The following is a 57,671-nucleotide window of genomic DNA, read 5'->3' as shown; positions in this document are numbered from 1 at the left end:
GAATTTCCTTCAATATTTAGATATCCATAGCCGCGATCTTCATATTCTGCGGCCTGCAGGCCACCGCGCGGCGTCATATGCCGTATGGTGTGGGGGTTCAGATGGGGCCTCATGGCTAGCCAATTCCTCCCTTGTGCTCAATGTCCATCTGCTCCTCGCGTTTGCGGATAAGGTGATCTATCAGCAATATAATTTGTTAAACGCTTCTAATGCGGTTAGTCTGAATTACGTCAAATTATGTGGGCCACAATTGGTCTCGATTTCAACATAGCGAGTTTGCCGCGGAAGCTGAGATGCCTTCCCGGCGCGTCCGCTCCCGAGTTTTCAAGTCCTCAAACGCTGCGGGTGGTCGCATTCCTGGGCCGCAAAACGCGTCCCATGCTGGGCCTTATGCGAACGCCCCCCCGCGCGTGCGAGGGGCCGCACAGTCGGTCCAGCACCGGAGAAGCCAACGCCCTGGCGAGGATCATCGAACCGGCCGAGTATGGCCTCTTGGTTGCCACGGTTTCGGGCTTATAAGGGCCATCCCGTCGACCGAGTTGCCGTATGATTGCACGCGCTCTATTCGCTCTCCTTCTGCTTTCGACTGCCGCCACGGCCCAGGATTACAATCGCCAGGATCTGGTCCGGGGATTGTGTCAGCCGGACGGGTGCGATGAATTCCAGGTGCTGACGGTCGAGCCGATGCTCACCGGCACCACCGGCGCCCTCAAGCGCACGCAGGTGAAGACGTTTCACGCGAGCTACAGCGGGCGCATGGAGCGCGAGCCGGAGAATGGCTTCGTCTACTGTTCCCTGACGAAGCCCGCGATCATGGCGCAGGGCAAGGGCCGCACAGTGGCGTTCATGCTGGCCCCGTTCGCCACCGAGGACAACCGTGAGACGATCCGGAAGAACGCGAATTTCGTGGCCATGTACTTCGCGATCTGCCATGGTCCGGACATCGCCCGCCGGGCCGTCCAGGACCTGCGCAGTACAGCATCCTCGCTCGGCTATCGAGTAACGGCGACCGCCTCGCGCATGGTCAACCTCAAGTCGCCGGACGAGATTGTCGACCGGCAGATCGCTGCCCCGGTTGCTGCAACGCCCGCCCCTGCTGCTCCTCCGCGCCGCCGGGAAGCCTCTCCGGGGCTCGACCTGCTCCCGCCCGCGGAGATCCCGGAGGACTAGAGCCGTGCCCGTTTCGGTTGAGACGGCCACGGCTCCCAAGTCTTGCTGTGACGCGCTCCCTTGCGCCGAACCGGCATCCCCTTCGGCGGGGAGCGATCGAGGGTCTGTCGTCGAGCTGCGCCGTAGTGGGGTGGCTCTGATGCCGGCCGCGCAGGCTGGGACGACGGCAGTAATGGGCGGCTGCCAGGCCGTCTGCAGCCTCACAACCGACGAAACGAGGGCGGCTCGAAGCCATCAGCTACTGGACTGCCAAGGCGGGCGCCACCTGTGACGGCTCACGCCGGCCTAGCCAGCAGGATCGCGGTCGGTGGGGCGTTGAGCCTGGGCGAGTCGGGCATGGTGAGCTGACCTTGGCCGAGCCTGCGCGCGAGAGCCGCCAAGCCTGACCACCTCCAATCCTCACGGCCCGGCTTGGTCAACCGGTTGAGGCCCGGTCACAGTCCAAGCCTCTGCCGCCGCCAGCAAGGATCGCAGTCGTTAATTGGGCGATGGCTGGTCCATGGGTCTGCAACGACAGCTGCGGCGGCGTCGAGGCTGATCCGGTCCATGATCTCAGGCAGGCAGAGCAGAGCGCTCTCGAGATCGCTGCTGGAATTACCTCAGTGACTGCCGAGATTCATGGCGTCAATCATGTTGCGCGCGACATCCGCAGCGTCAGGAAGGTATCTCGCTGTCAGGAAGCCATCTTGATTTTCCCTAATCTCAAGTGTCGGAGGGTAGAAATATGCAGCAGAGTTACACGCTAGAGAGTCAATTATTGTAAAGTTTGAATTGATTTCCCTGGTTACGTTCAAACATGTAACACGCCGGTGTGGAGCAAATATGCTCGTGTGCAGAAACGACCCCGCCGTTCCCATGATATTTTTTCGGCATGCCATCAAACCAACTTGCTCCACAAAACTTAGAGCTTCAGGATAGACGATGTCTATACCGTTCTTCTTCATTTCGTTCTCAATTTCATCCTCGTTTATTATAACACCGACAGCCGAGGTGAGTTTTGATTTTGAAAAATATACCGGCTTTTCGCTTGGTTCAGAATGACAGGAGGAGATTGCCTTTTCTCCCATGATCCTGCACATCCTTGAGTAAGCTCGATAGCCAGCATGTTGCTCTTCGATGCTGGGGGACGGAACAATAATTTCAGAAATACCTGTTGGACGATCTGATAAAACAAAATCGCTCGGACTCAGATTTAGCAAAGAGAACGCACTTCTCAAGAATGGAACCGAGAAAAGACCGTCCACTGGGATTGCTGAATGGCACAAGATCGGCATCCCAGGGCGGCGGAACTGCTCGAGAGCCCAGAAGCGCGGCAATGTATTAATTAAAAAGTGGCCATAATGCAGATTAATTCTTCCAACATAGATACAGGGAGCAGTGATGGCATGACCGAGGTTGATATGCAACGGGCCATCGGGCAGCTTTTGATCCGGAGGAAGGTGGACACCTTCTCGGAAATCGATCGCCTCTTTTACTGGAGCGCCCGCCTCATCGTAAAGTCCCCAAATTTGCCCATCCGAATACGGCAGATAAAGGACATCTCGTAGCGAACGAACTGCCGGGTCTGACTGATGGATAGTCGCTTCGCCCCAAATGGTACTGCATCTCTCAAATACTCCCGGAACCTCAAATGATGGAACAGAGCGATCTGCACTGCCGTGAGCTGAACCCTCTGCTCTAGGCGACTGCAAAAGGCTCCTCAATATCGCGCGCCTGTATCTTTTCAGGATGGAAAATCTACTCACTTTGCTTCCCAAGCTGGCAAGAGGTGCCATAGTATGCGTGACTGATAGATGCGAGTCACGCGTCCGGCAGGCAATGGGCCACGGAGCATGGCTTCCAAATCGATCGGCATAGCCGCGAGGCGTCGCCCACGAACGAGCGCGCGTTGGCGAGCGTTCTGACCCGATCCTCAAAGCGGAGACCAGAACAGGGCGGCTGGCCCGGCGACAGGCTGGCGAGCCTGCGGCTCCATTCAAAGACAGCGGGAGACTGCGAATCAGTGGCGCTCATGGAACGGCGTCGCCAGCGTGCGCTGCACGGGCAACGCCCCCTCCCCTTCCTCCAGCCCCCCAGAAACCGACGGACCAACGAGAACGGAACGCGCCCGTCGCGCCGAAGCCACAGAGGATCGTCTCAGGCCCTTATGTCGCACCTCTCGTTTACACCGAGAGGGCCGGCGGTTCGAGCCGTCACCGCCCACCACGGCCCGAGATCCGCACCCGGCGATCCCCGACCGGGTGTCGTGGCAATCCATGGAGCGGGTGGGTTTCGTGCCCGCCGGCCGACAGCGTGGGATCGGGGATCGATTCGCAATTCGGCAGGCCAGATCCGCTCGCACCGAAAGGCCGTTCAGCGGCTCTCCATCGTCTGTTGCCGGGCCGGCGAAGATCGCAGCACCTGGGCGCCTCTTGCCTGCTTCCCCTGGTGCTCCGCGCAACAGACCGAATTCTCTGGAGCAGAATCCGTTCACGGTGGACCGGCTTCTGCTCCAGGCCTTTGCCGCATCGTCTGCGACGAACCGGCATCCACTTCGTCGGACAAGGCTCCAAGCAGGGACCATCGGTGGTGGAAAGGCCGGGAATAAACCTACGCCATAATCGAGGCCGCACCCGGCGTCGCCGGGCAGGCGATGCTTGCATTCCTGCCCCTCTCGGTCCCATCACGACGGGCTCCGATGTCCGATGCTCTCCTCTCTTCTGCCTCGTCCGCTGGGACGCTGCTCCACAACCCCGACTTCCGCCGCTTCGGCCTCGCCCGGTTCCTGACCGGAATCGCCTACCAGATGCAGGCGGTGGCCGTCGGCTGGTTCGTCTATGACCTCACCCGCAGCGCGCTGGCGCTCGGTCTGATCGGCCTTGCCAGCTTCGCGCCCGCGATCCTGGGCGCCCTCGTGACCGGGCACGTGGCCGACACCTATGACCGCCGCCGCATCGCCGCGGTCGCCTACGCGCTGCTCACCCTGTCCTCCCTCGCGCTCACGGCCCTGGCGCTCGCGGCCCATGCGCCGGTCTGGCCGGTCTATGCGCTCATGATCCTCACCGGCACGGCCCGCGCCTTCGCGAATCCGGCGACCCAGGCGCTGATGCCGACCCTGATGCCGCGCGAGCAATTCGGCACCGCCATCGCGTGGAATTCCTCGATCTGGCAAAGCGCCGCCGTCTCGGGGCCGGCCCTCGGAGGCCTGCTCTACGCGCTCGGCCCCGCCGTGGTGTTCGGGATCGCCGCCGCCTGTTTCGGCCTTGCGGCGGTCGCGATCGGCCGGATCCGGCCGCGGCTCGCCGCAGCGCCGGGGCGCGGCCCAGTATCGTGGGCGACGCTGCTCGCCGGGCTCACCTACATCCGCTCGCAGCCCGTGGTGCTCGGGGCCATCACCCTCGACCTCGTCGCCGTGCTTCTCGGCGGCGCCACCGCGCTCCTGCCGATCTTCGCCCAGGAGGTGCTCCAGGTCGGGCCCCTCGGGCTCGGGCTCCTGCGCAGCATGCCGGCAGCGGGCGGCGTCGCCATGGCGGTGGTCCTCGCCTACCGGCCGCTGGTGCAGCAGGCGGGGCCGCGCCTCCTCATCGCCGTCGCGGTGTTCGGGCTCGCGACCATCGGCTTCGGTCTGTCCACCTCGCTGCCTCTTTCCATAGCCTGCCTGTTCGTCACCGGGGCGGCCGACATGGTGAGCGTCTATGTCCGCCAAAGCCTCGTGCAGGGCGAGACGCCCGACGCGATGCGGGGCCGCGTCGCGGCGGTGAACACGGTCTTCATCGGCGCTTCGAACGAATTGGGCGAGTTCGAATCCGGCACGCTCGCCGCGCTGATCGGCGCCGCTCCCGCCGTGGTGGTGGGCGGGGCCGCGACCATGCTGGTCGCCGCCCTGTGGAGCCGCCTCTTCCCCGCCCTGCGCCGGCGCGACCGGCTCATCGCCTGACCGGGAACGGCCCCTCCGCCACGGGCCGGACCGCGCCCTCAGGCGCTTCGCCCGGAGACACCCGCCTGCGCGAAGGTCGCCATGTCCCGGTGGCAGGCGAGCGCCGCCTTGAGGAGGCCGAGCGTCAGCGCGGCGCCCGACCCCTCGCCGAGATGCAGGCCCAGGGAGAGGACCGGATCGAGGCCGAGCCGCTCCAGCACGGCCCCGTGGGCCCCTTCCGCCGACAGATGGCCCGCGATGCAGTGATCGAGCGCCGTGGGATCGAGCGCATGCAGCACCGCCGCGGCCGCGCAGGCCACGTAGCCGTCCAGCACCACCGGCACCCGCTGGAGGCGTGCGGCCAGAATGGCCCCGGCGATCGCCGCGACCTCGCGCCCGCCGAGGCGCGCCAGCACCGCGAGCGGATCGTCGAGATGGCCGGCATGGCGGGCGAGCGCCGCCTCCACGGCGGCCACCTTGCGGGCGAGGCCCGCCGCGTCCACGCCCGTGCCGCGCCCGACCCAGGAGGCCGGCTCGCCGCCATAGAGGGCGGCGTAGATGGCCGCCGCCACGGTCGTGTTGCCGATGCCCATCTCGCCGAGAGCGAGCCCGTCCGTGCCGGCCGCCACCGCCTCCATGCCGAACGCCATCGTGGCGACGCAGGCCTTCTCGGTCATCGCCTCGCCCTCCGTGATGTCCCCGGTGGGCAGGTCGAGAGCGAGGTCGAACACCTTGAAGCCGAGGCCGTAGGCGGCGCAGATCTGGTTGATCGCCGCGCCGCCGGCCGCGAAGTTGTCGAGCATCTGGCGGTTGACCGCGGCCGGATAGGCGGAGACGCCCTTGGCGGCGACGCCGTGGCTGCCCGCGAAGACGCAGACGAGCGGCCGGTCGAGGCTCGGCATCGGCTTGCCCTGCCACGCGGCGAGCCATGCGACGAGCGCCTCGAGCCGCCCCAGGCTGCCGGCGGGCTTGGTCAGCGTCGCCTGCCGCTCCGCCACCGCCTGCGCGGCGGTCGGATCCGGACCCGGCATGCCGGCGACGAGCTGGCGGATGTCCGCGAAGGGGCTGGCATCCGGGGGCGGGGCGGTCATGAGGGACTCCGGAGGTCGAGGATCGCGCCTCATACCACCGGCGGCCCGGAAGGCGAGCGGACGCGGCAGCGCACCGCGCCCCCACCTTCGTTAGCGACGATGGCAGGCCGTTTCGGATATGATCCGGAGGGACATGCGGGAAGGCGGACGGCGATGGCCGAGAGTGCGGGCTTGGAGTCGAGGCAGGCCGCGATCGAGGCCGACGACGAGTTCGAGCCGCCGCCGCCGGATCCGGGGCTCTGGCCGCCGCTCCTCGATCTCGCCGCCTGCCTGCGCTTCTACAGCCGGCTGCCCGTGCCCGCGCTTCCCGGCGAAGCGGGCGACCCTGCGCCGCCCGACTTCCGCACCGTGCCGCGGATGCTCCCCGTCGCCGGGCTGGTGATCGCGCTGCCCGGAGTCGTCGCGCTCCTCGGCGGGCTCGGCCTCGGGCTCGGGCCGTATCTCGCCGCGACCCTCGCGGCGCTCACCGCGACGCTCGTCACCGGCGCCCTGCACGAGGACGGGCTTGCCGACGTGGCCGATGGTTTCGGCGGCGGCGCCGACGCGGCGCGCCGCCTCGCCATCATGCGTGACAGCCGCATCGGGGCCTATGGCGCCTCGGCGCTGATCCTCGCCTACGCGCTGCGCATCGGCGCCGTCGCCACCCTGGCCGACCGGATCGGCTGGCGCGCGGCCCTCGTCCTGCCGCTGGCCGCGGCCCTGTCGCGCACGGCGGCGCTCTGGCCGATGCTCGCCCTCGCCCCGGCGCGGCCGGACGGCGCCGCACGGGCGGTCGGCTGCCCGACACCCCGCACGCATGCGATCGCCTGGTCGCTCTGCCTCGCCGTCGCGCTCGTCGCGTGGCTCCTCGGCCTGCCCTGGATCGGTGTCGTCCTCGCGGGCCTTCTGGCGGTCCTGTCGGCCTGGACGATGAGCCGCATGGCCGAGCGGATGATCGGCGGCCAGACCGGGGATGTGATCGGTGCCTGCCAGCAGATCGCGGAGATCGCGGTGCTGCTGGCGATGCTGATCGCCATCCCCCGCTAGAGTCTGGCGCTTCTCGAAGCGCCGGACGGATTCTCAGCCCTTGATTCGTCGTATGTCCGGACCGAGAAAAGCTGCCCACTTCTCCTGGACATCCTCTCGCCGACGCCCCGCATGAGCCGCCCGTCCACGCCCTGCACCCGCATCTGCGTTCTCGATCCGGCGACCGGCCTGTGCGAGGGCTGCGGGCGCAGCCGCGACGAGATCGCCGCCTGGGGCGGGCTCTCGGAGCCTGAGCGCCAGCGCATCATGGCGCTGCTGCCCGCCCGGCGCGCCGCCGCCTTTCCGGAATCCGGGCCGGTGCGGCGCCGAGCCGCCTCCACGACCTGAGATGCCCGGCGCCCTCGGCCTCGCCCTGCTCCTCGCCGCCGCCGGCTTGGCGGCCGGGATGCTGGCGGAGGGCGATATCGCCGGCTGGGCACCGCAGGAGGCGGCCGCGGCGGCCGGGGCAGCCGCAGCGGCCCTCGTCGTCCTGAACGCGATCGTCCGCCAGTTCCGGATCGGGCTCGGCCAGGGCATGGGCGCGCTCGCTCTCTGGCTCGCGCTCGGTCTCGGCGGGAGCGTCCTTTACGCGTGGCGCGATCAGGCGCGCGAAGCCGCCTTCCGGGTCTTTGGGGAACTGGCGGCCGGCGAGCCGGTCGTCACGCCAAGCGGCGAGGTCGTCATCGCGCGCCGCGCCGATGGCGGCTTCTCCGTCAAGGCCCGGATCAACGGCCGCGAGCAGGTCTTCGCCTTCGACACCGGCGCCAGCGCCGTGGTGCTGACCGCCGAGAGCGCCGCGGCCCTCGGCCTTCACCCACGCGCCGGGGCCTTCGCCGTCACGGTCCAGACCGCCAATGGACCGGCCATGGCCGCGCCCGTGATCCTCGACACCGTCGCGGTCGGGCCGATCCGCGAGCAGCGCGTGCCGGCCCTCGTCACCAGGCCGGGCGGCCTGAGCGTGAACCTTCTCGGCATGACCTTCCTTGAACGCCTCGCCTCCTACGAGGTGCGCGGCAGCCGGCTGATCCTGCGGGCCGCCGCTGCTCCAAAGACTTAGACGATCTTCGGGAAGCGGCGAACCGCCCGCCTCCCCGAAACCCCGGATTGCCGCGCCGCAAGACGGCCACGCTTGGGTTGCGGCCGGCGGCGCTCGGAGACGGCCTCGACGATCGCCTTGGACTTGCGCCGGACAAGCGGAGAGCTCTTCCCATGAGGGACGAGGTCTCCAATGCCAGAACCCAAGAAGCGTTTCACTCCGGAGGTCCGGGACGAGGCCGTGCGGCTTGCCCAGGCCAGCGGGCGCTCGCGGCGCGAGAGAGCGGCCGATCTCGCTGGCAGGTGATCATCAGCGTAGTTGGCGATCCCAGCCGTGGGTCACGGATTGCGGATCCGGCAGCGGTCGGAGTAGCGTTATAGCCGCTTGTGCATAGCGCTCCGACCAACGGGAGGCCCTTATGCCTGGTCGTTCGTCCGCCAAGGTGTCGACCCCTGTGCCCTTAGACCCGCCACCGCCGCGGCTCGCGATCGAGCATGTCCAGGATGTTCGGCTGAAGGACGAGGGGGTGTTGGACCTGCTGGTGCAGGATGTCGAAGGGACAGCTCATGAAGTGACTCTCCCCTTCGCAGTGCTCGCACAGGTCTTTGATCGCATAGCAGCCCGCAGTGAACTGGCGCTCAGTGTGACCACCGATGCGGGAGGTCGGCAGTTGGTACTGCCGGTTGCTGCCTGGCGGCTGGTCCCTACGGTCCGCGATGGACAGGCTCAACTCACCTGCCGGGTGCCGGACGGCTCAGGCGTCGATCTCGCCTTCACCTGGAACCCAGTCACTGGCGTTCGTCGGCTCGGCCTGTCGGTGGATGTCTAATCAGAGACCGGAATGCGCTCCCCCATGCAGAAACTCGTTCCCGCCCTCTGCACCATCGGCCTGCTCCTGGGCCTTCAGCAGGCGCGAGCCGCCGAGACCACAACGGTGTTCGCGGCAGCGAGCCTGAAGAACGCCCTCGACGATGCCGGCAAGGCGTTCACGGCAAAGACCGGCATCACGGTGCGGGCCAGCTACGCCGCGTCCTCCGTGCTCGCCCGTCAGATCGAGCAGGGTGCACCGGCCGATCTGTTCGGCTCGGCTGACTTGGAGTGGATGGATTACCTCGCCGCGCGCAGACTGATCCGTTCCGAGAGCCGCGTGAACCTGCTCGGCAACCGGCTCGTGGTGATTGCACCGAAGGACGCTGCGACGCGAGAGATCGCGTTCACGGCAGATGGCTTCGCCAAGGTGCTCGGTCCGGACGGTCGTCTGGCCACAGGCGAGGTGAGCTCCGTCCCGATCGGCAAGTATGCCAAGGCCGCTTTCGAGAAGCTCGGGCTCTGGTCAGCGCTCGGGCCGCGACTGGCCCAGGCCGACAATGTACGCGCGGCTCTGGCGCTGGTCTCCCGGGGTGAGGCGCCGCTCGGTGTGGTCTACGAAAGTGACGCGAAATCCGATCCCGCTGTGAAGGTGATCGGCGTCTTTCCGGCGGACAGCCACCCGCCGGTCGTGTACCCGTTTGCCGTCACGATGGATGCCAAGGGCCAGGGGGCAGCGCGCTTTCTGGAGTTCCTCAGGAGTGCGGAGGGTAAGCCGTTCTTTGAAGCCCAAGGGTTCAGCGTGATCGAGGCCGGCAAGCCCGGTGTAACACAGTAATGAGGCGGCAATGAAGATCAGTGCGCGCAACGTCCTCAAGGGCAAGGTGGTGTCGGTTGAGAAGGGTGCAACGACCGCGCACGTGAAGATCGAGATTGGACCGGGTCAGGTGGTGACCTCATCCATCACCAACGAGGCGGTAGACTCGTTGAAGCTAACGGTCGGTGGCAACGCCTACGCCGTGGTGAAGGCATCGGACGTGCTCGTCGCTGTCGATTGATCCTGACGACTCTGCCCCGGCGGACGCCCCTGGACGAGCGACCGCCGGAGGGGCACACAATCGTGTGGTGCGTTCACCTGCCATGGCGTCGCTCAGCATCCGCCTTGATCTTGATCCCGCCGTGCGGGTCGGTCCCGGCAAGGTCCGCCTGCTGGAGCTTATTGCCGAGCACGGTTCGATTTCAGCGGCAGGGCGGGCGCTTGGCATGTCGTATCGGCGGGCTTGGATGCTGGTGGATGAACTCAACCGATCCTTTGCCCAGCCGGTGGTTGAAGGTCAGATCGGCGGGCGCCATGGCGGCGGTGCGACGGTCACGCCATTCGGGAAGCGCCTCATTTCCTGCTACCGCGCGATTGAGCGCGAGGCCGCCAAAGCTGCTGAGGAGCACCTTTCCGAGCTGCAGAGCAGCACGGCAGGATGATGAAGGGACTCGCCGGCAATGGAGGGCCCGCCTGTGCCTGGAGATGGCAGCGGGTCGGGTACCCGTGTCCTGCGCCTGGTCCGCCGGTGACGGTGCAGAGGCTCCCGGATCGGGAAGCAGCGCCACGCTCTCCCTGTCGCGCAGACCATGCCGACCGTCCCTCACTCAGATTGAGCGTTGCGAAAACGGCGCACTCGAGCGCGCCGGCGACGGGATCAGCCGTTCTCGTCGTAGGCGCAGCGAGGGTTGCGGCGGAGAATCAGCCTTCTTGAGACCATTTGCGCGAAGCTGGGCGATGAGACGCAGGGGCGTTGCCGACGAGGGAACAGTGTACGACCGTGGACAGTTTACTGGGTGGTCGCGTCTGATGGGCCACTCCTTACCCAATTCGGTGCGATCGGCGGTCGGGTCATAGGAGTGGATGGCCCGGCTGCTGATTTTACGATGGCCTCGCCAGCAGGATGGCCGTCCTGACCGCAGCGCGGCGTCGCTCACGCCCTCATCCACGATGCGAGTAGTCCACTCACGCACCGCCACTGCGGCTCCGATGTCGAGGGTGACGCCTTTCGCAATCAGACGCGGACCGGGCTTCGGGGCCGTGAGGTAGGCCAAGACGGAAAGTTCACGTCGTCGTCGGTGAGACGACCGGCGCGGAAGAGTTCCCCGGCGGTCGGCTGGTTGGCCATCGTGGCAATGTAGCGTCGGGCGCTGAGGATTTGCAGGGGCAGCCGACACCGAGACCATCGACCTCAGCGCCGATTTCAATGACTTCCTCTTCAAGGCCGGCTGCATCGCCGGAAGCCAGGGCAGCGCTGCTGGCCCGGCGACAGGCTGGCGAGCCCGCGGCTCCATGCGAGGACGGCTGGAGAGGGACTCAAGGGCGAATCAGCGATGCTCATGGAACGGCGCAGCAGTGTAGCGCAGCAGGGGGCACCCCTCCCCGCTTCCTCCCTGAAATCTCCCTGAAACCCCGGAGCCAAACGCGAACGGACGGTCTCAGTGGCTCTTGAAACAGAGAGAGTTGAAGAGAGGAAACGGGCCGGACCTCCCGCCTCCTGCGAGGTGCGCGGCAGCCGGCTGATCCTGCGGGCCGCCGCAGCGCAGCCGTAGGCTCCGTCCGCGAGAGGCGATGCCACATCGCGCCGGGCCGCCCTATCGGACGTTCTGCCGGACGCGACCGCGGAAGCTCGCATTGCCGTCCTCGTCGACGCTGAAGACCGGCACGCCCTGCCCATTCATGTAGATGAGCCGGCCGTCCTTCCAGGTGATGCACCGGTTGCGGCCGTCGAAACACGCGGTCTGACCCGGTCGCAGGGCCACGGCCGTCATGTCCGCATTCGCCATCGTGGTATTCAAGCCGACATCATGATGGCCGGCCACGGTCAAGGAATGACGCGACCGGGTCGCGTCCATGAAGGTGTTCATCTCGACGACCGCGTCGCCGTTGAAGAAGATGCCGTTGTGCCAGGCGGGCACGTTCTGAGCCATGTGCGCGTCGAAATAGATCGCGCTGAGCGACGTGAACGACCCCTGCGCATGCACGTATTGCCCGACCGTGAAGGGACCCTTTCCGGGTGAGCTATGGGCATCCCAGTTGGTGAAATCGAGCTCGTAGCCGATCGTGCCGTTCTTCTCGCCGATCGTGCCGGGGGCACCCGGCTTGCCGCTGCCGACGAAGCCGCCGAAGCTGTTCTCGCCTCCCATCAGGCCATTGCGGACCGTGTCGGTGTTGAGGGACCACACCGTGCCCGCGCCGGGCGCCTGCACGGCGCCGAGATACTGCGTGACCTTCTGGCCGTCGGGCGAGCCGGTCTTGACGAAGAGGCCGAGGCTGGAGAGCCATTCGGCCTGCTCGGGCCCCTTGGTGGTCGTGCCGTAGACCACCTGGGTCGACAGGACGGGCGGATGGGGCGGCGCCGGGCAATTCGCGGCAGGGCAGGTGACGACCGAAGGATCGCCGATGATCACCTGCCTGGCGGCGTCCCGCTCGACCGAGATCTGTGCCGAAGAGGGTCCGATCACGGGCCCGAGTGCCGCGAGGACGATGGCGAGACGATGCCGCATGCCGGAACTCCGGATTGGAAATCACCCGCCTCGACCGGAGCCGCATGAACGGGGTCTCCCGGGCGCCGATCGCCGGGAATCGCTCTCGCCGCAGCGGATCGGCAAGGCGGCCGGCGCTCCGTCAGGCCGCATCCGCCATCTCGCGCGAGACGAAGGAGACGGCCTCCCGCAGCACGCCGAGACCGGCATTCGCCCGCAGGCCCTCGGTCGAGAGATGGCGCCGGAAGGCGCGCGCGCCCGGGCGGCCGTTGAACAGCCCCAGCATGTGGCGGGTCATGGCGTGCAGCCGGATGCCCTCGCCGAGCCGGGCGGCGATGTAGGGCAGATAGGCCTCGACCGCCGCGAAGGGACCGGCGACCGGCGCCGGCGTCCCGAAGAACTCCGGATCGACGCCGAGGAGCAGCGCCGGCTCCGCATAGGCGGCCCGTCCGAGCATGACGCCGTCGACATGGGCGAGCTGCGCCTGCGCCTGGGCGAGGCTGTTCAGCCCGCCGTTGATCGCGATCGGCAGGTCCGGATGCGCCGCCTTCAGCCGATGGACGCGGGGATAGTCGAGGGGCGGAATGTCCCGGTTCTCCTTGGGCGACAGGCCCTGGAGCCACGCCTTGCGGGCATGCACGACGAGCCCATCCACCCCCGCCGCCCGCACGGAAGCGGTGAGCGCGTCGAGCGCCGCTTCCGGATCCTGGTCGTCGACGCCGATGCGGCACTTCACCGTCACGGGGATCGCCACCGCGGCCTTCATGGCGGCGACGCACTCGCCCACCAGCGCCGGCTCGCGCATCAGGCAGGCGCCGAAGCGCCCGTCCTGCACCCGGTCCGAGGGGCAGCCGACATTGAGGTTCACCTCCGCGTAGCCGTAACCCTCGGCGATCCGCGCGGAGGCTGCGAGCTCGCCCGGGTCCGATCCGCCGAGCTGGATCGCGACCGGATGCTCGGCCGGATCGAATCCGATCAGGCGCTCTCGGGGCCCGTGCAGCACGGCGCCGGTCGTGACCATCTCGGTGTAGAGGCGGGCCCTGGCCGACAGCACGCGATGGAAGGCCCGGCAGTGCCGGTCCGTCCAATCCATCATGGGTGCCACGGAAAACCGCCACCCGCTGAGATTGTTGAATTTTTCAGCCTGTGCAGTCACTTGGCTCGCATTCCGTGCTGTACGATTTGATGCTGCAGGCGCCCATTCCGTCTCATTCGTTGCCGCCAGTACAGCAATGCTGCAGTCCGTACCCCCCCATGCTGTACCGCACGCGGGGGCAACGTGGGGCCATCGTCGAGCGTCCGCGGAGAGATGGGAGCACCGGATACCACGCGCAAATCGTCGCCAAAAGGCACGGCCGCGTGCACCGGGAAACGAAGACCTTCGACCGGCGCCCGGCCGCGGCGGCCTGGATCGCTACCGCATATCGGCCTCACGCGTGAGAGTTGCATTGTCCGCCTGGTAGTATCCAACCGCCTTGCCCGGCAACTTCACAAAATCAACAAAGATCTGGCGCGTCTAAAGCTCTTTCAAGCAACCACGCCATAGAGGCTGAGCCATGCGCGCCCTTACTCCGCTCGTTGCGTTGGCCGGATTAGTCGGATCGGCAACGAGCGCGCCTGCAAAAGAGTGGCGTTATTGTTATGGCCTGGTTGGTACGAGCCATAAGTTCTACACCTCACATCCATTTCCCGCCGCGCAATCGGCGCAAACAATCGAGGCTGATTTTCAACGCTATCTCGTACAAAGTGGCATTTCCGGTGCGCATACGGGCTGCCCTCTTGGACCCGATCGCCATGCCCTGGAAGGGCGGATAGCTTACGCAGACAAGTACCAGCGCGACGACGGCAATACGCCTGTCCACCTCGACTGGCCGGCAGATGAACCTGTTGCGGCTTACTAAGCTATCTAAGCTATGCCTCGGCCGCTTGCCTGGAGCAGAAGCCGGTCCACCGTTGGGATCACATGGTCGCCGGCTTCAGCATGCGGCTTGGGCTTCGGCAGCTCCTCTTCCGCTCCCTTGGGGATCGCCACTCGGTCCGACTACGCGCTGCCGAAATGGGCGATGTCATGCGGGCCAACAAGCGTCTGCGGCACCCCCGACATGAGCGTCCCGTTCAGGGTGGCGCTCTGAACATACAGATTGCGGTCCGTGTTGGCCGTCCCGCCCCAGGCATCGTTGAGAAAATCGACCGCGACGCTGTGAGGGCCCGCGCCGAAGCTGCCCCCGAGCGTGACCGTATCCCACTGCCCGCTCGCATGCGAGGCGTGAGCCGTCTGAGTGCCGCCGACCTGATGCCCATCGACGGACACGATGAACTGAGCATCGCCCAGCCATGCATCCTCCGACACGCGCAACGACAGGATATCGGGCGAGCCGAACAGCGCCATGTTGTGAGTGCCGAGCAGTGTCTGAGCGGATCCCGGGAGATCGACCCCGTTCAGACTGGCGCTCTCGACGTAGAGGTTCCGGTCCGTGCTCGCGCTGCCGCCCCAGGCATCGTTCAGGAAGTCCACGGCGACGCTGTGCGGCCCCGGGCCGAAGCTCCCCGGAAGGGTCACGGTGTCCCACTGCCCGCTGGCGTGGGAAGCGTGCGCCGTCTGCACATCACCGACCTGATGCCCGTCGACGAGCACGACGAATTGCGCATCGCCCTGCCAAGCATCCTCCGACACGCGCAACGTCAGACCATCGGCGGGACCGTACAGCGCCGTCGCCCCGTCGATGTCCGATTGGGTGAGATCGCGCAAGTTGGGCGTAACGTAGGAATTCATCACCGCGGTGCTGGCATTGTAGTGATCGAGACCGATCGCATGACCGATCTCGTGCATCGCGACCACCCGGAAATAGTCGTTGCCGGAATCGACCAGTCCGTTCGCGCTCGACGTCCAGGTTTCCGTGCTGTCGAGGGTGATGTCGGCGTGCTGCAAGAGGCCGCCGCCATAACGGTACGTTGACTGCCCAAGGACCTTGCCCGGCCCGTCGATCGCCGACCAGCTCAGCGTGATGTCGGCTGGGCCGTTATCCTGGACGTGCACGAAGGAGATGTTGGCGACCTGCGACCAGCGGGTGAAGGCGGCTGCGATCTCGGCCTTGTAGGCTGGCGCGAACGAGCCGGACAGGTTCCAGGTAACCTGCCCTCCTGCTGTACCGAGAGAGGGATTGCTACCCCATTTGGCGGGTTCGAGGGCGTAATCGATGCTCATCGACAATCCAGCCTTGCAGAACCGCCGCATACAGCGGCGCGGTTCTCAAGTTTCTCCTCGTGGCATGTGTCAAAATTGGGGAGGCCGGTACACCAGGATTGCTTTGATCCCATTTTTCACAAGCGCTGGACGACCAGGATGAATGCGGCGGCGCCGATGCAAAGCTGATCGTGTCCCTCGAATGACCCGACCGTCTCCGAATGAGAGTGACGGCCCAGGCTGCTGACGTAAGCCAAGTGCTGCCGCGCATGCTCACGCATCGGGCCGTCGACCTGTCTCGCATTGTCGATGCCAAGCCGGAGGCTTTGTGAAGGGGCTTGGCGAGCATGCGAGAGCCGCACCAACGGGCATGATCGATGCCCGTTGATGCGAGGGCCCCGCCTCGGCCGCTGCCGCGCGGGTGCGCGGGGCCTCGTTCGCCGGGACTGTGAGCGTGGTCTTTCGCGCTCCCGCAACACCGGCCGGGAGAACCAGCGGCAGGAAGGCTCTACTTGTCCTTGCCGCCGCCGCGCTCGCGGTCAAGCTCTCGCATGCGCCGCTCGACGAAATCGCGAGGGGAGGAAGGATGGACGCGCGGTGCATCGCGCCGCCCGCCCGCATCCTGGCCGGCATCCGCAGGCACGCCAGGCTTGGCCTTCCCGGTTAATTCCGCGATCTGATTGCGGAGTGCCCGCGCCCGCTCGCGCTGGGCTTCGGCATCGTTGTCGCTCATGCGGCTCTCCCGGGGACCCGTTCGGCGGTCGTCAATGACCTGCTCCCGACCAGCCCGTCCACACGGACGGCGCCATCCGCAATCCGCCTGCTTCCGGGCCTTTTCGTTTCTGCTTCCGGAGCGGCCCCTGGATCCTGCACGCCTACGAGGTGAGGCGACGGGCGCGCAGCCGTCCTTCAGGCGCGAAACCCCGCTGGAGCGCTCCCCGCCGAAGTGGACGCCGGTTCGGCGATAAGAATGATGCTCGGGTGGGGGCCGGCGCGGCGCGGACCGCGATCCTGCGGGCGACGGCAGAGAGATGCCTCGCCGCGGGACTGAATAGAAACTGAGGAGCGGGGCGGCTTCCACGCACCTCGGTTTCTATTCAGGTCTCGGACAGAACGGGATCCCCTGCGCGGACCCGTCCGCCATGCCGCCACTGGCTGCGACCAAGACCCAGACGCTCCCAGAGCGCGAGCGCCGCCCAGAACAGGGCGATCTTGCGGCGCTTGAGCAGCGGAGCCGACCACAGGTCCAGGCCGACGAAGGGCAGGAACGGATTGCGACGGTTGGCGGCGTAGATCTCGATGCGAATGCCGGGCCGCGCCGTCGCCCCGCGCGCATGGAAGCCACAGGTGTCGCCGACCACCAGGGTGTTGCCGGGGACGGCGAACCTGACCGGCTCGGACAGGCCCAGACGCGCCAGCTCGTCGGGCCGGATCCGGAAGGCGCCCCCGCTCGCCTTGCTCGGATCACAGGCTTCCACGCTCTTGCGCCGTTCCCAGGCCAGCCGCCGCTTGGTCCGGTTCGCCGAGCCGCGCACGTAGGTGAACGGCCCCTCGTCGGCCGGCACGTCGTGCAGGAAGAGCCACGCCTTCATGGTGGGATGGAAGGTGTCCATGTGCAGGTCGAGCTGCGGATCGGCCGCGGGGCCGTCGAGCTGGGAGAAGATGGTCTGGATGTAGACCTCCGGCTCCACGTCGAAGCTCGCCACGTAGCGCAGCCGGCCCTGAAACTCCGGCAGGGCGAGAAGGCGGCGGCAGGCCGGCAGGTGGCGCAGATTGGCCGGCGTCAGGGGCACGCGCCGGGTGATCGCGTTGCCCTCCCGGAACTGCTTGGCAGGCAGCGCGACCGAGGTGACCTCGCGCACCAACTCCGCGAAGTGCTCGGGCGAGAGGAAGTCCCGCGTCTCGATGTAGCCCTGCTCGTCGAGCTGGCGGCGGTCTTCGGCGCTCACCAGATGAGCAAGCCGCCGCCGCCGGCGCTCCGTCATCGCGGCCGCCTTGCGCACCCGCCAGACGTGCAGCCCGCCCCTGTTCAGGCGAGCGCTGCCGATGATGGGATTGTCCCTGAACGACTTGGCACCCGTCAGGATCTGCGCGGCATGGATGGGCGCTAGAACAGCACGAACGAGAGCGTTTGACATATCAAGCTTCCAGTCAAGCTTCCAGGCGCGGTTGTCTCGTCCGACAGACGCCGGCGAGCAAGAGGCGCAAATAACATATGCATAAACCAGAGATTGCGCCGCCTGACTGTTGCAAATCGGCGACGCCCTCGCCCGAGGGAACCAGGCCGACAGAGTGAACGACCCGCCCCTGCCGAACTCTCGGCGCTTGGCAAGCTCGACCGATCGCTTCGGGTGAATGCGGCCCGCTTCGCCTGAGCGGTCTGCAGAGTCCTTGCCTGCCTGCGCCGATACGGGCCCGCTCCCGCTCACGCCGTCCCGGATCGCATCAGCCCCGAGAGCGCTCTGGCGAGATGGTTCGGATTGAACGGCTTCTCCCAGCGCGGCACGTCCTGATAGGCGGGCGGCACCGAATTCCGATCGTAGCCCGTGGCAAAGACGAAGGGGACGCCCTTCGCCGCCAGCGCCTCGGCGACCGGGAGGGCGGATTGGCCCTGCAGGTTGATGTCGAGGATCGCCGCGTCGATCCGCTCGCCCGAGGCGATCAGCGCGAGCGCATGCTCCCGGCTCGGCGCCGGGCCGACCACCTCGGCCCCGAGCTGTTCGAGCGCCCGCGCCATGTCGTCGGCGATGAAGTACTCGTCCTCCACCACCAGCACCCGGCATCGCGCAAGCACCGTAGAGCCTGACATGGTCCGCCTCGTCCGATTCCGCGATGCCGCGGTCGCGTTACCGCCCCACTGAATAACATGGGTTGAACACGGGGAGGTTCAACCGATGTAGGTTCAACCGATGTACCAGTGGAGCGGAAGAGAGGCCCGATCCCATGGCGACCTACCTGATCCGCAAGCTGGAGCATTTCACCCGGCTCTCCGGCGACGACAAGCAGGCGCTCGAGCGGGCGGCCTCCCTGAGGATGCGCCGCCTGGGCTCTCGCGAGGACATCATCCGCGAAGGCGAGACGCCCAAGCGCATCAACCTGATGCTCGACGGCTGGGGCTGCCGCTACAAGACGTTGGAGGATGGGCGGCGCCAGATCGCGGCCTTCCTGCTCCCGGGCGACCTCTGCGACGTGCCGATGTTCATCCTCAGTCAGATGGACCACTCGATCAGCTCCCTCTCGCCCGCGACGGTGGCGGAGATCCCCAAGGAGGTCATCCTCGACATCATCGACGCCTCGCCGCGGCTGAGCCGCGCCCTGTGGTGGAACGCCCTCGTGGAGGAAGCGACCCAGCGCGAATGGACGATGAATCTCGGCCGGCGGGACGCGCTGGAGCGCGTGGCGCACCTGCTCTGCGAGGTGTTCATCCGCCTGCGCTGCGTCGGGCTCACCGACGGGGACAGTTGCGAACTGCCCGCCACCCAGGCCGAACTCGGCGATGCCACCGGCCTCTCCACGGTCCACGTCAACCGCACCCTGCAGGACCTGCGCGCCCGGGGCCTCGTCGTACTCAAGGGCAAGACCCTGACGATCCCGGACTTGGCGGCACTGCAGGACATCGCCCTGTTCAACGCCAACTACCTCCACCTCGATCATGCCGGTCATGAACTCGACGCCAACGACCCGTGATGCGGACGGCCCGCCACGCTGACGGCCCGGGCCGCCGGTCCATGCCCGATACCGATCGTGCGACGGCACCGCCCGGTAGCGGGCATGACCGCCGACATGGCCGCCTCAGCGCGGCCGGCCGGGCGCGGTTTCGCTCTCCAGCCGGGCGATGGTGTACCGGATCAGGTCCCGATGATCCTGCCAGCTGAGAAGGGTCTCGCGCAGGGTCTCCAGCAGCGCCTCGGCCTGTACCGTGTTGTGCCCGCCGAGGTGCAGCCGGGCCACCAGTTCGGCCTGCTGGGCGATCCGGCGCTCGCCCGCGGCGATGTCGATCTCCGCCTTGGCGAGATGCCGCCTCTCGGTCGCGAGGTCGAGCATGCCGGGATCCTGCGTGTTGGATGGCGGACCCGAGCATACTCCAGATCCGAAGGCGCGTATCGGGCGGCCTCCGCAACGGATGCCGTCCGTCCGGGTTGCCCTGTCGGGGGCAGGGCGCATGAAGGCTGCCGAAAGGTCTGCCATGAGCAACCGCGACATCATCGTCATCGGCGGATCCTCGGGCGCGACCGCCCCGCTGAAGATGGTCCTCGGGGCGCTGCCCGAGAACCTGCCGGCGGCAGTGTTCATCGTGCTGCACATGCCCGCGCGCAGCCTCGGCATCCTGGCAACGGTGGTCTCCGCCGCCGGCCGGCTCCCGGTCCGGCCAGCGGCGGACGGCATGGCGATCCAGCCCGGCACGATCTATCTGGGCGTGCCCGACCACCACCTGATCCTGACCGAGGGGATGATCCGTCTCGGGCGGGGACCGCGCGAGAACATGGTGCGGCCGGCCATCGACCCGCTGTTCCGCTCCGCCGCCGCCGCCTACGGGCCCCGCGTCATCGGCCTCCTCCTCAGCGGCTTCCTGAACGACGGGACCTCGGGCCTCGAAGCAATCAAGCGCTGCGGCGGCCTCGCCCTGGTGCAGGACCCCCTCGACGCGATCGCCGACGAGATGCCCCGCAGCGCGCTCTCGGCCGTCAGCGTCGACCTGACCGCCCCGAGCGCCCGGCTCGGCGACGTGCTCTCCGACCTCGTCCGCGAGAAGGCCGGCCCCCGGCTGCCGGTCCCGCCCGAAATCCGGCTGGAGGTCGACATCGCGGCGGGCGAGCGGGTGGACAGCGAGGTGCTGCGCCGCTTCGCCGATCCGGTCGCCCTCACCTGCCCTCATTGCAGCGGCGTCCTCTCGCAGGTGCGGGGCGCCAAGCCCCTGCGCTTCCGCTGCCAGGTCGGGCACGCCGTGACGGCCGAGGTGGCGGCCAAGGAGCAGGAGGCCGCGATCGACGAGGCGCTGCGGGTGGCCCTGCGGATCATCGAGGAGCGGGCCGAACTCGTCCAGCGCATGGCCGAGGACGGCCGCGCGGCGGGCCGCCTAGCCATCGCCGAGATGTACGAGGAGCGGGCGATCGAGTATCGCCGGTACGCGGACACGATCCGGCGCGCCGTTCTCCTCTCCCTGCCGGAACGACCAGTCTCCCCGGACGAGGCGGAGGGGCCGGGATAGAACGGTTTCCGGGTTGAATCGGAGCGACGAGAGCGGATGATGCTCCGGCGATGCGCGCGGGCTGGACGGCGAGGGGAGGAGCGTGAGCGACAGGCGCGGTGACACGATTTCTGCCGACCCGACCCCCTGCGTCATCGTCGCGGTCAGCGCGTCGGGGGCGAGTCCGCGCTCGCTGGAATTCCTCCTCGCGCATCTGCCGCCGCAGGACCGCGCGGCACTCGTCGTCGTCCTGCAGCACCGCGACGGGCTCGACGAGGAGCGCCTGAGGCTCGCCACGGCGCAGGGCGGCCGCACCCTCACGCCGGTCGCGGACGGCGCTCCGGTCGTGCCCGGCCGGGTCTACCTGCCGGACCCGAACCTCATCGTCACGGTCGACGGCGACCGCTTCCGCACCCGGCCGGCGGACAGGGCGCCCGGCGAGCGGGGAACGATCGACAGCCTGCTCGTCTCGCTCGCCCGCGACGAGGAGCGGCGCATCGTTGCGGTCGCTCTCGCGGGGACCGACGGCGACGGGACGCTCGGGGTCAAGACGATCAAGGAAGCGGGCGGGCTCGCCCTGGCGGAGGAGACCGAGGAGGTCCGCACCGAGGAGCTCGCCCTCAGCAAGAGCCCGGCCGCCATTGCCGACGCCATCCTGCCCATCGGCGACCTCGTCGACCGCCTCGCCTTCACCATCGACCAGGCGCTGCGCAGCCCGGACGGCGTCGCGGTCGCCCCGCCCGACGCGTCGGAGGTGGCCGCCGCGCTCAACAGCATCGCCAGCGTGCTGCGCAACAAGACCGGGCACGACTTCCACGGCTACAAGCCGGGAACCTTCCTGCGCCGGATCCAGCGCCGGATGCAGGTGGTCCAGACCGACCGGATAGACGCCTATCTCGAGATCCTGCGCACTCGGCCCGACGAGGCGCAGAGCCTGTTCAACGACCTCCTGATCGGGGTCACGCAGTTCTTTCGCGATGCCGCGGAGTTCGGCATCCTCGAACGGGAGGTGATCCCGGCCCTGTTCGAGGGCAAGACCCGGACCGACCAGCTCCGGGTCTGGGTGATCGGCTGCTCGACCGGCGAGGAGGCCTACTCGATCGCGATCCTGCTGCGCGAGCAGATGGCCGACCGCGACGAGGTGCCGCAGATCCAGATCTTCGCCACCGACCTCGACGGGCGGGCGCTCGCCGCCGCGCGGGCCGGGCGCTACACCGACGACATCGCAGCCACCATGCCGCCCGAGCGGCTCGCGCGCTGGTTCGTCAAGGAAGGCGACACCTACTGCGTCGTCAAGGAACTGCGGGAGATGTGCATCTTCTCGCAGCACAGCATCATCAAGGATGCGCCCTTCTCGCGCCTCGACCTCGTCTCCTGCCGCAACCTCCTGATCTACCTCGAAGCCGAGCTGCAGAGCCAGGTCATCCCGCTCTTCCACTTCGCCCTGCGTCCGGGCGGGTTCCTGTTCCTGGGCAATTCCGAGAACGTCTCGCGGCACACCGGCCTGTTCGCTCCGATCGAGAACCGCTCGCGCATCTTCCGGCGGCTGGAGACCGGCACCCGGACGCTCCCGGACTTTCCCTTCACGGCGGTCGACCGTCGGCTCGTCGCCGCGATCCCGCCGATCGAGCGCCCGCGCGCCGCCGAGGCGAGCCTGACGCGCCGGGCCGAGCGCTTCGCGGAGCGCTACGCGCCGGCCTACGTGATCGTGGACGAGGCCTATACGGTCCTGCATTTCTCCGGCCGCACCGGCCGCTACATCGACCCGGCCGGGGGTGTCGCAACCCTCAACCTGCTGCAGCTCGTCCATCCGGACCTGCGGCTCGACCTGCGCGCCGCCCTCGCCCGGGCCGCCGATCACGGCCGCACGGTTCAGGCGGAAGGGCTCCGCATGGGCCTCAACGGGCACCGCCTCACGGTCGACCTCGTGGTCGAGCCGATCCAGGACGGGCCGGGCGCAGCGCAGAGTTTCTTCGTGCTGTTCAAGGACGGCGCGGTGCACGCCGAGGAGGAGGAGGCCGGCGCCTCGGTCGCCTCGGCCCAGACCGAGCACACCCAGCGCCTCGAATCGGAGCTGCGCGCCACCAAGGACCGGCTCCAGGCCACGATCGAGGAGCTGGAAAGCACCAACGAAGAACTCAAATCCTCCAACGAAGAGTATCAGTCCCTCAACGAGGAGCTGCAGAGCGCCAACGAGGAGCTGGAGACCTCGAAGGAGGAGCTGCAATCGGTCAACGAGGAACTCACCACGGTCAACGGCGAGCTGGCGCACCGGGTCAACGAGCTCACGCGGGCGACCAGCGACCTCAAGAACTTCCTCGAGAGCACCCAGATCGCAACGGTCTTCCTCGACAACGAGCTGCGGGTGACCAACGCGACGCCCGCAGTGGCGGAGGTGTTCCACCTCGTCGATTCCGACATCGGCCGGCCGATCACCCATATCAAGCCGCGCATCGCCTATGACGAGCTGCAGGACGACGTCCGCCGGGTGCTGCGCACGCTGAGCACGGTCGAGCGTGAGATCGCCAACCCGGCGACGGGCGCCCGCTACATGGTCCGCGTGCTGCCCTATCGCAGCGTCGACAACTTCATCGCGGGCGTGGTAGTCACCTTCGTGGACATCACGGCGCGCCAGCGGGCGGAGGAAGCCCTGCGCGAGAGCGAGGGGCAGGCCAAGCTCCTGCTGGCCGAGCTGCAGCACCGGGTGCGCAACACGCTCGCGGTGCTGCGCTCGATCGTGCGGCGCACCGCGGCGACGAGCGACACGGTCGAGGTCTTCGCCGCGCATCTGGAAGGGCGCATCGACGCCTTCGCGCGCGTGCAGGCCGCCGTCACCCGCGACCCGGCGGCCGGCATCGACCTCGAACAGCTCGTCAGCCACGAACTCCTGGCCCATGTGGCGCATGAGGGCGACCAGGTGCGCAGCATCGCCGGCCCCTCGCTGCGCCTGCGGCCGAAGGCGGCCGAGACCCTGGCGCTCGCCATCCACGAACTGGCCACCAACGCCGTCAAGCACGGCGCCCTCTCGGCCCCGAACGGGCGCATCGCGGTGGCCTGGCGCATCAATGAGGGCGCGACGCCCGAGCCGATGCTCGTCCTCGACTGGAGCGAGACGGGAGTCGCGCTCTCCGGCGAGCCGCCGGCACATCGGGGCTTCGGCACGGAGCTGATCGAGCGCATGCTCGCCTACGAACTCGGCGGCAACGCGGCCCTGACCTTCAGGCCGGAGGGCCTGCACTGCCGGATCGCCGTGCCGGCGAACGACCGGGTCCTGGTCTCCCGCGAGCGGGCTTGAGACGCGGCGTTGCGCGACGCCTCTCTTGAGATGTTTGGTCCCGCGGTGTGGCGGGGCGGAGCCGTGCCGCACTGCTTGGATATCTTTAATTCCGCATCATTTTTATCGCCGAACCGGTATCCACTTCGGCGGGGAGCGCTTTAGTGCCCTCCCCCTTGCCGTCCTGGAGGATGGCGACCGCGCGCGCATCCGTGGAGCGGAGGCAGTCGGGCTCGGGACTCTCCGCGCGGCAGGCGTGAAGCCACGCGCTCACCTCGCTGTCGCATCGCTCAAGAAGCTCTCCGACGGCTTGCTTGAGTTTCTTCTGCGAGGAGGCGGGCTGATCGTTCGCCTCGTGATGCGCCTGCTCGCGCAGACACGCGCGCAGCCGCTGATCGAGTTCCAGGATCTGCGCCGCGGCGGAATCCGCGCAGAGGGCCAGGGTGAGAGAGACGAGGATGACACGTATGCCGGCACCCTAGCCTTGCGAGGGTTAACCGCCTGTCCTGCGGCTGACAGGACCGGGTGCCCTGCGGCCCGGTTCAGGAGCGGGCGCGATGGCGTGACCTGTTGCGGATCCGGGACGGGCGGCCCGCTGGAAGCCGCTTGGCGGAGATTGCGGGCGCGAGCCGGCCGTGGGGCACGCTGGCGGTCGCTGCCGGCCCATGATGCCAACGGCCCAGGCTGCTGACGTAAGCCAAGTGCTGACGCGCATGCTCACACATCGGGCCGTCGAGCCATCTCGAATTGTCGATGCCAAGCCAGGGGCTTTGTGAAGAGGCTTGGCGAAAATTTGAGATCTGTTTTTCCGGACAGTCCGTTCGGAGACCGTCGTCTCGACCGGCCCTCTCTCACCCGCTCCGTCTTTCCCGGGCGCATGCAGCGACAGCGGAATGCGACCCGGGACCCAGCACGAGAAGATGCCCGCCGGACTCACCCGGCCGCATCCGCCCTGATGAGATCCGCCGCCTTCTCGGCGATCATGAAGACGGCCGCCTGCGTGTTGCCCGAGACGATGTCGGGCATCACGGAGGCATCCGCCACCCTGAGGCCGCGCAGACCTCTCACCCGCAGCGCCGGATCGGTGACCGCGAGGGCATCCCGTCCCATGCGGCAGGTGCCGCAGATGTGGTAGATCGTCTGGCCGTCGCGGCGGGCGAAGTCGAGCCAGTCGGCGTCGGTCCGGCAATCCGGCCCCGGATTGAGTTCGCGGGCACGGTAGGGGTCCATCGGGGCCTGCTCGACGATGTGCCTGGCGATCTTCATCCCCTCGACCATGGCGCGGCGATCCTCCTCGGTCGCCAGGAAGTTCGGGCGGATGACCGGCGCCGCGAAGGGATCGGCCGAGGCGGCGTGGATCGTCCCGCGCGATTGCGGCCGCAATTGCGTGACGCCGACCGTCATGCCCGGCTCCAGGTCGAGCTTGCGCTCGGCCGCGTTGGCGTAGCTCGCATGCATGAAGAAGTACTGGATGTCGGGCCCCTCCAGGCCCGGGCGGGTCCGCACGAAGCCGTGCGCGAGGCCGGTCCCGAGCGTCAGGATCCCCCGGCGCAGAACCGCGTACTGCGCCACGGAGAGGGCGAGCCGCCATCCGCGGGTGGCCTCGTTCAGCGTGACCGGCAGCTTCACCCGCCAGTTCATGCGGGTGCAGTAATGGTCGATGTAGTTGGCGCCGACGCCCGGAGCCGCGTGCCGGACCGGAACGCCGATGGCGCTCAGGATCGCCGGATCGCCGATGCCGGAGAGTTCGAGAATCTGCGGCGTCTGGGCGGCGCCGGCCGCCAGGATGACCTCGCCCCGGGCGGCGAAGCGCCGCTCCTCGCCGCCGATCCGCACCTCGACGCCGGTGGCGCGCCCCTCCGCCAGAGTGAGGCGCAGGACATGCGCGTCGGTGCGGACCGAGAGGTTCGGCCGGCGCCGCGCCGGCGTGAGATAGGCGTCGGCAGCGCTGACGCGGCGCCCGCCGCGCTGGTTGACCTGGTAATAGCCGAAGCCGTCCTGGCTGGCGGCATTGTAGTCGGGATTGCGCGCGAAGCCCGCCGCCTGCGCGGCCGCGATGAAGGCCTCGGCGATGACCGGTCTCTCCGCCACCGTAGTGATCGGCAGGGGGCCGCCCCGCGCGCGAAGCGGATCGGCTGCGCCGTCGTAATCCTCGATCCTGCGGAAGTATGGCAGGACGTCCTCGAATCCCCACCCTGTGCAGCCGGCTTGAGCCCAATGGTCGAAGTCCTGCGGCTGGCCGCGGACATAGATCATGCCGTTGATGAGCGTCGAGCCGCCGAGCCCCTTGCCGCGCGGCACGGCGATCACGCGGCCCCCGGTCGCCTCCTCGGGCTCCGTCTGGAAGCGCCAGTTATAGGCCGGGTTGGTGAGGAGCTTGCTGAACCCCGCCGGGATCGTGATCCAGGGATGGCGGGCCTGCCGTCCTGCCTCCAGCAGCAGGACAGTGCGGCTGCCGGAGGCGCTGAGCCGGTTCGCCAGCACGCAGCCTGCCGTCCCGCCCCCCACGATGATGTAGTCGAAGGTCTCCGCCTGATCCTGCCCCATTGCCTCAGAGCGCTCCCATATGCCTCGCCATGAGCGCGATCTGGCATTCCAGCATCGGCCGCCCGCGCTGGATCCGGCAGCCCGCGGCCTCGGCCGCGACGAGGAGCGGCGTCATCTCGGGCTCCATGATGGCCTCGGCCACGAAGGGGCGGGATGTGAGGAGCGCCGGATCGAAGGGCAAGGGATCCTTCGCCCGCATGCCGAGCGAGGTCCCGTTGATCAGGATGTCGTGGCGGGCGGCCGGATCCGCCTCCGTTCCGAGCGAGAGCCCCGGATGGGCGGCGCGCAGCCGCCCGAGGAGCGCCTGCGTCCGGGCGGCGGTCCGGTTGAGGATCGTGAGATGCGCGACGCCCGCCCCGGCGAGCGCGAAGGCGATGGCGCTCGCCGCCCCGCCGGCGCCGGCGAGGCAGACCCGCCGGCCGCGCGGATCCTCGCCGGAAGCCTTGAGCGCCTCGACGAGGCCGATCCCGTCCAGCATGGTGCCGATCATCCGCCCGTCCGGGTCGCGGCGCACGCAATTGACGGCGCCGACCCCGCGGGCCTCGGGCGTGACCTCGTCGCAGAGGGCGAGCATCGGGATCTTGTGCGGCACGGTCGCGATGAAGCCGCCGAAATTTTGCATCCGGCGCAGGCCCTCCACCGCCGCCGCGAGCCCCTCCGGCGCCACGTGGAAGGGCACCAGCACGCCGTCGATGCCGGCGCGCGCGAGCAGGGCGTTCATCACCTGCGGCGTCTTCACGTGATAGATCGGGTCGGCCAGGATCCCGTAGATGCGGGTGGTGCCCGTGATCTCTCGCATCGCTTGCTCGTCTCGTCCAAATAGAACCTGACCTGCGTGGAAGCCGCCCCGCTCCTCATGCTGAGGTGCAGGCGATCAAAGATCGCTCAGCCTCGAAGCACGCCTGACCGGTGATCCCGGCCACCCGGAGCTTGGGACCAGTGGTCTGGGGTGCTGCGAGGCCCGCTCCGGTGCGATCTTCGATCGCCAGCACCTCAGCATGAGGAGCAGGGTTGGCTGCCATCGGGGCCTTGCGGCCGGGATTCATCCCTCAGGGTCGGCGCAGCCGGTGGCGAACTGGTCCCGGACCAGTGCGCGGCGCCGGCCCCCTCCCCTGCGGAGCCGTCAGGTCATGTAGAGGCCGCCGGCGACGTCCACGGTCTGGCCCGTCACGAAGCTCGCCTCGGCCGAGGTCAGGTAGAGCGCAAGATCCGCGACCTCCTCCGGCGCGCCGAGCCGGCCGAGCGGGGTGAGGCGGGCCTGCTCCTCGTTGACCGCCGCGCCGACCGCCCGGACCATCGGCGTCTCGATGCGGCCCGGCGCGATGGCGTTGACCCGGATGCCGAAGGGCCCGAGTTCCGCCGCGAGATGCTTGGTCAGGCCGATCAGGCCGGCCTTCGAGGCCGCGTAGTGGCAGGCCACGATCGGCGAGTAGGTCTTGCCGGCGACCGAGGACAGGTTGACGATCCAGCCGCTTCCTGCTTCGCGCATGGCGGGGCTCAGCGCCCGCACGGTGTTGAAGGCCCCCGACAGGTTGACGGCGATCACGCGATTCCACTCGGCGGGATCCATCTCCCAGACCTTGTGGGCGACGCCGTCGTGCTTGGGCGAGATGCCGGCATTGTTGATCACCGTGTCGAAGGGGCCGCCCATGGCGAGCGCCGCCTCCGCGAGCCGCGTCTCGACTTCCGCGTAATCGGCGACGTCGAGGAGGAGCGCGAGGGCGCGGCCGCCCGCGCCCTCGATCGCCGCGACCGTGCCCTCGACGTCGTCGCGGTTGACATCCGCGACCCCGACGGTGGCGCCGCGCGCCGCGAAGCCCATGGCGATCGCCCGGCCGATGCCGCGGCCCGCCCCGGTCACCAGCACGCGCCGTCCCGCATGGCTCGGCCGGCGGGAGAGGTCGGGTGGATTGGTCTCACGTGTCGCCATCTCAGATCCCCAGATAGGCCCGCCGGACATGGTCGTTGGCGAGCAGCGCCTTGGCGGCGTCCCGCAGCACGATCTCGCCGTTCTCCAGGACATAGCCGCGATCGGCGACCTGGAGCGTGTGGAAGACGTTCTGCTCCACGATCAGCACGGTGACGCCGGTGCGGACGATCCGGTCGACCACCGCGAAGACCTGCGACACGACGATCGGCGCGAGGCCCAGCGACGGCTCGTCGAACATCAGGAGCTTCGGCCGGGCCATCATGCCGCGCGCGATGGCGACCATCTGCTGCTCGCCGCCCGAGAGGGAGCCGGCATTCTGGTCGAGGCGCTCGCGCACGCGGGGGAAGAGGTCCAGCACCTCCTCGAGCGTCTGCGCCTGCCGCGCCCGCGCCGCGCGCCGATAGGCGCCCATCAGCAGGTTCTCGCGCACCGTCATCTCGGGGAAGAGCTGGCGGCCCTCCGGGATGAGGGTCACGCCCCGCTCCACCATCTCGTGGCCGGAGAGCCGCGTGACGTCCTCCCCCTCGAAGGTAATGCGGCCGGCGGTCGGCGTCAGCAGGCCCGCGATCGTCCGGAGCGTCGTGGTCTTGCCGGCGCCGTTGGCGCCGATGATGGTGACGACCTCCCCGGCCCCGACCTCCATCGAGACGTCGTGCAGGATGGTGGTGGCGCCGTAACCCGCATGGACGCCCTCAAGCGTGAGCATGGGCGAACTCCTTGCCCAGATAGGCCTCGATCACGGTCGGGTCGCGCACCACCTCCTGCGGCCGGCCCTCGGCGATGATCCGCCCGGAATTGAGCACGATCACCCGGTCGGAGAGCGCCATCACCGCCTGCATGACATGCTCGATGGCGATGATGCTGACGCCGGTGTCGCGGATCGACAGCATGAGGTCGATCGCGCGACGGACATCCGTCTGGTTGATCCCGGCCATTACCTCGTCGAGCAGCAGCACGCGCGGCTGCATCGCCATCACCCGCGCCACCTCCAGCCGCTTGAACCCGCCGATGGTCAGGCCGCGGGCCTCGACGTCGAGCCAGGGGCCGAGGCCCATCCGGTGGGCGGTCTCGCGCGCCACCTCCCGGGCCTCGCGCAGGTCCGCATGCCGGTGGAAGGCCCCCACCATGATGTTCTCCTCGACCGTCATCGCCGCGAAGGGCTGGACGATCTGGAAGGTCCGGCCGACGCCGATCGCCGCGAAATCCGCCGGCGTGACCGGGCTGTGCCAGCTGCCGTCCGGGGCCCGCACGGCGACCCGGCCCGCATCGGGCCTGAGGAAGCCCGAGAGCATGTTGAACACGGTGGTCTTGCCGGCGCCGTTCGGGCCGATCAGGCCGAGGATCTCGCCTTCCCGTAAGCTGAAGCCGACGTCGTTCGTCACGTGCAGGCCGCCGAAATGCTTCTGCAGGCCCTCGACCCGCAGGATCTCGGGGCCGATCGGCGGGCGCGGCCCGGAGGCGGGCGCGGCCGGGACGGCGGCGGCCTGTGCGCCGCGGTCGCTCGGCCGGCCGCGGGTGAAGCGGGCGACGAGCCCCATCAGCCCGTTCGGCATGAACAGGACGACGAGCATCAGCACGATGCCGTAGACGAAGCCGTGCAGCCCGAGCGCCTTGGCGCCGAGCCAACCGCGGGCGAGCTCGGTGATCGGCACCAGCAGCACGGCGCCCATGAGCGGGCCGAACACCGTGCCGATCCCGCCGATCAGCGCGAACATGGCGATCTGGATCGAGAGCGTCAGCGAGAACATCGCGGCCGGCTCGATGAAGGTCAGGTACATCGCGTGGAAGGTGCCGACCATCGCGGTGAGCGCACCCGACACCGAGACCGCGATCAGGCGCACCCGCACGGTGTCGACGCCGGCCGCCTGCGCGGCGGAGGCGCGCTCGCGCGTCGCCACGAGATAGTAGCCGAGCCGGCGCCAGCGCACGAACCAGGCGACCCCTAAGGTGACGAGGAGCATGCCGAACGCGATCGCGAGTTGCGGCAGGCGCTCGCGAAACACCATCCACTCCCAGCCGAGCTTGAGCGGGATCATCAGCCCGGTCGCGCCGCCCGTGATCTCGCGGAAGTGCAGCGCCAGGACGCGGAACACCTCCAGGAAGGCGATGGTGGCGAGCGAGAAGAACGGACCGCGCAGGCGGAAGCACGGATAACTGATCGCCACCGCCACCAGCACCGACAGGGCCGCCCCGGCGAACATCCCGAGCCACGGGCTGATGCCCATCCCCATCAGGATGACGCCGCAATAGGCCCCGATGCCGTAGAAGATGCCGTGGCCGAGCGAGAGCTGGCCGGTGAAGCCGCCGACGATGTTCCACGCGGTCGAGAGCGCCGCGAAGACGCAGATCGTGATGAAGACGTGGTAGACGAAGGCGTTGTCGAGCGCGACCGGCACCCCGACGAGCGCCGCCAGGACGAGGCCGAGGGCGAGGGCCGGCATCCGCGGGACTTTGAGCGCCGCGGGGGCGAGGGGGGCTTGCGTCATCGAGGAGAGCGTCTTCATGGCGACACGTGCGCGAGCTTGAGCTGCGACCCGAACAGGCCGGACGGTCTCAGGATCAGGATCAGCAGGAAGACGCCGAACACCGCGATCTCTCGCATGTCCGAGCCCACATAGAACCCCGCGATGCTGTCGATCAGCCCGATCAGCAGCGCGCCCGCGAAGGCGCCGCCGATGGAGCCGAGGCCCCCGAGCACCACCACCACGAAGGCGGTGAGGACGAAGTAGGTGCCGCTGTTGGGCGAGGTCGGGTAGAGCGGGGCGACCAGGACGGCGGCAACCCCCACGCAGGCCGCGCCGATGCCGAAGGTGAGGGCATAGATGCGCTTGACGTCGATGCCCATGAGCTCGGCCGCCGCCCGGTTCTGGGCCACGGCGCGGATCGCGCGGCCGGTCTGGGTGCGGGACAGAAGGAGCTGGAGCCCGAGCACCAGGGCGATGGAGGCGGCCAGGATCACGACCTGGCCGAGCAGCACCCGGACCGGACCGATCTCGATGGGCAGGCGCAGGCCATGCGGGGGCGTGTTGGCGATGTCCGCCCCGAAGGCCAGGAGGGCGAGGTTGATGAGCGCCGTCGACAGGCCGACCGTCGCGAAGATCTGGATGTGGTCGTCGCCGGCGGCCATGAGCGGCTGGATCAGGAGCCGCTGGGTCAGGGCGCCGAGGACGAACAGGACCGGCACCACTGCGATCACCGCCACGAACGGATGCAGGCCGAGGCCGGTCGTGACCAGATAGGTCCCGTACATTCCGACCATCAGGAACTCGCCATGGGCGAAGTTCACGACCTTGACGATGCCGAAGATGAGCGTCAGCCCGACGCTCACGATGGCGAAGAGGCCGCCGAGCATCAGCCCGTTGGCGAGCACCTGCAGGAGGATGTCCATTCGCACCTCGCGAGAGGAAGGGGCGAGAGCATTTTCCGACGAAGTGGATCCCAGTTCGTCACAGAAAATGCGGCACAATCAAAAACCTGGAGCAGGATCCGTTCCACCGTGAACGGATCCTGCTCGAGGGAGCGGCCGCTCCCTCGCCGGGAAGCGTGGCTACTTGCGCAGCTGCATGGGCGACACGGCGGCCTCGTCCGGATAGACGGTGACGAGCTTGCCGTTCTGCCACTGCATGCCCATCATGGCGGCCCGTTCGTTCTGGTTATTGGCGCCGAACTTGATGCCGTAGCCGACTGCCGTCACGCCCGGCTTGACGTCGATCTCCTTCATCGCCTTGGTGATCGTGTCCGGCGTGAAGCCCTTCGTCTTGTTGAGCGCCTCCAGGATGACCTTCGCCCCGACATAGTTGTTGAGAGAATGGCCGGAGCGCGGGCTGGCGTTGTACTTCTTCTTGTAGGTCTCGACGAAGCCCTCGATGCCCGGCGTGTACTTGGTGTTCACGAGGAACTGGGTGAAGTCGGTGTCGAGCACGCCCTCAATGACAGAGTGACCGACCGCGTCGGCGGTCGGCTGCATGGAGTAGCCGCCGCCCCCGCCGATGATCGCGCCCGGCTTGAAGCCGGCCTCGTTCGCCTGCTGCAGGAACAGGACGGAGTCGTTCTGGTAGGAGGTCTGCAGCACGATATCGACGCCGCGCCGCTTGAGGTCGAGGACGAGCGAGGACATGTCGACCGTCGCGGCCGGATAGGGCTGCACGGTGACCACGTTCAGCTTGGCCGCCGCCGCGAACTTCTTCTGATGCCCGGCGACCGAGGTGCCGTAGCTCGAATCCTCGTGGATGATGCCGATCTTCAGGTCTTCCGGCTTCTTGCCGAGGCCGCCCGCGACCTTGGTGACGATCATCTCGACCGCGAGCTTGCCCATGTCCTCGGCGGTCGGATTGGTGCGGTAGAGGAACTTGAGGCCGCGGCCCGTGACCTCGTCGGCGACGGCGCCGAGTTCGAAATACGGCACGCCGGAGAGCTCCGCCACCTGGCTCGCCGCGATGGAGCGGGCCGACGAATAGGTGCCGAAGATCGCCGCCACCCGCTCGAGCGCGATCAGGCGGCGCGCCTCGCCAATGGCCTGGTTGTTGTCCACCGCATCGCCGCGGACGAGCACCACCTTCTCGCCCTGGACGCCGCCGGCCGCGTTGATCTCGTCGACCGCGATCTCGAGCCCGCGCGCGCTCTCCTCGCCGAGCAGCGCGAGCTGGCCGCTGAACGGGTAGAGCGCACCGAACTTCACCTCGGCCTGCGCCGCATTGGCCGCGAGTCCGAACAATGCGGCCAGGACGGCGCGCGTGACGACAGACTGTCCCATGATTCCTCCCCTCATCGCTCGCGGGCTGTGACCGCCCGTCCCGAAAATCGGCCGTTCCGTTCGCGCATCACGCCGGAGTGTCCGAGCGGCGCGGGCCCTCCCCTCTCCCGGGCGGGAGAGGGGTTCCCCGCACTTGTCTCGTCTCCCGGCCACCGCACGCCGCGTTCAGTACGCGAGCGCGTCCTTCCCCTCGAAGCTGGTGATCGGCGGATAGGCCCGCTGGTCGGTCACGACGTCGATCACCGTCACGCTGTCCGCCGCCAGCGCGTCGCGCAGCGCCCCCGAGAGCTCGCCCGGCCGCTCAATCCTGACGCCCGTGCAGCCGCAGGCCCGCGCGATCGCCGCGTGGTCGACGGCCTCGAAGTGGCAGACATCCGTGAAGTTGCCGAACAGCGAGAGCTCGGCGTGCTTCTGATAGCCGAGAATCTGGTTGTTCAGCACGATGAGCACGACCGGGAGCCGCATGCGCCGCGCCGTCTCGAGCTCGGACCAGACATGCCCGAAGCCGCCATCGCCGGTGACGCAGATCACCGGCGCGTCCGGGCGGGCCGTCTTGGCGCCAAGCGCGAAGGGCAGGCCCCAGCCGAGCCCCGCGATGCCGCGCGGCGTCAGGAAGCGCTGCCCGGGCTTGCGGGCGGTGAGGAAGTTCGCGATCCAGATCGAGGCGTAGCTCGCATCCGCGACCATGATCGTCTCGGGCGTGACGACGGCGTCGATCTCCGCCATGATCCGCTCGGGCCGGACCGGCACCGCCTCCATGTCGACGAGGCGGCGCATGTCCTCGGCGTGACGCGCCCGGGCATCGGCGATCTGCGCCTCCAGGGCCGCCCGGCGATCCTGCGAGCCGGGTAGGCCGGTTGCGCGCAGCGCCTCGGTCAGCGCCGCGAGCGTGAGCTTGGCGTCACCGGCGAGCCGCAGAGCCTCGTAGTTCCGCCCGATCTCGCCCCCGTCCACGTCGATGTGCACGTAGCGGGCCTCGCGCGGGTAGAGGGACCAGCTGTCGGTGCCGTTCTGGTTCGCCCGGTTGCCGACGAGGAGCACCACATCGGCCCCCGTGACGACCTCCCGCAGGTGGGAGGAGCGGCTGCGGGGCGCCATGAAGTACCCGACGACGCCGAGCGAGAGCGGGTTCGTCTCGTCGACCGCGCCCTTGCCCATCACGGTGGTGCCGACGGGCAGGCCGAGGGCCTGGAGCGCCGCGAGTTCCGCGCTGGCGCCCGAGGAATGGACGCCGCCGCCCGCGATCACGACCGGCCGCTGCGCGGCCGCGATCAGGGAGGCCGCCTCCGCGATGCGGGCGGGATCCGCGACCGTGCGGTCGAGCGGGTAGGCGCCGAGGCTCGCCGCGCGCCGCGGCGCGACCGCATCGATCTCCGCCCGCTCGTCCAGGATGTCGAGGGGCACGAGCAGCACCGCGGGCCCGGGCCGGCCGGTGCTCGCCGCCGTGAAGGCCATGTCCACGTAATCGTCGATCCGGCTCGGGTCGCCGATGCGGCGCACCCACTTCGCCACGCCCGAGAAGAGCGCGACATGATCGAGTTCCTGGAAGGCGTTCTTGTCGGTGAAGCGGCGGTTGACGTCCTGCACGATGGCGACCACCGGGATCGACGCCTTGAGCGCCTCAGCCAGGCCGGGGACGAGCAGCGTCGCGGCCGGGCCGTTCTGCGCCGCCACCACGCCGACCCGGCCGGAGATGCGGGCGAAGGCATCCGCCATCGCCGCGCCGGCATTCTCCGTGCGATAGCCGATCTGCCGGATGCCGTAATGCGGGGCGGCCAGGAACAGGGCCGAGGGGATGCTCTGGCCGAAGACCTCCCGCACGCCGTGACGCTGCAGGGCAGCGGCGAGCGCGTCGGCACCGGTCATGTTGCCTCCCGCGTCCGGAGAGGCGGATCTCGCCGCGATAGTCATGCTCGTGTCCTTTCCCGAGACGCTGCGCCGTGGTCGCTTTCACCTAAGGACGATCGTCCGCATCGCCGTCATGCCGCCCCTCCCGCCGTGGCCGGGATGAGCATCACCTTGACGGCCGTGCGGCTGCGCGCGAGTTCGAACGCCTCCACCGCCCGGGCGAGCGGCTGCCGATGGGTGATGAGGACCGCCAGGGTATCCGCGTGCTGCGCAAGCAGCCGGATCGCCTCGTCGAGGGCCCGGGCCGTCGTGTCGTGGGCGGCGCGCAGCTGCTTCTTGCTGCGCACGAAATGCGTGAGGTCGAGGGCGAGGGGGGCGGAATGGATGCCGGCGACCACCATGACGCCGCCGGAGCGCAGGACCGCGAGGCCATCCGAGACGGAGCGCGCCACGCCCGTCGCCTCGATGACCCGGTCGGCCGGGCCGCCGAAAACCCGGCGGGTCGCCTGCTCCAGGCTCTCCTCGCGCAGGTCGACGCATTGCGCGATGCCCATCCGGCGCGCCGTCGCGAGGCGCACACCATCATCGAGGCCCGCGAGAAGGACTCTGGCGCCGCGGCCCTGCGCGATCCAGGCGATGCCGAGGCCGATCGGGCCCGGGCCGAGCACCACGACGCGCTCGCCCGGCTGCACCTCGGCCACGTCGACCGCGTTCACGGCAACCGCGAGCGGCTCGGCCAGGGCTGCAACGTCGAGGGGAAGTCCCGCCGGCAGGGGGCGGCAGTTGCGGGCCGGGACCGTCACCGTCTCGGCGAAGCCGCCGTCGCAGTGCAGCCCGATGATGGCGCGGTTCTGGCAATGCTGCGGCTCGCCGGACCGGCAGGCCTCGCAGGCGCCGCACGCGACCGTCGGCCAACAGGTGACGGAATCGCCGGCCGCGAGGCCCGTGACGCCCTCCCCGACCTCGCGCACGACCCCGGAGAATTCATGGCCCAGCGTCACCGGCATGGCCATCGCCATGAACTCGTAGCCGGGCGTCCATTCGTAGGCGTGGAGATCGCTGCCGCAGATCCCTGCCGCCGCGACGTCGATCGTCACGAAGCCGGGCGCGGGACGGCCCGGCCGATCGATCTCCATGAGATCGGCCCCGAACGCAGTCGCCGATTTGCGCAGCGCGAACATGATCCTCCCGGATTGCGATGGTGCTGACCGTCGCCGCCTGCCCTGCTATGAGGCAGGCTCGTAATTTGTTATAACAAATTTCGACCGAGACAGGGCCGCATGTCAAGCCGTTCCGCGCCGCAGAATCAGCCCGAAACCGAACCGACCGACTGGGTGCGCCCGCTCGTTCGCGAGAATCTCGGCGAGCGCGCCTATGCGGAGCTGCGCTCGGCCCTGATGCGGGGTCAGCTGCGCCCGGCCGAACGCCTGCGGCTGCGGCCGATGTCGGCCCGCTTCGGCATCAGCGCGACGCCCATGCGGGAGGCGCTGCTCCGGCTCGTCTCCGAGAAGGCGCTCGCGCTCGATGCGCGCGGGACCGTCATCGTCCCGATGCTGACGCTCTCCGAGCTTCTCGAGATCCGGGCGATCCGGATCGACCTCGAGGGCCGGGCGGCCGCGACCGCGGCAAGGATCGCGTCAGCAGACGAGATCGACGGGCTCGCGGCCATTCACGAGGCCATCACCGCCTGTCACCAGACGCAGGCCTTCGCCAGGGCGGTGAACCTGAACACCGAGTTCCATCTCGCCCTCTGCCGCCTGGGACGCCTGCCCGTCCTCTACGAGATCGTCGAGATGCTCTGGGTCCGCTGCGGGCCGATCCTGTCCCATCTCTACGATGGTGGCTTGCCGGATTGGGAGCCACACCCGCATCGCCGCGTGATCGACGCCTTGCGGCGCAGGGATCCCGAGGAGGCACGGGACGCCGTCCGCGAGGATATCGAACGGGGCGGCCAGGGTCTGCTGGTCCACGTCCAGGCCGCGGCGGAGACCTCCTGAGCGGGCGCAGTCTCCCTGTCCCGGACGACTGAAACGAAGTGGAAGGAGATCCGGGAACCAGCACAAGGATGTGCCGCAAAGCGGCTCAATACGACGGACCGGCGCTGACAAGCGGTCGCTGCGCGACTTCCTTTGCTGGGTCCCGGGTCGCATTCCGCTGACGCTGCATGCGCCCGGGACAGGGGGGAGGGTTTGTCACACGGTCGGCTGGTCCGGCGGCGGCATGGCGAAGCGATCGGGAGAACGCCGTCCGTCGCGATCCGGCCGCCGGCTTCCGGCGGGTTTCCGCCCGCCAGCCCGAGCGCTGCAGGTCAGGTCAGCACAGCCGTGCCTCCACGGCCGCCGCGATCTCCAGGAGCCTCCGGTCCTGGCCGTGACGGGCGAGCAGCATGAGGCCGACCGGGAGCGCCTGCCCCGGGAGCGGGAGGGAGACGCCGGTCAGGTCGAACAGATTGCCGACCATGGTGTTGCGCAGCATCAGCAGGTTGGTGCGCGTGAAGGCCTCGTCCTCGGCCATGGCGGCGATCGGCACGGCGGGGATCGCGGTGGCCGGAAGCGCCAGCAGGTCGATCCCGGCCAGGCGGTCGTCGCAGGCACGGATCAGCTCGGCGCGCGCCCGCATCATGCGGATGTAGGTTCCGGCCGTCACGGTGCGGCCGCGTGAGATGCGCGCATGAACGCGCGGATCGAACGCGGCCTCCTCGGCATCGATCCAATCGGCGTGGATCTCGGCGGCCTCGACGGAAGCCACCGGAGCGGCTGCCGTCGCCTCCGCCATGCGGGCGAGCAGATCGTCGAGGGCGATGTCGGAAATGCGCACGCTCTCCGTGCCGAGCCGGCCGAGCGCGGCCTCGAAGGCCTGCGCCACCATCGGATCGGTTTCGGTGAAGAGGAGCCCGCGCGGCACGCCGACGCGCAGATCGCGCAAGGCCACCGGACGCAGCGGACCGAACTCCTCGCCGGACAGAACCGTGTCGGCGTCCGCGCAGGCCTGAACGGACCGCGCGAGCGGGCCGATCGAGTCGAGGGAGGGCGAGAGCGGAAAGGCACCCGCGAGCGGCACGCGCCGCGCCGTCGGCTTGAAGCCGACGACCCCGTTCAGTGCCGCAGGGATTCGGATCGATCCTCCCGTATCGGTGCCGATGGCGATGTCGCTGGTGCCGAGCGCCACCGAGACGCCGGCCCCCGAGGAGGAGCCGCCCGGTATGCGGGTCGGATCCGCGGCATTGCCGGGCGTGCCCCAATGGGGATTGAGCCCGAGGCCCGAGAAGGCGAATTCCGACATGTTGGTCTTGCCGATGATGACCGCGCCGGCCCGCCGCAGGCGCGCCACCACGGGGGCATCCTGCGCGGCCGGGACCGCCTTGCGCCGGATCGCCGAGCCCGCCGTGGTGGGCTCGCCCGCAACGTCGAACAGGTCCTTGATCGACACGATGACGCCGTCGAGCGGCCCGAGGGAGATTCCGACCCGGCGGCGGGCATCGGCGGCGTCGGCCGCTGCGCGAGCGGCCTCCGGATAGAGCGTCGTGAAGACGTGGCGGCTGGCAGGTTCCTCGGTCGCCGAGAGGCGGCGCTCGAGGTCGTCACGGATGGAAGTCATGCAGGTATTTCCAGATGCAGGAAGCGACAGTCGCTTGCGGTTACCAAACACAGGCGTCCGCCTCACGGAATCATTATGCTTTTCGGACTTTTTCCAACCCGGGGAGGCGTCGTGACGAGGCGGGATCCTGCCCTACCCGGCCGCATGATGTCTCCTGACCAGTTAGCCCGGCCTTGGCCGGATGAGGAGCCCTGAAGCGCGAAAAGGCCAGGCCTCCCCGGTCAGGAGCGCCAAGCCCCGCAGATCCGGGCCTCGCTGCAACGTGCGATCGCGCGCCTGTGCGATAGGAGTGGTGCGAGCATGACCACCAACGCCCCACCCTTCGATCCTCTCAACCCCGTATCGTTAACCGAGCCTTAAAGCCTTCCCGCGCTCGTTCGGCTGGAGCGCGGCCGCTTCCGGACGGCCACGGCCAGGCTGCCGATCTGGCGGAGCGATGGATGCTGGACTCCGTGCGGATTCCCCTGAAGGTTCTGAATGCCGCACAGCTGGCCGGCGTCGCGGCCGTCGTGGTCGCACTCGCTTGGCTCGCCTTCACGCTCGCGTCCGCCCCCGACCGGGACGCCGCGATCCGTCGCGCGGAGCTCGTGCTGTCGCGCGCCTACGCGGATGCGATCGACCACGATCTGAACCAGATCGAGGCCGATGCCCGCATGCTGGCGCTCCTGCTGAGATCCGCGGGCTCCGGCCCGGCCGCGTCCGACGGGCTTGGCATCATGCGGGACTTTCTCCGCCTGAAACCCGCCTACCGGGAGGCCGCCCTCGTCGCGGCCGACGGCACCGTGACGATCGCGAGCAATCCGCGGCGGCGCACGACCGGCCTCGGCCAGCAGATCGCGCTGCTGCGGATACGGCGCGCCCAGATCGCCGTGGTGACGGGTCCCGGCGAGGGGGACACGGACAGACCGTTCGACCTCCTGGTCTCGCTCGGCGTGCCGGGACAGTCGGACTGCCTCGTGCTGGGTGTCGGCCCGGCCTTTTTCAGCGACATCGCGGATCGCGTTCGCCGGTCCTTCGACGGCGACGGCGGGAGCGCCACCTTTTCGGTCAGGGGCGCCGACGGCCGGCTCCTCGGCGGGCCCGCGACGCCCCATGGCGAGGGGATGTCGAGCCCGACGCGCGCCGGCCCAAGCCTGGCGAGCCCGGGCTGGGCGGTCACGGCCCGGCTCGCCCCCGATGCCATCCCGCCCCCGCGCCGTGCCCCCCCTGCCCTGGCGCTGGGCTTCGCGCTCGTGCTCGGCGCTGCCGGGCTCGGCTACGTCCTGGCCCACCGCACCGCACGGCTGCTGGCGCAGCTCGCGGCGCCGTCCGGCGGGCCGGCCGAGGCCGGCTCGCGCATTCGGGAATGTGACGACCTCGCCCGCGCGCTCCTCGACCGGGCGCGCAGCACGGCCTGCATGCTCGCCGGGGCGGAGATGGGCCTCGACCGCATCCAGGGCCGGCTGACCTCGTTCGAGGCGATGTCCGGCTGGACCTGCTGGGAGATCGATCCGGGCACGCAACGGGTGGTGTGGGCGGACCGGGTGGGCCTGCCCGCCGCGGGACCGGTCGACCTGACGGCGGACATGGCGGCCCTGAAGGAGCGGATCGAGGCTGCGGACCGCGCGCTCCTCGACCGCGCGCTCGAATCGGCCGCCAGGACGGACGGGCTTCACGACGTCGTGCTGCGCCTCCGCGCCACCCCGCCGGGGACCGGGAGCCGGGTTCTCGTGCGTGTCCTGCGCCGCCCCGCCTCCTGCGAGGGGGGATGGCGTCTGCACGTCCTCAGCCGCGCGCTGCGCGGGCAGGACGAGGAAGGGGCGGTCCCGCTGAAGGCCGACCGGCGGCGCAACCCTGTCCTGCGCCGCGTCACGGACGGCATCGTTCATGACATCAACGACATCCTGACAGTGATTCTGGCCAGCCTCGGCACGCTGAAGCGCCGCAATCAGCTCGAAGGGGAGCTGGCGCGCTTCGTCGACACGGCGCTGGCCGGCGCCCTGCGGGGCCGGGCGCTGACCCGGAGCATGCTGACCTTCGTGCGAAGCGAGGACGAAACGACGGCCGAGTGCGACCTCTCGGTGGTGATCGCGTCCTTCGTCCCCTTCCTGCAGGCGAACGTGCTGCACAACACGCCGGTGGTCGACCGTCTGCCGCCGCACCTGCCGAAACTGCTCTGCAGCGAGCGGACCGTCGAGGTCATTCTGCTCAACATCGCCCTGCATCTTCGGGATCTCGGCCTTCAGGGTCTCGCGATCGCCGCGACCGAGGAAGAGGCCGATGGCGACGAGGGCCTCGGCCTCGCGCCGGGGCCCTACCTGCGTCTCCTGGTCGCGAGCGGCCGGCCGGCGCCCGGATCTCCGCCCCGCACTCGCGGGCCCACCACCCTCGCGATGGTCGCGCCGCTCGTGCGCCGGCTCCGCGGCGGCTGGCGCCTCCGCGACGACGGTAGCGGCGAGGCGGCGTTCCTCGCGGAGATCTGGCTGCCCGCCCTCGCGCGGCAAGCCGCCATCGCAGCCGCCCCGTCGAGCGGGCGCGCGCCGCTGCGTGTCCTTCTTGTCGAGAGCGACAGCCTGGTGCGGATGAGCGTCGCCGACGCGCTGGCCGATCTCGGGCATGGCGTGGTCCAGGCGGCATCCGCCGATCATGCCCTGCGGCTCCTCGGGGAGCAGGCGGATTTCGACGTGATGATCGTCGATCAGTCGATGCCGGTGATGAGCGGCCTGCAGCTGGCCGCCGCCGTGGTCCGGCAGCACCCGCGGATCCGGATCGTCCTGGCCAGCCCGCGCGGCCAGCTACCCGGTGCCGCGCGCCCGTTCCTGCACCTCGAGAAGCCGTTCCGCCCCGAGGATCTGGCCGCCGTGCTGCAACGTGCCGAGGCCCGCGCCGCGGCCTGACAGCCCGCCGGTTTCGGGGAACGGCGGCAAGCGGCGGCTCTCGTGGCGTTCCCGCGTCCCGCTGAGGGCTTGTTAACCCTCAGGCTCGATAAATCGGTGCATCGGCAACCGGGTTTGTGGAGGCCGCTTTGCGGACGTTCAGCAAACATCGGGTCAGCGAAAATCGGGCCACGCGGCGCCCGGCGGCCCCTCGGGTTCTCCTCGCCGCAACCGTGCCGCTGCTCGCCACCTCGGCCGTTGCGGCCGCGGATCTGTCCGCCGCCGGCACCGCGCCCGACTGGTACACCGGCGCCCAGCAGCAGCAGGTCGACGACAGCTGGGCCGTCGCCGTCGACGGCTCGACCAGCCTGACCTCGAACAGCTCCGCCTTCGGCTCCGTGACGATCACGGCGGCGCCGGTCGGCCGGCGACGCAGAGCGGCCCGCGCATCCGCGTCGAGGGGGTGGCCGGCACCTATTCCTATCCGGGCCAGGCGGTGGCCACCCGCGTGACCGGCTACCAGCAGGAAGGATCGGTGCTCGGCGGCTACGAGTGGGTGTGGCGCGATGCGGCCCTTGCAGGCTTCATCGGCTTCAATGTCCGCAGCAACCAGCTCTCCGTTCCGGATCCGGGCAATCCCGTGGTCGGGACCGGCGTCGGCCTGAAGGTCGCGGCGAATTTCTACGCGACCCCGACCGACCGCACCATGGTCTCGGCTTACGGCTCGTATTCGACCAAGTTCAACGCCTATTATTCACACTTCCGCGTCGGCTACATGGTGGCGGATGGCGCGTATATCGGACCCGAGGCCCTGTTCCTCGGCGACGACTTCTTCCGCCAGTATCGCATCGGCGCCCATCTGACGGGCATTTCTTTCGGGCCTGTGAGCGTCTCGCTGGGAGCCGGCTACGTCCACGACCGCGTGCAGAAATCGGGATACTACACGAGCGTCGAGGCCCGCGCGACATTTTGATCACACATCCGCGCGGGCGGATCGGCGCTCACGATGTCTGGCAGGGGCTCGCGATGCGCCATGCCGAAGAGGCGCAAGGCGCTTGTCCGCGCGATTTGAGGACCGCGAATGAATTGCACGCCATGAGTCGGTACTGCTCGACTGTTTCCGGCTTGCCCGAAAGGATCGATATAGGTAGCCTGGGATAGTCTCGCGCGCGGTTCATCCTCAACTGTGTGATCGGCCTCGCATCAAGCAAGACCGCAATACATGCATGCTGCTGACTGTATGGTGTCATAATTCAAAGCGCATTGTGCAGTAACCCTGCGCAATCGCATCCGGATGTGCGATCGCCGTCCCTGCGGCGCCGCTGAGAAATTCTCGAAAATTGCCACAGTTGAGCGCTTATGCGGAGGCTTCGAGTCGGTTTCGGCCCTAGGCGATGCCGTCGTGCGTCCCAGCGGCGATGGGGGGATGGTGCGCGTGGGGGTCGCGATTCGATGGCTCGCCTGGATGATCACGACGACGGCGGGCCTGCTTCTCCTCGGTCAGCCGGTCGGCACGCAGAACCAGCTTGCCATGAGCCTCGCGGCCATGGCGGCGATGATCGGCCTGTGGCTGTTCCTGGATGGACCGCGGACCCGCTTCGTCTTTCTCGCCATGGGAAGCCTCGTCGTGCTGCGCTACATGCTATGGCGCATCACGAGCACGCTGCCGTCACCCGGCGATCCGGTCAGCTTCGGCTTCGGGCTTCTGCTGCTCGCGGGTGAACTCTACTGCGTGTTCATCCTGTTTCTGAGCCTGATCATCAATGCGGAGCCGCTCCGGCGCGCTGCGCCACCGCTCGGCCCGGCCGAGGACCTGCCCCGGGTCGATGTCTTCGTCCCGTCCTACAACGAGGACGCGGCGATCCTGTCCCTCACGCTGGCGGCCGCCAGGCAGATGGATTATCCGGCCGACAAGCTGACCGTCTGGCTTCTGGATGACGGCGGCACCGACCAGAAATGCGCCGATCCCGATGCCGAGACGCGTGCCGCGGCCCAGGCGCGGCGCGCGACGCTCCAGCGCCTCTGCGCCGATCTCGGCATTCGCTATCTCACGCGGGCCGACAACCTGCATGCCAAGGCCGGCAACCTGAACAACGGGCTCGCCCACGCGACCGGCGATCTCGTGGCGGTGTTCGACGCCGATCACGCGCCGTTCCGGTCGTTCCTGCGCGAGACCGTCGGCCATTTCCTGCGCGATCCGCGCCTCTTCCTGGTCCAGACGCCCCACGCCTTCCTCGATCCGGATCCGATCGAGCGGAACCTGCGCACCTTCGACCGCATGCCCTCCGAGAACGAGATGTTCTACGCGGTGACGCAGCGCGGCCTCGACAAATGGAACAGTTCCTTCTTCTGCGGCTCGGCCGCGCTCCTGCGCCGGACCGCCCTCGACGAGGCCGGAGGCTTCTCCGGCATCACCATCACGGAGGATTGTGAGACCGCGCTCGAACTCCACGCGCGAGGCTGGACCAGCGCCTACGTGGACAAGCCGCTGATCGCCGGCCTGCAGCCCGAGACGCTGGCGGACCTCATCGGCCAGCGATCGCGCTGGTGCCAGGGCATGTTTCAGATCCTGCTTCTCAAGAATCCCCTCCTGCAGAAGGGGCTCAAGCCGATCCAGCGGCTCGGCTACCTGTCGAGCATCAGCTTCTGGTTCTTTCCGGTGCCGCGGCTCACCTTCATGTTCGCGCCGCTTCTGCATATTTTCTTCGATCTGAAGATTTTCGTTGCCAGCGTCGACGAATCGATCGCCTACACGGCGACCTATATCGTTATCAATCTGATGATGCAGAATTACGTCTATGGCAAGTTCCGGTGGCCGCTGATCTCAGAGCTCTACGAATACATCCAGGGTCTTTTTCTTTGCAAGGCGATCGCGTCAGTGATCGTCTCGCCCCGCAAGCCCACCTTCAACGTGACGCGCAAGGGGTTGAGCCTCGACTACGATCATCTCTCGGCGCTGTCGTTGCCGTTCTTCGCGGTCTATGCCCTCCTGCTCGTCGGCTGCGCGGTCTCGGCCTGGCGCTACCTGTTCGAGCCGGGCGTCACCAACCTGATGCTGGTGGTCGGCCTGTGGAACTTCTTCAATCTCATGACGGCGGGCGTCGCCCTCGGCGTCTGCGCGGAGCGTCGGCAGACCGAGACGGCGCCCGCGCTGCCGATCGCCCGGCGCGGCCTCCTCGCGCTCGAAGGCCGCTCGGTCGATGTCATCATCGAGCGCGTATCGGCTCGGGGCTGCACGATCCGCTTCGGGGCGAAGCTCCTTGCGCCGGGGGCCGGGCACCGCCCGATGGCGGGCCTGCTTACGGTGCTTCCGCCCGCAGGCGCGCCGGCAGGCGGGACCCTGCCGGTCATCCTCGATCACGTCGCGCGCAACCGCGAGGATGCGGTCTGCCGCCTCAGCTTCCGCAGCCTGCGGCCTAAGGATTATCCGGCGCTCGCCGGCCTGATGTACGGCGACAGCGAGGCGATGCATCGCTTCCAGCTCCGCCGCCGGCGGCACAAGAGCATCCTGTCCGGCATCCTCCAGTTCGCGTGGTGGGGATTGGTCGAGCCGCTGCGGGCGATCCGCTACCTGTTCCTGCCGGAGCCGCCCCCCTCCGCCGCGGAGCCGAGCCTGCCGCCGGCGGAACTCGCCTGGGCCGGCGACGCGCTTCCGATCACGCCGCCTGCGGCGGAACCCGCTATCGCGCGGTTTCAGGCGGCCCCGTCCGGCGCGCCGGATCCGCAGCGGCCGAGGGCAGAGCCCGCCGGGAGCCCGCCCGCCGAGGCGGAGCCGGCAAGCGACTGGGTGCGCCTGATGGTGGAGTTCGAGAACGAGCGCCTCCTCTCCGCCGAGCGCAGTCAGCCGAGACCGGTGTGAGCGTGAGGGCGCGCCGCATTCTCCAGGCTCTGGCCCTGCTCACCGGCGCGCTCGCCGGCGCCCCCGTGCGGGCACAGAGCTTTCTCGGCACGGGCCCGGCCGAGCGCCTGACCGTGCCGCCGTCCGGGGACGCGCTGCGTGGCTCGCCGCCTGCCCCGGAGCGCCCACCGGCGAAGGTCGGCCGCCCGGAGACGGTCACCGATGCGGGGCGGCGCGCGCCCATCGTGGGGACGATCGCGGCGGCGCGCCGCTTTCCGGCCGGTACCGAGGGCTTCCGCCTCGCCGGCGAGGAGGACGTCCTGCAGTTTCCGCTCTTCCTGACGGAGGGGCAGCTGCGCGGACCGGCCCGGCTGCGGGTATCCTACCTGTCCGCCATCTCGGTCGCCCCGGAAGCCTCCAGCCTGACGGCGAGCGTGAACGGGACCAAGGTCGGCTGGACCCGGATCCAGGCGCCCGGTGCCGTCAAGGTGGTCGAGTTCGCGCTGCCGGACGGTCTCCTGAAGCCGGGCTACAACGCCGTGACCGTCACGGCGAGCCAGCGCCATCGCGTGGATTGCTCCCTCGCGGCGACCTACGAGCTGTGGACCCAGATCGACCCCTCCCGCTCCGGCCTGGTCGTCCCGGCGGCGGGCGATCTCGATCTGCGCTCCCTCGCAGCCCTCGAGCCGGACGAGAGCGGAGCCTTGCCGATCGGGCTTCCCGTCTCCGAGAAGCCGAGCCTCGACCGTCTGGAGCGGATGATCGGCGCCGTGCAGGCAGTGGCGTTGATCGGCCAGCTCGCCCGTCCGGCGGTCAGCTTCGGGCCGCCGCTCGCCGGCCGCGCGGGCCTCAACCTCGTGGTCGGGACCCCGTCCGAGATCCGCGGCACGGAGGGGCTTGAGGAGATCGGACCGGTTACGGGGCCGAAGCTCGCCCTTCTGTCCGCCCGCGATGGACGGGCCCCGACGCTCGTCGTGACGGGGCCGAGCGGCGCGGAGGTGCGGCAGGCCATCGACCAGCTGGCCCGCACCGGCGATGCGGGCGGCACGCCCGCGGGCATCCGCCTCGCGAGCCTGGCGCGCGGCTATCCGATCCGCGGCGGCGAGACCCTCGGCCTCGACACGCTCGGCATCGTGTCCCACGAGTTCAATGGCCGGTTGATGCGCGTCGCCTTCGAGATGCGCTTTCCGGCCGATTTCGTGCCGGCCGATTACGGCAAGGTGATGCTCCATCTGGTGGGCGGCTACGCGTCCGGTCTGGAGCCGACCGCCCAGATCATTGTCGACATCAACGGCAAGAACGCCGCCAGCCTGCCGCTTCCCTATGCGCGCGGGGAGGTCTTCGCGGACAACGCCATTCCGCTGCCGCTGAGCCTGTGGCGGCCGGGCCTGAACCGCGTGGAGATCACCGCCCAGCTGCCGGTCGCGGCCGACAGGGCCTGCGACACGCTCGCGCCCGGCGCGAAGCGGTCCCGCTTCCTGTTCCTCGACCGGACGCATCTCGTGGTGCCGCCGCTCGCGCGCGCCGTCCGCTCCCCGGACCTCGCGGCGGTCAAGGCCGGCGCGGTTCCGTTCGTGGCCGTGGGACCGCGCCCGCGTCTCGTCCTGCCGACGCCCGACCGCGACTCGGTGGAGGCGGCCGCGATTCTGGCCGCCCGCCTGGCCATGGCGGCGGGACGGGTGATCGATTTTGAGGTCGGCGCCGATGAGCGGGAAGCGGGCGGCGGGGCGAGCCTCGTCGTGGCTCCGGCCCGCGCCCTCAATCCGCTGACCATCGAGGCCGCCGGACTCGACCCCGGCCAGATCCGGCGGATCTGGGAGGCGCGCGCCGAGACCGTGGTGACACCCGGTCAGTTCGGCGCCGCCGGCATCCTCACCCTCGACCGGCTGCGCCGCAACATCCCGATGCGCTGCGCCCTGCCGCCGGCCACGGTGCCGCTGCGCGCCGCTGCCCCCGCCGCGCAGGCCCCCTCCCCTCCCCCGCGCAGCGCCCCGCCGCCCTCCGACCACGATCTCATCGCCCGCTGGAACGCGTCCCTGCACCCGCCCAACCCCGTCCTGGCCTCGCTGGCGAATGGCTGGACGACGGCGACCCGGACGGCCTCCGCGCTGTGGATCGCGGCACTCGACCGCCTCCGCGCGCCCGCGGCTGCGGCCCCGGTCGAGGTCGACCCGCGCGCCTCGCTGATCATCGCCGAGGCTCCCGGTGCCAAGCGCCTCGGCGACACCCTGCTGCTCGTCACGGCGCCCAATCCGTCGATGCTGAAGGCCTCGGTGTCGTGCCTCGTCGACCCCATGGTCTGGGAGAATCTCGTCGGACGCGCGGCCTTCCTCGACGCCTCCGACGGCACGCTCACCGCGGTGGCGCCCGAGCGCATCCGGCTGATCGAGACGCAGCCCTGGTCGCCCACGAATATCCGGCTCGTCGCGGCCGCGTGGCTGTCGCTCAATCCCGTCATCTATGTCGGCATGGCGCTTCTGATGGCCCTCTGTCTCGGACTCACCACGACGAGCCTGGTGCGGCATCTCGGCAGGCGGAGCCGATGAGGTCGCCGCTGCATCCGATCCGGCCGGCGGCTCAGCAGGCGAAGCGGTGGCACGCCACCGCAAGCCTGCTGAGGCTCTTGGTATGCCGCAGGTTTTTGCTGGAAAACCGCAAGGCACTTTTCCGAAACCTGCTTAGAGCCGTGCCCGTTTCGGCTGAAACGGGCACGGCTCCCAAGTCTCTAATGTTTCGCGCTCCCTTACGCCGAACCGGCATCCACTTCGGCGGGGAGCGCTCTGGACGGAGCCGGTGCGGCCGCCTCGTCGGGATTGCGCTCGTGGCCGTTGGGATCACGATGCAGGCCCCCCGTGCCCAACAGCCGGAGGCCACGACCGTGCCGCCCGCGACCGCGCTTCCGAGTTCCCCCCGCCAGGATGGCCGCGCGACGGCAGCGGCCGGCCCCACCCTCGCCGGGAGCCTCGCCGATCCGGCGGCCTGGCGCCTCTACCGCAGCCAGTTCGTGACCGAGCAGGGCCGCATCATCGATTCCGCCAACGATCGGATCAGCCACAGCGAGGGCCAGGGCTACGGGATGCTGCTCGCGGTCGCGGCCAATGATCGGGCGAGCTTCGAGCGCATCTGGGGCTGGACGCGCGCCAACCTGATGGTGCGGCCGGATGCGCTGATGGCGTGGCGCTGGGCGCCCGACAAGCGCCCGGCGGTAGCGGACCTCAATAACGCGAGCGACGGCGACATCCTGGTGGCCTGGGCGCTCACCGAGGCCGCCGAGGCCTGGGGTGAGCCCTCCTACCGCACGGCGGCGCGCCGCATCGCCGTCGAGTTCGGCCGGAAGGCGATCCTGTTCAAGGATCCGCACGGGCCGCTGATCCTGCCCGCCGTCTCGGGCTTCTCCGCGCAGGACCGGTCCGACGGTCCGCTCGTCAACCTCTCCTACTGGGTGTTTCCCGCCTTCCAGCGCCTGCCGATCGTCGCGCCCGAATACGACTGGGCCGCGGTGATCCGCAGCGGCCTCGGACTGGTGCGCCAAGCCCGCTTCGGGCCGAGCAGCCTCCCGACCGAGTGGATCTCCGCGAAGGCGGATGTGGTGCGCCCCGCCGACGGCTTCCCGACCCTCTTTTCCTACAATGCCATCCGGGTTCCTCTCTACCTGGCCTGGGCCGCCGTCGGGCAGCCCGAGGATGTCGCGCCCTTCCGCAGGCTCTGGGGCGGGATCGAGGGGGAGCGCCTGCCGATCGTCGACACGAGCGACGGTAGGCCGGCGGAATGGCTGACCGAACCGGGCTACGGCGCCCTGCCGGCCCTGGTGGCCTGCGCGGTCGACAACACGCCATGGCCGGAGAGCCTGGAGACCGTGCAGCCCAATCAGAACTACTACCCGACCACTTTGCACCTGCTCAGCCTGATCACGGTGCGAATGCGCTATCCGTCATGCCTCAAGCGCTGAGCCTCACGCAGTGCCGAGCCCTCCCCTGGGCCATCCTGCTCGGTCTCTCTCTCGTCGTACCGCTCGCGGCTGAGCCGGCCCCGGTCGGCGGCTCCGAAACGGCCTCGCGGGTCGTCTACGGCGATGGCGCGCGCGCGCCGGCGATCGTCGTCGACCCCGATACGTCGGGCGGTTCCGGCATGGTCGACGAGAGCGCGCTGCGCTACTACGCCTCGCAGAAGCAGACGGACCGCATGAAGGCGGAGATCGCGCGGCTGAAGCGGCTCTATCCCGGCTGGACCGAGCCGCCGGATCTCGACAGCCTGCAGCCGAGCCCGCCGGAGGAAGCGCCGCTCTGGGACCTGTTCACGGCGGGTCGCTTCGAGGATCTGCGAGCGGCGATCACGGCGCGCCGGTCGATCGAGCCGGCTTGGCAGCCCTCCGAGGAACTCTCTCGCAAGTTGCGCCAAGCAGAGTTCCGCAACCGCGCGAAGTCAAATGCCGGCAAGCGTCCCGAGGAGGTCGTCGCTCTGTTCCGGGCCGACCCGGGCGCGCTCGATCCGGCCGATGTCGAGAGCATCTGGATCGTCGCCGATGCCCTGGCGGCGACCGGGGCGGGCGAGGATGCGTTCCTGCTCTACAAGTCGGTGCTCGACACCAGCAACGACACGGGCGCGCGCCTTGCCACCATCCAGAAGGCGATGGCCTATCTCAAGATGGAGCAGGCCGAGCGCCTGATCGCCATGGGCCGCCTGGATGCCGGGGGAACCTCGGAATTCGACGCGATCCGCCTCGACATCACGCGGGCGCGGATCGCGGCCTTCCTGCACGACGAGCCGGCCCAACCCCCGACACTCGCCGATCTCTCGGCCTTCCAGGCCTATGCCCGCAAGTCGGCCGATCCGAGCCAGACCGGGCTCCTCGGCTGGTACGCCTACAAGCGCAAGCAGTTCAGGGAGGCCCTCGAATGGTTCAAGGTGGCGATCGCCCGCGGCGGCGACGCCATGGTGGCCCATGGGCTCGCCCATACGCTGCGCGAGCTAAACATGCCGCGCGAGGCGGAAGAGGTCGCCTATGCGTGGCGCGACCGCTTCGTCGGCAACGAGATCCTGTTCATCGACATTCTCGAGCGGAAGCTGACGCTGGCGAGCCCCCCCCATATCGAGCCGGCCCGCATCGAGCGCTACGCCAAGGTCGTCGTCGAATCCGGCTCCGGCGAGGGCGCGCAAGGGCTGGCGTGGTACGCCTACAATTCCTGCCAGTTCGACACGGCGCTCGAATGGTTCCGGCGCGCCACCGCCTGGCTGCCGAGCGAGACCACCGTCTTCGGCTATGCCCTCACCCTGCAGCGGCTGAAGCGGCAGCGCGCCTTCTTGGAGGTGGTGAACCGCTACGACGGCTTGTTCCCGAAAGTCGTCGACCTGGTCTTCCGCGAGGATCCGGACGGTCCGCCGCTCCCTTGCCTCAACCAGGCCCAGCCGCCCTCCCCGGCCCGGCCGGCCGGGCCGGCTGCCGCCAAGCCGGAGTCGTCGGCGCCCTATGGGCGCGTGCCGCGTCCAGACGCGGCGCTGGGCCGCAAAGGCGAGGAACGGCCGCCGGCGGTGCAGCGCAACGAGTTTCCGCTGGCGGTCTCGGCGGAGAACACGCTGCGCTACCCTCCCGTGTCGCTGCAGCGCGCGCTCGCCGAGCCGGTGCCGGCCGGCAGCTACGCCAAGGATCCGGCGAGCGCCATGCCCCTCGTCGCCCGGAGGGTGCCCGGCGCCGGTGCGATGCCCTACGAGCGGTACGGCTACGCCTTGCTGCCGGGCTATAACGGCCTCGACAAGCCGGCGGCTTTAAGCCCGCCGGCAACCGGCACGCTGTGGCAGGAGCAGCAGGCCGAGCAGAGCCGGGCCGCCGCCGGACCGAACCGGCTCGACCGTTTCTCCGTCCCCCGGCAGTCCTCCGCGAGCGGGGATGGCGGCGAGCGCACGGCCTTGCCGCCGCGGAGCCACCCGTGAGGGGCGCATCACGCCCTCGCTTCGGGGCGCTCCTGCTCGGGAGCATGGTTGTGGCCGCGCCCGGTCGCGGGTTGGCCCAGCCGGCGCCGGTGCTCCATCTCCCCGGGGCCGGCCGGGTCGCCGGCATCGAGGAAATTCGGGTGCGCGACGGCTTCGATCAGCACATCCGGTTCGAGGGCGGAGACGGGCGCAACCGCGCCGAGGTGGGCCTGCGCACCGAGACCGGGGATCTGCTGCTCGCCTTTCCGCCGCGGCTCGCCAAGCCGAACGAGCTCGGGATCGCCGGGGAGCTGGCCGCCCGCTTCCCCGGCCAGATGATGCGCGTCGTCACCACCCCGCAGCGCAACGCCTACGGGCCGATCGGCCTCGCGGTGAGTGCCGACTGTCTTTATGCGTGGCAGTGGTTCGAGCGCGCCTCCCGGGCGGCGCGCGGCGACGAGCGCCCGGGCCTGCTGGGGCCCCTGTCGCCGCCGCCCGCCGGCCGGCAGGCCCTGTCCCTGCGGATTCGTCTCTGCCGCACGGCGCAGGCGAGCCTCGGCGATCTCCTGCGCGCAGTCGCGCGTATGACGATCGCCCTTCCGCACCGCCCGGCACTCGCCTCTCGCGAAGCAATCCCGTCGCCGCCCGTGGCCCGGCCCGCCAAGCCGCGCTCGCGTCCAGCCCAGCCCAAGCCCGCCGCGCCGGTGCCGGCGCGAGCCAGGACGGCTCCCGAGGCACCCGTCGCGCGGCCGTCTCAACCTCCGCCGGCCGCGCCTGCGCCGCCATCCCCTCCGCCGCCGAGCGACAGCTCTGAACCCGGGCGCCGCTACATCGTCCCGCCGGCGCCCGCGGCCCCGGCACCCCCTGCCGCTCCTCCGGACGCCTCCGCCCCGAGCGGTCCGCAGCGCTACATCACGGACGGGATGACGGCGCCCGCGCCCCCCGGCGGCTCCCACCTGGCTCCGCAGCCGGCACCGGGGCGCACGCCGGGAGAAAGCCTGTCGCGCGACCTCCCGCCGGAGGCCTACCGGCCGCCGCCGCTCCGTTCGCCCCCTGACCGGTAAGGCGGATCATCTGCGTCCGCCTCTCTCCATCCGGGGTCCTCCGGCGCGTCGCATGCTTCGGGTAACGCGACCGGCCTCTCCCGGTGCGCGCGACTGCCGGCACCCGATCCGACGGTCGCACGGGCGTCCTGGCGGGTGCAGGGCCAGAAGGCCCGGCGGAGGCGAGAAACGCAGCGGATTCAAGCGAAACAGGCGATTGTCAGCTGACAATCGCCGGTTTTCGGCCACGCCCGGCCTGTGGCTTCCGGGACCCAGTGGGTCACCATGGCGGCCCATGGTCACCGAATCGCTTGACTCGCAGTGCTGCTGCCAAGCTCAATGACATCTCACGGCAGAAGGCATGATTTGCCTGGGAGAGCGTGAATGCCAACGGTCGCCGCCGAAAGCCTTGATTTCGTGAATCGGGAGCCCGGCCTCGCCATGGACGAGGTGATCGCGGGCGACGCGAAGGCGCTCAGCATGCAGCTGCAGGCCCTGCGCGCCAAGCTGTTCCCGCCTCAGGCGCGCAAGCAGCTGCGCCGCTTCTCGAGCGGAGAAGCCGCGCGGCTGATCGGCGTGACCGACAGCTATCTGCGCCACCTCGCGCTCGGCGGCGAGGGACCCGAACCCGAGAAGAATGCGGCGGGGCGGCGCGCCTACAGCCTCGAGCAGATCCACGAGATCCGCCGCGTCCTGGCGAAGGCCAAGCCCGGCTACCTGCCGGTGCGCCAGCCGGGCGAGCCGCTTCAGGTGATCGCGGTGACGAACTTCAAGGGCGGCTCGGGCAAGACCACGACGGCGGCCCATCTCGCGCAGTATTTCGCGCTGCGCGGATACCGGGTGCTGGCCGTCGACCTCGACCCGCAGGCGTCGCTCTCGGCCCTGTTCGGCTACCAGCCCGAATTCGACGTCGCCGACAACGAGACGCTGTACGGGGCGATCCGCTACGACGACGCCCGGCGCCCGCTCTCCGAGATCATCCGGCCGACCTACTTCGCCGGCCTCGACCTGGTGCCGGGTAATCTCGAGCTTCATGAGTTCGAGCACGACACGCCGCGCATGCTGGCCGACAAGCGCGACGAGGGCGATGCCCTGTTCTTCGCCCGGGTGGCCGGGGCGCTCGCCACCGTGGAGGCCGATTACGACCTCGTGGTGATCGACTGCCCGCCGCAGCTCGGGTTTCTCACCCTGAGCGCCCTGTGCGCGGCCACCTCGGTGCTGATCACCATCCACCCGCAGATGCTCGATCTCGCGAGCATGAACCAGTTCCTGTCGATGACGGCGGACCTGCTCGCCGTCGTGCGCGAGGCAGGGGGCAATCTCTCCTACAGCTGGCTGCGCTATGTGGTGACGCGCTACGAGCCGAATGACGGGCCGCAGACCCAGATCGTGGCCTTCCTGCGCGGCCTGTTCGCCGAGCGGGTTCTCACCAGCGTGATGGTGAAGTCCACGGCCGTGTCGGATGCCGGCCTGTCCAAGCAGACCCTCTATGAGGCGGGCCGCGAGACGATGAACCGCAACACCTACGATCGGGCGATCGAGTCCCTCGACGCCGTGAATCGGGAGATCGAGACCTTGGTCAGACAGGCTTGGGGGAGGGCGGTGGCATGAAGGGACGGGATGCCCTGCGCGAGATCCTGACGAGCGGGCTCGCCGTCGAGCCCGGCGCATCCGAGGCCTCGCCCAAGCGCGCGACCTCGGGTGCGATCAAGGCGATGAATCTCGGCCTCCAGCGCCTCTCGAAGGATGCCGAGGAGGCTAGGCAGCTGCGCGCTCAGCTCGATCAGGTCGAGCGGGTGGTGGAGCTCGATGCCGACCTCATCGATGCCTCGATCGTCGCCGACCGCATCGCGGACGCGGCCGATCCGGATTTCACGCAGCTGCGAGCGAGCGTCGCCGAGCACGGTCAACAGGTGCCGATCCTGGTGCGGCCGCATCCCGAGGCCCCGGGGCGGTATCAGGCGGCCTATGGCCATCGGCGCCTGCGGGCAGCGGCCGAGCTCGGCCGCCCGGTGCGCGCGATCGTGCGGGCCCTGTCCGATCGTGAGCTCGTCATCGCGCAGGGCAAGGAGAACAATGAGCGGCGCGACCTGAGCTTCATCGAGCGGGCGCTGTTCGCGGCCAGCCTTGAGGAGCGGCGCTTCGATCGTCCGACCATTCAGGCCGCGCTCGGCGTCGACGCACCGGAGCTGTCCCGGCTGCTCTCGGTCGCCGGCGCCGTATCGGCGGACCTGATCCGGGCGATCGGCCCTGCGCCGAAGGTCGGCCGGCCGCGCTGGCTCGCCCTGGTGGAGCTCCTGAGCCAGGACGGGGCCGTCCGCAGGGTTCAGGGCGTGCTCGCCTCGGAGGAGTTCCGGCGCGCGGGCAGCGATCAGCGCTTCAGCCTTGTTCTGTCTGGCCTGCAGGCCAAGGCTGCGCCGGCGCGAAGCGAGACGCTCAGGCTGCGGGGCGGGCAGACGGTCGCCCGGATCGAGCGGACGGGGCGAATATTGCGCCTGACGAGCGATCTCCCGGCCTTCCAGGCCTTTCTGGAGGCACGCCTCCCCGACCTGATCCGGGAATTCGAGACGGGCCGCCCCGGAGACGAGACCGCACCCGACGCGGCTCGTCGGCGGTAGACATCGCTGGCATCAGAGGGTTGGCGGACTTGTCAGCTGACAAGTCCGCCGCATGGGGGAGGGGGCCCGCGCAGGGCAGCCCGCCGGCAATGCCCGATCCCGAACAGAGCGAGGCGTGGGATCGCGGACCCTGCGGTGTCCGCGTCGCTCGGGTCCGGCTACGGCGGTGGCAGGGCCCGTCAGGCCGAGCCGATACATAGTCCACGATCAAATCATGTACGAAAGTCGCCTACCTCTTCCCGCCAGGGCTGGATAGGTTTGGTACTACTGACATTGAGGTCTCCTCCGCCCGCCCGGCATCGCCGCGGCGGGTTTTCTTTGCCTGCGCGCGAGCGCCCACGGCATGATGGTCCTGCCGTGACCTCATCGGACGAACCCCGGACAGGCATGGTCGACCGCGCCGGCGCGGGAGCCGCCTCACGGCCGAAGACGGCCGGCCGGGGTCGCCCGCCCTGCCGCATTCCCGGAGCAGGAGCGGATCACGCACAGCGCCTCGGTCCGGGATTTCGGGCAATAAGCCCAGACATCGCCAGCGATAATGACGGGCTCACGGGTCTCGGGTGTAACAATAACTCCGCCCTGTGCGTTGGTCGCCATACAGCCGCGTGCCGCTTGGAGGGCGAGCCATGAACGTCGAACACGGTCGAGGAGAGCGCGACGAGATCATCCGTCTCGCCATACAGCGGATCGAAACCGCAGCAGACCGACTGCGCGCACTGGGATGTACGGACCATGAGATAGGACGGGCGCTGTTTGCTGTGGCTCTGTCCCGCCTGTCGCGCTCGATGACTGCGGCGGATCTGGTCGACGAGCTTGCGAACCTGACCGGCAGCTTCGCGTATGCGGCCGGGATCGACCTCTTCGCCGAACCGATAGCGCCCTTCACGACGCATTGAGAGGAGCGCCGGCCTGGACCAGCCGCCGGTCGGGCCGGATCGGCCATGTCTTCCTTCACCGCCGGCCGGGCCCTTCCACCCAGGCCAGCGTTGTTCTGATCGGACCAGACGCGATGAGGCCCGCATCAACGAGCAGGACCAACCAGGTTTTCCGCTGAGACCGCCCGGCCGGGTCCCATCCCTCCGCCGGGTGTTCTTCCGTTCCGGCGTACGGATCTGGTCGATCCGACAGGCCCGAGCCGCGACAATGCCGCGTGCAACATCCGCCCGAAACAAATCAGACGGATGTCGGCGCGCGAGGCGACGGTCGTCAGGTCAGCAATCGTCCTTCCGGCCAAGCTTCTGGTCGGCACCCGCATTGTTCATGGCGCCAACCGTCTTGGGAGAGGCCGGCTGCGCCCCGCCAGCCAGGTTCTTGCTGGCAGGGTCTTGGGTTCCTTGCCTGGTGTCGCTCGCGCCGGGCTTGTCACCGGTCATCTGGTTGGCGCCGACGTTGTTCATGGCTCCGACCGTGCCCGGAGAGGCCGGCTGCTGCCCGCCAGCCAGGTTCTTGCTGCCCTGATCGACATCCGAGCTCTTGGTGTTGGTGGCGTGCTGCTCCGGGCTCTTGCCCTTTGTGGATCCGGTGTCGCATGGCCCTGCGAGAGCCGAGCCCGCGGCGAGAGTCAGGATGGCAGCAGCGGTGAGCAGAGTTGGAGCCTTCATGACGTCTTCCTCCTGCCATTGGTGGCAAGAGAGAAGCTGCACGGCGCCATTGTGGTTCCTCGTCCCGGTTTGGCCTTAGGGCTGACTTCGGGCGATCGGCGAGGATCGTGCCCGATCCGTCGGCTGTCATGGGCCGGCTGCGGTCGGCAGATCCTGCCGCTGCCGCGCAGGCAAAAGGCAGGATCGCCTGGCGGAGCGCCCCGCGACGGCGGGGCGCTGCGTTGCTGCGGGGTTATGCTGCGCAGAGAACCGCCCGCCTGGAGACGGATCGTGACCCGCCGGGCTTGCACGGACCCATGAGTGCCGCGGCCATGAATGCTTTGTGGCGAATGTCCCAGCCTTCCACCCCGGCGGGATCCCGGGTGCCTGCGAGCCCAGGCGGACCCTGCGCGGCACCCGGTCGATCCCGATCGGGATACGGGCGATCCGAGATCGGCAAGGACGCGGGCGGAAGGCGGTTGTGACCAATCTGCGGCCCAAGAGCGTGCCGACCAAGCGCGTGCTGATCGACTTCTGAGAGGCGAACCATGTTCAGGACGGACCGATTGCGCGACCCCGCGCTCCTGCGCAACCAAGCCTTCGTCGCGGGCGCGTGGCGCGATGCCGAGGGCGGCGTGATCGAGGTCATCGACCCGGCGACGGGCGAGCGCGTCGGAACGGTGCCGAATTGCGGCGAGGCCGAGACGCAGGCGGCGATCGCCGCTGCCGAAGCTGCCTTCCCGGCCTGGCGGCGGAGGCCTTCGGCGGAGCGCGCCGCGATCCTGGAGCGCTGGAATGCACTGATCCTGGAGAATGCCGACGACCTCGCGGCGATCATGACGGCCGAGCAGGGCAAGCCGCTCGCCGAGGCGCGGGGCGAGGTGCTGTACGGGGCGAGCTTCGTCAAATGGTTCGCCGAGGAGGCGCGCCGCAACTATGGCGATGCCTTCCCGGGGCCGGCCGGGGACCGGCGCATCCTCGTG

At 69.2% G+C, this 57,671-nt stretch carries 45 protein-coding genes and 1 pseudogene (2 of these 46 running past the window's edge); 25 read left to right on the top strand and 21 right to left on the bottom strand.

The annotated features are described in order from the left end of the window. A protein-coding gene (locus tag MNOD_RS49165) for a hypothetical protein (protein WP_244424523.1) crosses the window boundary here: on the bottom strand, positions 1–113 show its 5' portion. The gene continues 457 nt to the left of window position 1, outside the view; 113 of the gene's 570 nt are visible here — the first part of the coding sequence; it begins with the start codon at positions 111–113; its stop codon lies beyond the left edge, outside the window. Between the two features lie 433 nt (positions 114–546). On the opposite strand from MNOD_RS49165, the gene MNOD_RS17895 reads away from it, so the two are divergent. After that, positions 547–1,170, top strand: coding sequence for a hypothetical protein (locus MNOD_RS17895; protein ID WP_015930341.1), 624 nt, complete (start codon positions 547–549; stop codon positions 1,168–1,170). Between the two features lie 599 nt (positions 1,171–1,769). Here MNOD_RS17895 and MNOD_RS43510 read toward each other — a convergent pair. Beyond that, complete coding sequence (locus tag MNOD_RS43510) at positions 1,770–2,861, bottom strand: glycosyltransferase family 61 protein (RefSeq protein WP_198157514.1); 1,092 nt, start codon at positions 2,859–2,861, stop codon at positions 1,770–1,772. Between the two features lie 986 nt (positions 2,862–3,847). Here MNOD_RS43510 and MNOD_RS17890 point away from each other — a divergent pair. Further along, positions 3,848–5,086 (top strand): MFS transporter, encoded by a 1,239-nt coding sequence (locus tag MNOD_RS17890; protein ID WP_015930338.1) that lies wholly within the window; start codon positions 3,848–3,850, stop codon positions 5,084–5,086. A 38-nt stretch (positions 5,087–5,124) separates the two neighbouring features. Here the strand turns inward: MNOD_RS17890 and cobT are convergent, their stop codons facing one another. Further along, entirely contained in the window at positions 5,125–6,156 is a 1,032-nt protein-coding gene (gene cobT / locus MNOD_RS17885) for a nicotinate-nucleotide--dimethylbenzimidazole phosphoribosyltransferase (protein WP_015930337.1), read from the bottom strand. A 153-nt stretch (positions 6,157–6,309) separates the two neighbouring features. On the opposite strand from cobT, the gene cobS reads away from it, so the two are divergent. The 7 genes from cobS (at position 6,310) to MNOD_RS17850 (ending at position 10,483) form a co-directional block, all read left to right on the top strand. Beyond that, positions 6,310–7,182 carry an adenosylcobinamide-GDP ribazoletransferase gene (gene cobS / locus MNOD_RS17880; RefSeq protein WP_015930336.1) on the top strand — a complete coding sequence of 291 codons (873 nt, stop codon included), beginning with the start codon at positions 6,310–6,312 and terminating at the stop codon, positions 7,180–7,182. A gap of 111 nt (positions 7,183–7,293) precedes the next feature. Further along, on the top strand, positions 7,294–7,509 hold the full coding sequence (locus tag MNOD_RS17875; RefSeq protein ID WP_015930335.1) for a DUF1289 domain-containing protein: 216 nt from the start codon (positions 7,294–7,296) through the stop codon (positions 7,507–7,509). Position 7,510: 1 nt separating this feature from the next. Continuing rightward, positions 7,511–8,218, top strand: coding sequence for a retropepsin-like aspartic protease family protein (locus MNOD_RS17870; RefSeq protein ID WP_015930334.1), 708 nt, complete (start codon positions 7,511–7,513; stop codon positions 8,216–8,218). A gap of 508 nt (positions 8,219–8,726) precedes the next feature. Continuing rightward, entirely contained in the window at positions 8,727–9,026 is a 300-nt protein-coding gene (locus MNOD_RS46765; protein ID WP_157091493.1) for a hypothetical protein, read from the top strand. A 24-nt stretch (positions 9,027–9,050) separates the two neighbouring features. Further along, a complete protein-coding gene (gene modA / locus MNOD_RS17860; protein WP_050783360.1) occupies positions 9,051–9,842 on the top strand; it encodes a molybdate ABC transporter substrate-binding protein in 792 nt (263 codons plus the stop codon). A 10-nt stretch (positions 9,843–9,852) separates the two neighbouring features. Next, a complete protein-coding gene (locus tag MNOD_RS17855) occupies positions 9,853–10,062 on the top strand; it encodes a TOBE domain-containing protein (RefSeq protein ID WP_015930330.1) in 210 nt (69 codons plus the stop codon). Positions 10,063–10,144: 82 nt separating this feature from the next. Continuing rightward, positions 10,145–10,483 (top strand): winged helix-turn-helix domain-containing protein, encoded by a 339-nt coding sequence (locus MNOD_RS17850; protein WP_015930329.1) that lies wholly within the window; start codon positions 10,145–10,147, stop codon positions 10,481–10,483. Between the two features lie 1,152 nt (positions 10,484–11,635). Here the strand turns inward: MNOD_RS17850 and MNOD_RS17845 are convergent. Both MNOD_RS17845 and dusA read right to left on the bottom strand, forming a co-directional pair. Next, entirely contained in the window at positions 11,636–12,547 is a 912-nt protein-coding gene (locus MNOD_RS17845; protein WP_015930327.1) for a hypothetical protein, read from the bottom strand. Positions 12,548–12,668: 121 nt separating this feature from the next. Then, on the bottom strand, positions 12,669–13,622 hold the full coding sequence (dusA, locus tag MNOD_RS17840) for a tRNA dihydrouridine(20/20a) synthase DusA (protein WP_043748937.1): 954 nt from the start codon (positions 13,620–13,622) through the stop codon (positions 12,669–12,671). 460 nt (positions 13,623–14,082) lie between these two features. On the opposite strand from dusA, the gene MNOD_RS46760 reads away from it, so the two are divergent. Then, complete coding sequence (locus tag MNOD_RS46760) at positions 14,083–14,427, top strand: hypothetical protein (protein WP_157091492.1); 345 nt, start codon at positions 14,083–14,085, stop codon at positions 14,425–14,427. 140 nt (positions 14,428–14,567) lie between these two features. On the opposite strand, the gene MNOD_RS41545 is transcribed toward MNOD_RS46760, so the two are convergent. The 4 genes from MNOD_RS41545 to MNOD_RS17820 form a co-directional block, all read right to left on the bottom strand. After that, entirely contained in the window at positions 14,568–15,731 is a 1,164-nt protein-coding gene (locus tag MNOD_RS41545; RefSeq protein ID WP_015930325.1) for a carbohydrate-binding domain-containing protein, read from the bottom strand. A gap of 487 nt (positions 15,732–16,218) precedes the next feature. Beyond that, positions 16,219–16,443 (bottom strand): hypothetical protein, encoded by a 225-nt coding sequence (locus MNOD_RS17830; protein ID WP_015930323.1) that lies wholly within the window; start codon positions 16,441–16,443, stop codon positions 16,219–16,221. 364 nt (positions 16,444–16,807) lie between these two features. Then, complete coding sequence (locus tag MNOD_RS17825; protein WP_015930322.1) at positions 16,808–17,848, bottom strand: phytanoyl-CoA dioxygenase family protein; 1,041 nt, start codon at positions 17,846–17,848, stop codon at positions 16,808–16,810. A gap of 287 nt (positions 17,849–18,135) precedes the next feature. Beyond that, the gene (locus MNOD_RS17820; RefSeq protein ID WP_015930321.1) at positions 18,136–18,519 is read right to left on the bottom strand and encodes a response regulator; all 384 of its coding nucleotides are present in this window, start codon (positions 18,517–18,519) and stop codon (positions 18,136–18,138) included. Between the two features lie 134 nt (positions 18,520–18,653). On the opposite strand from MNOD_RS17820, the gene MNOD_RS17815 reads away from it, so the two are divergent. Next, positions 18,654–19,397, top strand: coding sequence for a Crp/Fnr family transcriptional regulator (locus MNOD_RS17815; protein ID WP_015930320.1), 744 nt, complete (start codon positions 18,654–18,656; stop codon positions 19,395–19,397). A 105-nt stretch (positions 19,398–19,502) separates the two neighbouring features. Here the strand turns inward: MNOD_RS17815 and MNOD_RS17810 are convergent, their stop codons facing one another. Continuing rightward, positions 19,503–19,754 carry a hypothetical protein gene (locus tag MNOD_RS17810; protein ID WP_015930319.1) on the bottom strand — a complete coding sequence of 84 codons (252 nt, stop codon included), beginning with the start codon at positions 19,752–19,754 and terminating at the stop codon, positions 19,503–19,505. Between the two features lie 142 nt (positions 19,755–19,896). Between MNOD_RS17810 and MNOD_RS17805 the strand changes: the two genes are divergently transcribed. Continuing rightward, a complete protein-coding gene (locus MNOD_RS17805; RefSeq protein WP_015930318.1) occupies positions 19,897–20,919 on the top strand; it encodes a chemotaxis protein CheB in 1,023 nt (340 codons plus the stop codon). Positions 20,920–21,001: 82 nt separating this feature from the next. Further along, positions 21,002–24,193 carry a CheR family methyltransferase gene (locus MNOD_RS17800; protein ID WP_015930317.1) on the top strand — a complete coding sequence of 1,064 codons (3,192 nt, stop codon included), beginning with the start codon at positions 21,002–21,004 and terminating at the stop codon, positions 24,191–24,193. Positions 24,194–25,105: 912 nt separating this feature from the next. Here MNOD_RS17800 and MNOD_RS17790 read toward each other — a convergent pair. From MNOD_RS17790 to MNOD_RS17750, 9 genes are all read right to left on the bottom strand, one after another. Then, on the bottom strand, positions 25,106–26,719 hold the full coding sequence (locus tag MNOD_RS17790) for a GMC family oxidoreductase (protein WP_015930316.1): 1,614 nt from the start codon (positions 26,717–26,719) through the stop codon (positions 25,106–25,108). A 4-nt stretch (positions 26,720–26,723) separates the two neighbouring features. After that, positions 26,724–27,518, bottom strand: coding sequence for a shikimate dehydrogenase family protein (locus MNOD_RS17785; protein WP_015930315.1), 795 nt, complete (start codon positions 27,516–27,518; stop codon positions 26,724–26,726). A gap of 324 nt (positions 27,519–27,842) precedes the next feature. After that, the gene (fabG, locus tag MNOD_RS17780; protein ID WP_015930314.1) at positions 27,843–28,649 is read right to left on the bottom strand and encodes a 3-oxoacyl-ACP reductase FabG; all 807 of its coding nucleotides are present in this window, start codon (positions 28,647–28,649) and stop codon (positions 27,843–27,845) included. Position 28,650: 1 nt separating this feature from the next. Next, positions 28,651–29,355: an ABC transporter ATP-binding protein gene (locus tag MNOD_RS17775; protein WP_015930313.1), complete on the bottom strand. Its 705-nt coding sequence runs from the start codon at positions 29,353–29,355 to the stop codon at positions 28,651–28,653. Further along, the gene (locus MNOD_RS17770; RefSeq protein WP_157091491.1) at positions 29,342–31,135 is read right to left on the bottom strand and encodes a branched-chain amino acid ABC transporter ATP-binding protein/permease; all 1,794 of its coding nucleotides are present in this window, start codon (positions 31,133–31,135) and stop codon (positions 29,342–29,344) included. The genes MNOD_RS17775 and MNOD_RS17770 overlap by 14 nt, the downstream gene beginning before the upstream one ends. 14 nt (positions 31,136–31,149) lie before the next feature. Then, positions 31,150–32,037 (bottom strand): branched-chain amino acid ABC transporter permease, encoded by an 888-nt coding sequence (locus tag MNOD_RS17765; RefSeq protein ID WP_015930311.1) that lies wholly within the window; start codon positions 32,035–32,037, stop codon positions 31,150–31,152. Positions 32,038–32,196: 159 nt separating this feature from the next. Further along, on the bottom strand, positions 32,197–33,402 hold the full coding sequence (locus MNOD_RS17760; RefSeq protein ID WP_015930310.1) for an ABC transporter substrate-binding protein: 1,206 nt from the start codon (positions 33,400–33,402) through the stop codon (positions 32,197–32,199). A gap of 165 nt (positions 33,403–33,567) precedes the next feature. Then, positions 33,568–35,313 carry an acetolactate synthase catalytic subunit gene (locus MNOD_RS17755; protein WP_015930309.1) on the bottom strand — a complete coding sequence of 582 codons (1,746 nt, stop codon included), beginning with the start codon at positions 35,311–35,313 and terminating at the stop codon, positions 33,568–33,570. Positions 35,314–35,381: 68 nt separating this feature from the next. Beyond that, a complete protein-coding gene (locus tag MNOD_RS17750; protein ID WP_015930308.1) occupies positions 35,382–36,431 on the bottom strand; it encodes a zinc-dependent alcohol dehydrogenase in 1,050 nt (349 codons plus the stop codon). A gap of 99 nt (positions 36,432–36,530) precedes the next feature. Here MNOD_RS17750 and MNOD_RS17745 point away from each other — a divergent pair, with 99 nt between their 5' ends. After that, complete coding sequence (locus tag MNOD_RS17745) at positions 36,531–37,247, top strand: GntR family transcriptional regulator (protein WP_015930307.1); 717 nt, start codon at positions 36,531–36,533, stop codon at positions 37,245–37,247. Between the two features lie 316 nt (positions 37,248–37,563). Here the strand turns inward: MNOD_RS17745 and MNOD_RS17740 are convergent, their stop codons facing one another. Beyond that, positions 37,564–38,847, bottom strand: a complete 1,284-nt coding sequence (locus tag MNOD_RS17740) for an amidase (protein WP_015930306.1) — start codon at positions 38,845–38,847, stop codon at positions 37,564–37,566. Positions 38,848–39,287: 440 nt separating this feature from the next. Between MNOD_RS17740 and MNOD_RS17735 the strand changes: the two genes are divergently transcribed. The 10 genes and pseudogenes from MNOD_RS17735 (at position 39,288) to MNOD_RS46755 (ending at position 56,004) form a co-directional block, all read left to right on the top strand. Beyond that, on the top strand, positions 39,288–41,723 hold the full coding sequence (locus tag MNOD_RS17735; RefSeq protein ID WP_015930305.1) for a response regulator: 2,436 nt from the start codon (positions 39,288–39,290) through the stop codon (positions 41,721–41,723). A 218-nt stretch (positions 41,724–41,941) separates the two neighbouring features. Then, a pseudogene (gene bcsS / locus MNOD_RS17730) lies at positions 41,942–42,675 on the top strand (cellulose biosynthesis protein BcsS). A 453-nt stretch (positions 42,676–43,128) separates the two neighbouring features. Beyond that, the gene (gene bcsA / locus MNOD_RS17725; RefSeq protein ID WP_015930304.1) at positions 43,129–45,561 is read left to right on the top strand and encodes a UDP-forming cellulose synthase catalytic subunit; all 2,433 of its coding nucleotides are present in this window, start codon (positions 43,129–43,131) and stop codon (positions 45,559–45,561) included. After that, the gene (locus MNOD_RS17720; protein WP_015930303.1) at positions 45,558–48,086 is read left to right on the top strand and encodes a cellulose biosynthesis cyclic di-GMP-binding regulatory protein BcsB; all 2,529 of its coding nucleotides are present in this window, start codon (positions 45,558–45,560) and stop codon (positions 48,084–48,086) included. The genes bcsA and MNOD_RS17720 overlap by 4 nt, the downstream gene beginning before the upstream one ends. 293 nt (positions 48,087–48,379) lie before the next feature. Next, positions 48,380–49,489: a family 8 glycosyl hydrolase gene (locus MNOD_RS17715; protein ID WP_043748928.1), complete on the top strand. Its 1,110-nt coding sequence runs from the start codon at positions 48,380–48,382 to the stop codon at positions 49,487–49,489. Beyond that, positions 49,474–51,468 (top strand): hypothetical protein, encoded by a 1,995-nt coding sequence (locus tag MNOD_RS17710; protein ID WP_015930301.1) that lies wholly within the window; start codon positions 49,474–49,476, stop codon positions 51,466–51,468. Before MNOD_RS17715 ends, MNOD_RS17710 begins: the two co-directional genes overlap by 16 nt. Then, positions 51,465–52,511 carry a cellulose biosynthesis protein BcsN gene (gene bcsN, locus MNOD_RS17705; protein WP_015930300.1) on the top strand — a complete coding sequence of 349 codons (1,047 nt, stop codon included), beginning with the start codon at positions 51,465–51,467 and terminating at the stop codon, positions 52,509–52,511. The genes MNOD_RS17710 and bcsN overlap by 4 nt, the downstream gene beginning before the upstream one ends. 363 nt (positions 52,512–52,874) lie before the next feature. Continuing rightward, positions 52,875–54,101 (top strand): plasmid partitioning protein RepA, encoded by a 1,227-nt coding sequence (gene repA, locus MNOD_RS17700; RefSeq protein ID WP_015930299.1) that lies wholly within the window; start codon positions 52,875–52,877, stop codon positions 54,099–54,101. After that, positions 54,098–55,108 carry a plasmid partitioning protein RepB gene (gene repB, locus MNOD_RS17695; protein ID WP_015930298.1) on the top strand — a complete coding sequence of 337 codons (1,011 nt, stop codon included), beginning with the start codon at positions 54,098–54,100 and terminating at the stop codon, positions 55,106–55,108. The genes repA and repB overlap by 4 nt, the downstream gene beginning before the upstream one ends. A 626-nt stretch (positions 55,109–55,734) precedes the next feature. After that, a complete protein-coding gene (locus tag MNOD_RS46755) occupies positions 55,735–56,004 on the top strand; it encodes a hypothetical protein (RefSeq protein WP_015930297.1) in 270 nt (89 codons plus the stop codon). A gap of 315 nt (positions 56,005–56,319) precedes the next feature. Here MNOD_RS46755 and MNOD_RS17690 read toward each other — a convergent pair whose 3' ends face one another. Then, positions 56,320–56,709: a hypothetical protein gene (locus MNOD_RS17690; RefSeq protein ID WP_015930296.1), complete on the bottom strand. Its 390-nt coding sequence runs from the start codon at positions 56,707–56,709 to the stop codon at positions 56,320–56,322. Between the two features lie 527 nt (positions 56,710–57,236). Between MNOD_RS17690 and MNOD_RS17680 the strand changes: the two genes are divergently transcribed. Next, positions 57,237–57,671 carry the 5' end (the start) of an NAD-dependent succinate-semialdehyde dehydrogenase gene (locus MNOD_RS17680; protein ID WP_015930295.1) on the top strand. The gene runs 1,023 nt beyond the window's last position, so only the first 435 of its 1,458 coding nucleotides appear in the window; the start codon lies at positions 57,237–57,239; the stop codon falls past the right edge of the window.

The organism is Methylobacterium nodulans ORS 2060, from assembly GCF_000022085.1.
Lineage (GTDB): Bacteria > Pseudomonadota > Alphaproteobacteria > Rhizobiales > Beijerinckiaceae > Methylobacterium > Methylobacterium nodulans.
This window is presented reverse-complemented; position numbering and strand designations above follow the sequence as displayed.

Coding starts and splice junctions, on each gene's coding strand:
- MNOD_RS17895 (WP_015930341.1), top strand. CDS start 547: ATGATTGCACGCGCTCTATTCGCTCTCCTTCTGCTTTCGACTGCCGCC.
- MNOD_RS17890 (WP_015930338.1), top strand. CDS start 3,848: ATGTCCGATGCTCTCCTCTCTTCTGCCTCGTCCGCTGGGACGCTGCTC.
- cobT (WP_015930337.1), bottom strand. CDS start 6,156: ATGACCGCCCCGCCCCCGGATGCCAGCCCCTTCGCGGACATCCGCCAG.
- cobS (WP_015930336.1), top strand. CDS start 6,310: ATGGCCGAGAGTGCGGGCTTGGAGTCGAGGCAGGCCGCGATCGAGGCC.
- MNOD_RS17875 (WP_015930335.1), top strand. CDS start 7,294: ATGAGCCGCCCGTCCACGCCCTGCACCCGCATCTGCGTTCTCGATCCG.
- MNOD_RS17870 (WP_015930334.1), top strand. CDS start 7,511: ATGCCCGGCGCCCTCGGCCTCGCCCTGCTCCTCGCCGCCGCCGGCTTG.
- modA (WP_050783360.1), top strand. CDS start 9,051: ATGCAGAAACTCGTTCCCGCCCTCTGCACCATCGGCCTGCTCCTGGGC.
- MNOD_RS17855 (WP_015930330.1), top strand. CDS start 9,853: ATGAAGATCAGTGCGCGCAACGTCCTCAAGGGCAAGGTGGTGTCGGTT.
- MNOD_RS17850 (WP_015930329.1), top strand. CDS start 10,145: ATGGCGTCGCTCAGCATCCGCCTTGATCTTGATCCCGCCGTGCGGGTC.
- MNOD_RS17845 (WP_015930327.1), bottom strand. CDS start 12,547: ATGCGGCATCGTCTCGCCATCGTCCTCGCGGCACTCGGGCCCGTGATC.
- dusA (WP_043748937.1), bottom strand. CDS start 13,622: ATGATGGATTGGACGGACCGGCACTGCCGGGCCTTCCATCGCGTGCTG.
- MNOD_RS46760 (WP_157091492.1), top strand. CDS start 14,083: ATGCGCGCCCTTACTCCGCTCGTTGCGTTGGCCGGATTAGTCGGATCG.
- MNOD_RS41545 (WP_015930325.1), bottom strand. CDS start 15,731: ATGAGCATCGATTACGCCCTCGAACCCGCCAAATGGGGTAGCAATCCC.
- MNOD_RS17830 (WP_015930323.1), bottom strand. CDS start 16,443: ATGAGCGACAACGATGCCGAAGCCCAGCGCGAGCGGGCGCGGGCACTC.
- MNOD_RS17825 (WP_015930322.1), bottom strand. CDS start 17,848: ATGTCAAACGCTCTCGTTCGTGCTGTTCTAGCGCCCATCCATGCCGCG.
- MNOD_RS17820 (WP_015930321.1), bottom strand. CDS start 18,519: ATGTCAGGCTCTACGGTGCTTGCGCGATGCCGGGTGCTGGTGGTGGAG.
- MNOD_RS17815 (WP_015930320.1), top strand. CDS start 18,654: ATGGCGACCTACCTGATCCGCAAGCTGGAGCATTTCACCCGGCTCTCC.
- MNOD_RS17810 (WP_015930319.1), bottom strand. CDS start 19,754: ATGCTCGACCTCGCGACCGAGAGGCGGCATCTCGCCAAGGCGGAGATC.
- MNOD_RS17805 (WP_015930318.1), top strand. CDS start 19,897: ATGAGCAACCGCGACATCATCGTCATCGGCGGATCCTCGGGCGCGACC.
- MNOD_RS17790 (WP_015930316.1), bottom strand. CDS start 26,719: ATGGGGCAGGATCAGGCGGAGACCTTCGACTACATCATCGTGGGGGGC.
- MNOD_RS17785 (WP_015930315.1), bottom strand. CDS start 27,518: ATGCGAGAGATCACGGGCACCACCCGCATCTACGGGATCCTGGCCGAC.
- fabG (WP_015930314.1), bottom strand. CDS start 28,649: ATGGCGACACGTGAGACCAATCCACCCGACCTCTCCCGCCGGCCGAGC.
- MNOD_RS17775 (WP_015930313.1), bottom strand. CDS start 29,355: ATGCTCACGCTTGAGGGCGTCCATGCGGGTTACGGCGCCACCACCATC.
- MNOD_RS17770 (WP_157091491.1), bottom strand. CDS start 31,135: ATGACGCAAGCCCCCCTCGCCCCCGCGGCGCTCAAAGTCCCGCGGATG.
- MNOD_RS17765 (WP_015930311.1), bottom strand. CDS start 32,037: ATGGACATCCTCCTGCAGGTGCTCGCCAACGGGCTGATGCTCGGCGGC.
- MNOD_RS17760 (WP_015930310.1), bottom strand. CDS start 33,402: ATGGGACAGTCTGTCGTCACGCGCGCCGTCCTGGCCGCATTGTTCGGA.
- MNOD_RS17755 (WP_015930309.1), bottom strand. CDS start 35,313: ATGACTATCGCGGCGAGATCCGCCTCTCCGGACGCGGGAGGCAACATG.
- MNOD_RS17750 (WP_015930308.1), bottom strand. CDS start 36,431: ATGTTCGCGCTGCGCAAATCGGCGACTGCGTTCGGGGCCGATCTCATG.
- MNOD_RS17745 (WP_015930307.1), top strand. CDS start 36,531: ATGTCAAGCCGTTCCGCGCCGCAGAATCAGCCCGAAACCGAACCGACC.
- MNOD_RS17740 (WP_015930306.1), bottom strand. CDS start 38,847: ATGACTTCCATCCGTGACGACCTCGAGCGCCGCCTCTCGGCGACCGAG.
- MNOD_RS17735 (WP_015930305.1), top strand. CDS start 39,288: ATGCTGGACTCCGTGCGGATTCCCCTGAAGGTTCTGAATGCCGCACAG.
- bcsA (WP_015930304.1), top strand. CDS start 43,129: ATGGTGCGCGTGGGGGTCGCGATTCGATGGCTCGCCTGGATGATCACG.
- MNOD_RS17715 (WP_043748928.1), top strand. CDS start 48,380: ATGCAGGCCCCCCGTGCCCAACAGCCGGAGGCCACGACCGTGCCGCCC.
- MNOD_RS17710 (WP_015930301.1), top strand. CDS start 49,474: ATGCCTCAAGCGCTGAGCCTCACGCAGTGCCGAGCCCTCCCCTGGGCC.
- repA (WP_015930299.1), top strand. CDS start 52,875: ATGCCAACGGTCGCCGCCGAAAGCCTTGATTTCGTGAATCGGGAGCCC.
- repB (WP_015930298.1), top strand. CDS start 54,098: ATGAAGGGACGGGATGCCCTGCGCGAGATCCTGACGAGCGGGCTCGCC.
- MNOD_RS46755 (WP_015930297.1), top strand. CDS start 55,735: ATGAACGTCGAACACGGTCGAGGAGAGCGCGACGAGATCATCCGTCTC.
- MNOD_RS17690 (WP_015930296.1), bottom strand. CDS start 56,709: ATGAAGGCTCCAACTCTGCTCACCGCTGCTGCCATCCTGACTCTCGCC.